Source organism: Vibrio sp. RE88 (assembly GCF_013113835.1).
Classification (GTDB): domain Bacteria; phylum Pseudomonadota; class Gammaproteobacteria; order Enterobacterales; family Vibrionaceae; genus Vibrio.
The window spans coordinates 346,029-403,699 of record NZ_VTYQ01000004.1 but is presented as its reverse complement, the minus strand read 5'-3'; the positions used below and the strand labels follow the sequence as shown (position 1 = coordinate 403,699).

The window sequence follows — 57,671 nt, the reverse complement described above, 5'->3', positions numbered from 1 at the left end:
CCCAAGTAAACGGCCCGCACCTGTTGGGTCGATGGCGTACTCTGCTGGCAGCACCACTGTAATGAGTACGGCAACAGCAGCCACAAGGGCGATAAGTGTGGAGCAAACGAGCTGTTTATTCGATGGCAAATCAGCGCGCGATGGTATTTCTGAGTTATACATGAATCTTTCCTTTTCTTGTTACTGAGCGACAACATAGCCCGTGAGCTGATAGCCAATGAGCATAAAACCTAAGCTCATCATAATGACGTTGGCTGAATAAGCCTGACGATAAAAGAACGATTGTCGACGCCAAAAGCCCATAACAATTAAAATGATGCCAAGCGCGATAAGTTGCCCGATTTCAACACCAATATTGAAAGCCAAAAGGTTAGGCAACAGCCCATCTGGTGAGATGTCATAGTCGATAATTTTTGAAGACAACCCAAAACCGTGGCAAAAGCCAAACAATAGTGTCGCGAGTTTTGTGTTTGGCTGAACGCCAAACCAGCGCTGGAAAGCCCCTAGATTATCCATCGCTTTATAAACAACAGACAGTCCGATGATGGCATCAATGATGTAGCTATTGATACCGATATTGAAGTACACCCCAAGTAGCATGGTTGACGAATGCCCTAAGGCAAACAAACTGACGTAAAGGGCGATATCTTTCATTTTGTATAGAAAGAAAATCACACCAAATAGAAACAAAACATGGTCGTAGCCTGTCACCATGTGTTTTGCTCCTAGGTAGATGAAGGCAATAATATTAGTGCCTGTAATTTCCTGAATGTAGCCTTTGTCTCCTTGCGCTACGGCATGAGCCAACGCTTCGCTGCTCATAAGCATCAAGAAAGCAAGGATGACAACGGCAATTCCACGACGAAGGTGTTTTCCTGATGGTGCAAGGAAAACACTTTCTTCGCGTGAAGAAAGTAAGTTCATAAATAACTCCATTGTTTAAATCTGTAATAAGCCGCGAACACTGCGGCTCCTATCAAACAAACAATTGAGTTCTTGGGGGGCGTTCTATCTTAAAAGGGCTTCGGATAGGTAAACCATGAGCTTGCCTATTAATATCGGCTTCTCTCAGATGCGAAAAAACAATCAGACTTGCATCTTTGATGTCCGCTTTATCATGGGAATGGCTGCTTGCATCGTGCTGGGATGTAAGGTCGGTTTCTATAGCACTTACAGGGTGATGGGCAGAGTGCGTGTGATGATGTTTCGTTACAACGACAGAAGTAAGCCCGTGAGAGCGAAACTCACCAATCGTAGAGGCCGTCATACCCATAGCAACAACGAGTAGCATTAGCAGGCTAATAATTTGTGTTAACGCTTTTGAGTGCATAGATCGTCGCTACAGTATGGATACGCTTAGTAAAAGTTTAAATCGAGAAATTCGAGAGTTCGTCATTGTTATAATATAACAAGGTGGGAATATCAACCGTTGTTCAGGTACCTAACCTACCCATAGTGTTCAGAACAGCAATCAAATACAGATTCTAAATCAAGATGACGTCATTCTACATTCAGTAACAGTATCAAGTTAATTAGATCTTGATTCAAAATTTAATGCTTGATGCATCACTTCAACATTAGACGAAAATATAAGCACTCAGGTTGAATCGCTCTTCCATTTAGATATTCCAATCAAAATATCTAAATTTTAATTAAAAACCCTTCACCGAATATATCTTTTTTTAAAAGATAGTAGCTGCCACTTTCATCAGATAAGTAACCATATTGTAACAATAACAAATTCTCCACCCACAATATCAACCATTTGTAATTTATAAAATAAAATTTTTTCTATTGCAATTCGGAAAATAATAACGTCAATAACGTTAAATTTAAAAATAACGTTCCATAACGTAGAAACACGCGCCTCATTGTAGACAAGCGAAAGCCCATAAAATAAGGAATCATAGGTCATAAGGCAATGATGACGGGCTCCCTCCCTTAATTAAGCACTAACACTCTTAAACTGCTTTAGAAACCAGAGAAATTAATATAATTAACATTATAGAAAATAGGATAAAAACAATAAATAAATTTATCATATATCTTGGAAAAGAAAGAACCAATTTAAATCATGAATCATTGCAAAACGATATAATTTATCGACACAATAAAATGAATTGAATGTACATTTTATTAAGTTAATAACCAATCTAATGTTTAATTACTTTAAATAAATATTTAAATTTTTTAGGTTAGATAGATAAGTAGTTAGAAATCAGATTATTAGCTCAGTTCTAGGTCATTAAAATAATGAGGATGCATCTAATGCAAATTAATAAGAAAAAAGCAGTATTGCAGCTGAGTCTACTCACTGCAGCACTGAGCAGTGTTTATGTTACACCAGTTGCGGCACACGGATATATGGTCTCACCCCAAGACTATGCCTTTAGCTGTTTTGAAGGAACGACGACTGACCCGACGCTTTGTAATGACACGGTCAAAAATCAAAAGAACGAGATTAACAACGGTAACGCCGCAGGCGACCATCAGGCCGTCATCCGAGACCAAGAACTCTGTTCGGCATCTAAACAAGGCAACTACGCTGTGCTTGATATTCCAAGCCCTAACAGACACACAACAGAAATTGAGCTAAACGCTAACGGCGAATTTGAAGTCACCTATAGGCACACGGCAAAGCACAGAACCTGGTATTGGGATCTGTTTGTTACTCGCAATGGATTTGACCCAGATACAGACAAACTCACTTGGGCTGATTTAGAACGCCTAACGGTCGTAGATGGTCAAGGCAAAGAGCCTGATGACTACATCACTTATAAAGTGAAGTGGCCAGAAGGCAAATCCGGCAAACACATTATCTACCAAGTTTGGCAACGCCCTGACCCTAACCACAAACCGCATGATGAATTAGGCCCGTCACCAGAAGGTGTTTGGGATAGCGCAGAAGCATTTTATAGCTGTGCCAACGTTATCGTCGGTGATCACGAACCTGATCCAGATGAATCACCGTGGGTGAAAAGTGAAGATTTTGCGACTGAAACCATTGAAGTCTCTTCGGGTGACCAAGTCAAAGCTCGCTTGATGTATGAGGGCTACGAGGACTTTGAAGTCTTGCAGGATATCACTCCGCAGAACGAAAATAACGAGCAGTGGAAGATTGATTTAGCCGAATCCATCAACAGTAACGCTACAATCTCACAATACGTTCAAGTCGGTGTGTTAAACGACGATGATGAAATCATTCTTAGTGATGATCCGTCAGAGAATAACATCTACTACACCAGTGACAATTGGTCGCACTTGGTTGAAAAAGTCGACCAAGATGCCAATGACACATCCATCGAATGGTCGAACAAAGAAGATCAATATGAACTGACACCAGGAGAAACACTGTCTATTCCTGTTGAAGTCACGGTCATCAATGGCGAAGCGACCACGTACACCTACACAGCGATATTGAGAACCGTTGGCGCATCCGAGCCTGAACAGGTGATTGAAGGGACCACTGAAAGCCCTGCTTCATTCGAAATCAGTACGTTAGGAGATTACAGCGTTCGTATTCACAGCCAAGTTGATGGCTCACCAGAACAAGCAGCCTACGAATTCTCTGTTGTTGAAGAACAAGGCGAGATCGAATACGACTACCATTACCCTGAGGGCTTTGGCAGCTATGTGGCAGGCGATGTCGTCAAGTTTGATGGAGAAGGCATCTACGAATGTTTCGGAGACTGGGCAGCACACTGTAATGACGAAGAGTTCTTACCGGGTGTTGCGATTGACCCTAACTGGGTTGATCAGCAGTGGAGAAAATTAGACTAAGCAATGAAAGCCACCTGCTTGCAGGTGGCTTACTCCTTCTAAGCCCCTTCCATGAATTTATTTATCAAAGCTCTATTGCCATTATTACTGTGGCTGCCGACAACATCAGCCCTTGCGGAGAGCATTAGCGCTATCCAGGAACTTGGCCGTCACCTGTTCTTCGATACCCAGTTATCACTTAAAGGCAATCGAAGTTGTGCGCTTTGTCATTCCCCAACCCATGGCTGGAGCAACACGTTTACAAAAACGATAAACATTAACGGTGAACCCGACACGTTAAACACGCCCTCTTTGTTGAACATTTCTCAGCAAAAAGCGTTTTCGCAAACCGATCCCAACCGGACCGAAATTGAAGTGGCCATCACAACCCCTATGTTTTCAATTGATCCATTGGAAATGGGGCTGACTCCTGATTTGCTTCTCACTCGATTAAAGAAAAGCGCTTCCTACACTGAATTGTTTGAGCAAGCCTATGCGGATCGTGACATCACCTTGGAGCGCGTCGTTAAAGCGCTTGAACATTACCTCACACTGATTAAAAGTCGGAACACGAGATTTCATCAGTATCTTGCCGGAAACGAGCAGGCTCTGACGAACACGGAACAGGAAGGCTTTCGACTGTTTAGCAGCTCACGATTACAATGTTCACGCTGTCATGGCGGGTCTTTACTCAATCAACCAGAGGCCGCAATAAGCCAATACCAGAATACTGGCCTTTACGGAATCAGTCGGCATGGGGCCCCCCCACACTACCCTGCCACGCAGCCGGGGTTGCGCCGTCACACCAGCCATCATCAAGATGACGGCAGGTTTCGGATTCCCTCGTTAATTAATGTCGCGAATACAGGCCCATGGGCGCATGATGGCAGCGTGCAATCTTTAACGTCTGTGATTGATAACTATGCAAGAGGCGGCAGAAAAACAAGCTATGGTCCAAATCAGGGAGACGGCTTCCACCACCCTAACAAAAGCTTCTTAATCAACGGATTTAGCCTGACTCGTAGCGAGAAGACAGCGCTCATCGCATTCCTGCATTCACTTTCCGTTGAAGACGATTGGACGCGATACCCATTCAATTCTCCATTTTGCGTCTCGAATGATAAGCAAACCAACACGCGTCCAGACAGCACTTGTTCACTCACTAAACCTACCCCAGAGCAACCGAAATGAACGTTACACAACTTACCAAGGTCGGCTTGTTAGCCGCACTAATACTACCTAGCACGCAAGCCTATGCGGATATGAATTCTGCTCGAAACCAACATTTTGCGCGAGAATATCGCACCTTATGTGAAACCACAGCAGAACCTTTCGAAACGGCCAATTCCCCCGATGAAGCGGCTCAGCAAAACCTCCGAGTTTCAGAACCGTTTGCAAAATCACTGACGCTAAATGAACAAGGGCATGCCTACCTGAATTTGTCGATAGAAAACTGGGACGAAAAGCTGGTGCTGTTCCATAGCACACAAGCCAACATTGAAATTAAGGACGCCGATGTAACGGGCAAAAATATTACCAACCAACATTGCGATAAACCGGATATGACCATCAGCCACATCAATACCCATGAATGGGGCAGCTACCCGGTTAAGGTTTCTGGCAAACCCAATCAACGTGTTACGATTAAACTCTACCGCGAGCAAAGTCGTTAGACTGAAAAGCGAGGCCTTGTGCTAACAAGGCATTTGGATAGTTCTGAGGACAAGTTTTTATTAGTCAACACACATTACCTAAAGGATGGCAACCTCACGGTATCTAGCTTCCAGTAGTCAATAGCATCGAACTAATGATCGAAACGCAGCTTTGAGTGTTACTCACTTATAAACACATACAGATCACCACGACAGTGGTTGATACTGTATTCAATCGGACAGCCTGAACTATCAAACGCCGTTTGCTCGATAAGAAGTACTGGCGTGGTTGAGTCGATATTCAGTTTCTCGAGTGACTCTTCCGTTGGCATTTTCGCAGATACGCGACTTTGCGTTTTTGAAGGGGTGATATTTTGACTGTGGAAGTAGTCATACAGTGACAATTGGATTTCGTCAGGATCGTGAATCAATTGAGAGGGTACGTAAGATTCCTCAATTGATACCGCTTGTTCATCAATGTAACGAACACGTTTTAGGAGAAACACTTCCTCGCCCTCTTTCAGGTTGAGGGTTTCTGCGATTTCAGCAGAACAAGGCATGGTGTCCTTCTTAATCCACAGCGTATCTGGCTTTTTCCCTTTTAGAACAACTTGCTGTGAGAACCCTGTCGCGGCTTTACCCGAGTATTCAACCGTATCGGCAATCATGGTACCTAAACCACGAGAGCGAACAATCACCCCATCCTTATCGAGAACATCTAACGCTTTTCGAACCGTAATTCGAGAGACGCCCAATAGCTCGCTAAACTCGCGCTCTGTAGGGATAAAGTCTCCGCCTTTTAAGATTTTCTGTTCGGTCGCTGTTTTTACTGATTCAGAAATCTTCATATATAGCGGTGACTTGTCTTTTTGCTCGATACGAGCCTTTATGAGTTCGATAAGAGGTTGATAGGTTGTCATAAGGTTCTTATTTTTATCAGCAATTTTTGCATTATACCCGATATTAGAATGGGATAGATAGGGAGAAACAAAAAGCGGAAACCACCGAGCTTCATCCCTACTTTCTCCTCTAAGTCAGTACGATAGTTTGTTCTGACTTCGCGCGGGGCTTAACCAAAAACAGCAATATTGCGGCAACAAAAACGAGGACAGCACAAAGCGAATACGCAAGATCGTAGCGACCAAAAGTATCTACCGACCAACCCGCGAGAACTGGACCAATGAACCCGCCAACACCCCAAGCGGTGTATAAGATCCCGTAGTTAGTGCCAAAGTTTTTCAATCCATAAAGATCAGCCATAACAGAAGGGAAAACAGCAAGCAAAGTGCCGTACCCAATGCCTGCAAGGCCAGCACCAATAATCAAGAAAAACGAGGAATCAAAGTGGGAAAACAGCAGCATGTTGACGGTTTGCAGCAACATGGCAAGACTTAGCGTTTTAAGTGCGCCAATCTTGTCGCTCAATAGCCCTGTTGCCAATCGTCCACCAGAGTTAAAAATCGCTAAAGCTACAACCAAGTAAGCACCATCCATAATGCTAGCTTGCTCTGCTGCGATGGAGGTAATGTTGGCAATGATCATCAGCCCCGCTGAAGCTCCAAAAGCATAAGCAAACCAGAGTAAATAAAACGGACGTGTAGCAAGCATGTCTCGCCAGGCGACGTCATTACTTGAATTGACGGCTTGGGATTTTTGCTTCGTTTTCGCCGGAACTGGTTTGAAATCCGTTGGTGGATTAGTAAAAGAGCATGCCAACGGAAACGCAATCACGAGTAAACCGCCCCCCAAGATTTGTAAGCTTACTTGAAGGTCAAACTTAGTAATCAGGAAGCTTGTCAGTGGAGCAAGATAAAGCGCAGCCAAGCCAAACGCAGTAGCTAACGCACCATTAACCATCCCCTTGCGTGAAGCGTGAAACCACTTCATCGCAGTTGGGTTTAGGCACGCATAAGAAAAGCCAATACCTGTACCTGTAAGCACCCCAAAACTCAAACACAAGTTTACTGGGCTAATCGATAGGCTGGATAACACCATACCAATTCCCGCTATGAGCGTACCAACCATGAGCACTTTCTTAGGACCAAATTGGTCTTGTATACGACCTGCCACCAGCAACGCAAGAGACAGAGTAACGATGGTAATCGTGTAAGGTAGTGAAGCTTGAGTATGGCTCCACCCTAAATCAATGAGGGCGTTTTTAAATACGCTCCATGTATAAAGTACGCCGATGCACAGATTGATCCCGCAGCCAGCGGCGAGAATTCTTATCGCTTTATTATTCATGATCATTACTTAGAGACATCGCTGTCAGGTAAGCGACATTCGATTGATGTGTACGAGAAAATGATGAGGCTTAATAGAGCATTAAGCCTCATAGAGAGTAATATTCAGTATTGGCGAAGGTAGTCAGAAATTTGCTCCACACTCGGCGCGCAGTCTCCACCTTCATGGCTCACCACATACGATGCAACAGCATTGCCAAGAAGGACAGCATCCGCTAGTTCCCAGCCAGAACTCAAGCCTGCAAGCACGCCACCAGCATGCGTATCACCAGCGCCAATAGTATCGACCACTTCAGCAGAAAATGGCGCGACCATACCGTGTGATTCTCCGTTGCTAAACAGTGCGCCATCGCTATCAATGCGTAACACTAAAGGACAGGCATAGCGGGAATACCATTGTTTAACAAAGCTTTGGCTATCTTGCATACCAAGATGCTCCGCTTCTTGGCGGTTAAGTGAAATAATTGGTTTGAGTGCAAGTAAACGCTCAAGTAAGGTGGCATCAATGTCGGCAATACGAGGTCCAAAATCGATAAACAACTGGACTGTGCTTGGTAAGGGTTCCAACCAATTAACGATTTCAGCGCCACAAGCAGACGCCAATTGATAACCAGAGAGATAGATAATCGCATCGTCATTGATTAATAGCTGACTCAAGGTCTCTTGGTTCCAGTTGTTTTCAACCCCGCTGACAGACAGGAAAGTTCTTTCACCGTCCGGCTCTACCAGAGCCAAGCACCAACCGTTATCACCACTTGGGTCCGTTAAGCTGCTTTCTAGACCTTTCTCTTCCATAGAGTGGCGAATCAGATCCGCCCACTTACCATTCCCTATCGGCAGTGCATTGGTCGATTGAAGACCAAGTCGATTTACCGCAATCGCAATATTCAGTGCGCAGCCACCCACGTGAATGCCCTTTTCTTGCATTTCTAAATCGCCACCTCGCTGAGGTAAACATGGCGTTTCCGTCACGATATCAACCACAGCGGCACCAATTAAACACAGTTGACGCTTGTTGTTAAGTGTAGGAATTAACTCGATTAATGCATTATGAGGCATAGCCCTGCTCCTTAACTTCTCGCAGAGAAAGGAATTTGCGCGTGTATTCATCAAAGTCTAGTTGGTTTTCATCATCCAACTGCTGCTTCAATTCTGCGTCAATCGCCTGAATACCGTTCAACGCACCACAAATTGCTGTCGCCATCGCGCCGATGGTGTCGGTATCGCCACCTAAGTTCGCGCACAAGATCGCGCAACGATTCGGGTCAGTTTCAGCAAGCTCGACCATCGCTATCGCCGCTGGGACAGATTCAATGGTACTGACTCCCGCACCCACTAGGTTGTAGATTTTCTCCATACGCTCTTCAATACCACTATCTTCACTTGCCACCATCAGAGCGAGCTCAATACGAGAGGACATCGACGCACTAAAAGTGGTGATGTTCTTGGTTTGCGCAGCAAGGGCAATCGCAGGTAACTGGTCTTTGATAGCGCCCCAAGTGTGTCCTTCAATAGCTTTCGATACCGCCCAAGCAATCACTACGGCACCAGAGATAGCGACATCAGATTTGTGCGTCGGGCTCGAGGCTAACGCCACTAGCTCAATAAAATCGTCCAAGCTGTTGGTTGGTAGCAGACAGCCCATCGGTGACACACGCATAGCAGCACCATTAGTGACGCCGTTGTTCTCTAGTTCGCTGATTGCCACACCGTCTTTGATTGAACGCATTGCCGCTTTTGAACTTGGACCAAAAATGTTTTTGTTAAATGCATCGAAACCTTCTGCCCAAGTCAGTACGTTTCTTGCGATCACTTCTGGGACAATTTTACCATCGCATTCGATGATGGCATCAGCGAGCGCCAAAGCCATAGAGGTATCATCTGTAAACTGACAAGCTGTGAAATAGCAGGCCGCGTTGTTTTCTTTAGGGCCATCAAGGAAGCGGTCAATCCAGCCAAAGTGCGCTTTTACTCGACTACGAGGCCACAATTCAGATGGCATCCCCATTGAATCACCAAGTGCTTGACCATAAAAAGTGCCGAGGATTCTGTCTTGTTTTGAAATTGTCATCTTACTTACCAAAATAGGGGTTAAATATCCTACCCACTGACATAGAAACATTGGGTAGGGTTAAAACTTAAGCTTGTGCTTTTTGTTGTGTAGTGGAGTCTGACTGATCGTCCATTTTGATTGGTTTGATCTCACCACTAGGTTCACGGAAGAAGTACATGAAGATAGCGAGGATGACAGCAATCATGACACCGCCGAATCCCCACATGCCAGCCCAATCAAACGTTAAGCCATTCTGCGGTGTATCGTAGGCAAACATTTTTTCCATTAGTAGGCCGCCAAGACGGTAACCCAGTAAACTACCAATGCCCTGGCAACCCAGCGTAATCAAACCTTGAGCCGCAGTACGCATGTGCGCTGGAGCTTTCTTATCAACATAAATATATGCCGTGACGAAGTAGAAGTCGTAGCTCACACCGTGCAACAAAATACCCAAGAACAACAATGAGTACAGGTACCAAGTGTCTGCACTACCGTAGACAAAGAATCCATAACGGACAGCAGCCGTAGCAAGACCAAGTAGCAATACCTTTTTAATACCAAAACGTTTGGTAAAGAAAGGTAGTGCAAGCATGAAGAAGATTTCAGAGAACTGACCCAGCGTCATCCAGCCTGTTGCATTGCTCATACCCACTTCTGTTAGGAAGCCGTTTGCAAAGATGTAATAGAATGCAAGAGGCATGCTAAACATGAATGAACACACGAAAAATGCTAAGAAGTTTCTGTCTTTAAGGAGCACCATTGCATCCAGACCGAGCATCACTTTAAGGTCTAGCTTGCCTGTACTTTTCGGTGGTGTGTTTGGCAGCGTTAGAGCAAAGACACCCAACAGCGCTGAGCTCAGAGCAGTAATAATAAGGGGAATATTGCTTGAAGAAATATCGCCATAACCTAGCCAAGATGGCAAGAAGCCAATCGCAACGCCTGACGCAATCCAACCAATTGTGCCCATGACACGGATACGCGGAAAGTCGCGTTCAACATCGTCTACGTTGGAAAAAGCGATACTGTTAGTCAGCGCGATTGTTGGCATATAAGTTAATGAATAACCAAGCAAAAGTGGGAAAAACGTGGCGAACTCGGTTTGTTGTGACGCTAAATACATAAGTACTGCACCAGCAAGCAACATAACAGAGAGTACTTTCTGTGCAGGGAAGAATCGGTCAGTGATCGAACCGACTAAAATTGGCGACAAAATCGCCGCAATTGCAGTACAAGCGTAAGACCAAGCAATCTCAGTTGGCGTGAAGCCATTGGTATTGAGAATTTGCCATAACGGAACGAACCAAGCGCCCCATATAAACCATTCAATGAACATCATTGAAGAGAGTTTGATGTTAGTCGTTTTCATTTTTTATCCTTAGGTACTGTAGGGTACGGTTCGAATGGTACGATCTAAAATAATACCAATACAATACCAAGGTGATACTTTTGTGATCAATGCGCCATTTAGGTTAGCGTCTCTGGCTCTTGTAATGATAGTTAAAGTGAAACAACAAGAAGTCATAATAGCGATGGTTGTTGATTATTCTATAAGAGAGATAGCCAGATAAGATCTGAATTCCTATAACTAAATACGTAGTCAGGCTCTGGATGTGCTGTAAGTATGCATCTTGTTAGCAGCCTGACGTGCTAAACATTCTGAAACGTCTTGATACATAGGCTTTTCTGTACAGTATTCTTGAGAATGTGGTGTGTAAAAGTAGGTAAATAAAGCGACTGGAGCACATGAGACGTTTGACTCTACAACGGCTTCAATTTACTTTCTGAGTCAACTGAACCTATTAATGATATAAAAATACGAACAATATGGACTCTGTTACTCAAGCTGCGCTAGGCGCAACGGTCGCTGGTGCTATTGCTGGAAAACAGTGTAATGCAAAGGTTTTACTCGCTGGAGCGCTTTTGGGCACATTGCCTGATTTAGATGTCATTCTGGACTATGGAGACGCGGTTCAAAACACCATTAAGCACAGAGGTTTTAGTCATTCTTTGTTCACGCTCCCACCTTTCGCACTGTTGATTTCATGGCTGTATTGCCGTCGTTACTCGGATTCTTTCTGGACACTTTCAAGAGTGTTCTTCCTAACGGTCAGCGTGTTTGTGACCCATACCTTGTTGGATGCAATGACCACCTATGGCACGCAGCTTATTTGGCCGTTTGAAGGTTATTTTGAGCTTCGCAACGTCTTTATCATCGACCCTTTGTATACGTTACCGTTATTGTTTGCGATTGGTGTTGCTTTGGTTTCTAAGCAGAAAGGAGGGGAATGGTGCCAAGGTGTTGTGTTGCTCTCGACTCTCTATTTAGGCTGGGGTTACCTGTCACAGCAATCGATTGCTGATCGTGTTGAGCAGAACTTAGCAGCCCAAAACCTACCTAACCAACAAGTGCTGATTACGCCAACAGCATTCAATACGCTTTTATGGCGCGTTGTTGTGATGGATGATGGAAAGTACTGGGAAGGGTTGGCGTCGGTGCTTGATAAAGACAAACACATCGATTTCATCTCTCGCCCATTAGGCCATTGGCCCATGGAAGAAAAGCCAAGTACATTGAAGGGACTGGAAGCATTTTCTCACGACTACCTAAACTACAGAGTTGAAGATGACACGTTGATTGTTTCTGACTTGCGTTTAGGGATGGCGAATAACCTTTCGTTTGAATTCGTATTTGCGGAGAAAGATAGCAATGGAAAATGGGAGCTACTTGATGCTACTCAACGTTACCCTAGTGAACGTGGATTTGATTTACTAGCCCCACTTTGGCAACGCCTGAAAGGCGATCAAACCATTAATGCTAACTTACAGACGATGGAAGTCAGCTATCAACAATGAAAATGACAAGTAGCTCGTAGATTGCGCTCGCTTCAATGAAAGTTTAAGTATTTTGCTCACGAAACTTGTCGCCAACTTCCTTGAATGTGGAGATATGCTCTTCAGCATGATATGCAGCAGCCTGAGGGTCATTATTACAAATCGCATCGACCAAAGGTTTATGTGCATCAACGATAGTTGCAGCCTCATAGCTTGCTAAGTCGATATTAAAAAACAGCAGCATCTGGTTGGAGACATGACGATAGATATTCACGAATCGGCTGTTGTGGCTCATAGCAACAATCAAAGAATGCAGCTCAAGTTCGTATTTACTGAGTGTCTGCGTGGTCACGTTGTCCATTTTTGCAGCTTTCTCAAAATCGGCCATTAGCTCTTTAATCTGCTGCTTGTTCTCATCATCAGCTTTTATCGCCGCAAGCCAAGCAGAGCGTGATTCTATCGCTACTCTCAGGTGGTAAATTTCCCATAAGTCCTGCTCGTTTATTTCAATAACTTGCCAGCCTGCATAAGGTTTTTGCACCACTAACCCTTCATGAGACAAAGTATTCAAAGCCATGCGGATAGTACTTCGAGAAAGTTCTAGCTCTTTTGCTAGGGAGCTCTCTACGATTCGCTCACCCATTTTATAGCTGCCATCCAGGATCAAGTCTCGTAAGTAACTGACTGCCTGATCTTCCAAACTGCTTTTATTGAACTTCACCATCACTAAATCCGTTAAAAACCAACGCTTAAACATTTTAAATCAACCAATTACATACTGCCAAGCAGCATTTATTAGTGATTACTTGTATTGTTTAATTTAGTGACGATTGTCTAACAATCCGACAAAAAACACCAGTTCTTATATTTCCATGATCCGTTTCTCATTTCATTCAATCATAATTTGTATAATTGTCACCAAGTCGATTGTCCGACAATCAACAATAGGTAACATTATGAGCAACATAAAAAAGGCGATAAGGTTATCGCCCTCCGATAATGTGGCTACCTTGCTTTCAGATGTAAGCAAAGGTAATCCAGTAGAGATCATTGACGATCAAGGTGAAATGGTCGGCACATATATAGGCCTTCAAGCCATCACGAAGGGAAACAAGATTGCTCTTGAGGATTTTGAATCCCAAGTCGTCGTGAAAAAAGGCGGCTATCCAATTGGAATAACTTGCACTGAGATCCGCCTCGGCGACCTCGTTCACGTACAAAACGTACGCAGTACCCGAGTTGATATTCCAGCCCCCATCATTGAGCAAATCATGCAGCAAATGCAGATCGAGTGTGAATCATGAAAACTTTTCAAGGCTATAGGCGCGCCGACGGACAAGTTGGCATCCGTAATCATATTTTGATTTTAGCAATCGACGAATGTGCTGAAGGCATTGCTCAGGCAATAAAGCAGAAGCTCTCCAACTGTGTCGTTGTAACCAACCACTACACCTGTATGTATGGGGGTAACGAAGAAATGGTCAACGTCATGATCGGTGCTGCACTTAACCCCAATATAGCGGGCGTACTAGTACTAAACATGGGGTGTGGCAGTATCGACCCAACGATTATCACCGATCCGATCAAACAAGCTAAGAAACCCGTTTTCAGTCTTTCCATCATCAAATCAAAAGGCACTCGACAAACTATCAATGAGGGAGTCCAAATTGTTGATGAACTAATCAATATATCCAACCAAGTGAAGCCTGAGCCTACCCCAATTTCCGAATTGATTGTCGGAGTCAAGTGTGGCGGATCAGATACCAGCTCTGGTATTGCTTCGAACCCCGCTGTAGGGCAAGCCGCCGATCGACTGATAGAAATGGGGGCAACTTGTATCGCAGGAGAATTAATCGAGTTGATTACCTGCGAACAGATTCTCCGCGAACGAGCGGTGAACCAAAATGTTGCTGACAAAATTGAGCGCTTGATTGCCGAAGAAGAACGCCGCTGGCACATCGAAGGAACAGATGTAGAAACCATGAGCATCGGTAATAGCGTTGGGGGCCTCACGACACTTGAAGAAAAAGCCCTCGGTGCGCTACATAAAACGGGCACCAAACCAATTCAGGATGTACTTGAGATAAACCCCATCGGCATCCAAAAACCAACCCAACCAGGCTTTTATCTCGCCGAAGTCACTCATTTGTGCGGAGGCTCAGGGATGCATTTTGCGGCCCTAGGCGCGCAGGTCATTCTTTGGACAACGGGCGGAGCTGGATTTAGTAACCCGATCGTACCCGTTATTCGAATCAGTGGGAATGACGAGCAAATTACTGACGACATTGACGTGGATGTCAGCGGCATTATGTCAGCAACTCTAAGTGTCGTCGAAGCAAGTGAGCAAGTTTTAGAACAACTAGACAACGTTGTTCAAGGCAAAAAAACCGCAATCGAAGATGTTGGCTATGCCTTCTGCTCTCTTTATCAAAAAGATCAAAGGCTTGAGAAACTCATCAACAAGCAATCCGTTTAAGTACAACAACAAAAGTCAGCACTCTGAAGGATCACCTTTAAGAGGAAAATCAATGAAAATTACCAATATTGAAGTGATATGTCTTCGCGTTCCACAAAACGACGAAACCTGTGAATGGGGCGAAGACGCTGTAATAGTAAGAGTTCACACTAGCAATGGACTTGTTGGAATAGGTGAAGCGGACAGCTCCCCTGCTGTCGTTAAAGCTTGTATTGAGACTCCCCATTCCAACCTCTATTGCTATGGACTAAAAGAACTTTTGCTCGGTGAAAACCCACTAGAAATCGAGCGTTTGTGGAACAAAATGTACTGGGCCTCCAACTATGTAGGCCGCCGAGGCGCTGGGATACACGCCATTAGTGCGATCGATATCGCTCTATGGGATATCGCTGGTCAATTCTACAACGTGCCTGTTCATACCTTGCTAGGCGGTAAATATCGTGACCACATTCGGGCTTACGGAACTTTTATTCCAGCCCGAAAGCCTGAAGAAAACCGAGACATCGCATTGCATCTGGTCGAACAAGGATTTACCAGCATCAAATTTGGTGGTGGTGTGTTCGGTGACGACCCAGAACTCGACTATCAAATCGTTAAGCATGTCCGAGAGGCTGTCGGGGATGATATCGAAGTACAAATCGACCTTGCGTCGAAGTGGCGCACGTCAGGGCACTCAGCATACATGAGTAAGAAGCTAGAACCTTTTAATCTCAATTGGATTGAGGAACCCGTTCTTGCGGACGATCTTAAAGGTTATGCAAAACTGGCTAGCAAAACGGAAGCTAAATTAGCGGGCGGCGAGTCACTGACCACCCGTTACGAGTTCCTCGACTTTCTCGAACGTTCTCATGTTGACATCGTACAGCCCGATATTACTCGATGTGGCGGGATCACCGAGATGAAAAAGATCTATGACTTGTCCCAGCTACACGGGGTACAGCTTGTCCCCCACGGCTTTAGCACAGGTATTTTACTCGCAGCATCTGTTCACTTTCTAGCCTCCTGTGAACACGGTACCTTAATGGAATATTCACAAAGTTCCAGCCCTTTGTTTACTGATCTGGTCACCAATCGACTTCCGTTTCAAAACGGTTTCGTCCCCGTACCAGACACTCCAGGACTCGGTATTCAGCTCAATGAAGACATCATAGAGCAGTTTCGTACTGAGACTTATTAAATAGTTAATATTACAGGGATTATCCAATATGAGACATAAAGATAGACAGACAGATAAGCCTTTGATGATGATAAGCTTGACGACGATATTTGCTATCGTCGCGGGGCTTTCACTCTATCCTGAGCAAGGTAATGCAATCGCAAAAAGCCTATTTACCATTCTCACTGAGCAATTTGGCGAAGTGTTTCTTCTATTTGGCTTTTTCAGCGTCATTACTCTTGCTTGGCTCGGTTTTGGCAAACACGGCAGTATTAGACTTGGTGAAGCAACGCCTCAGTACTCATTCTTTACCTACCTAGCCATGATGATATGCGCAGGCCTAGGTTCAGCAACGGTTTACTGGGCATTCGTTGAATGGGCCTACTATTATATGGGACCACCTATGGGTATTGAGCCATTTTCAACCAGTGCTGCAGAGTGGGCCACCAGCTATAACATGTTTCACTGGGGCATTTCAGCTTGGTCTCTTTACTGTATTGCTTCATTGCCTGTTGCTTACTCCTTCCATGTACGAAAGAACCCTCAGCTGAAACTGAGCGCTGTGTGCGAGAGTATCTTGGGGAAATTCTACAACCCAGTTGCTGGCAGAATTATTGACACTATTTTTATTTTCAGCTGCGTTGGAGCAATGGGGATCACTCTAGGCTTAAGCGTGCCAATGGTCACAGAAGGTATAGCTGATTTGCTTGGTGTTCAGAGTAGCTTTGGAATGAACGTGTCATTAATGCTGGCTATCACTGCTCTGTTTACGGTGAGCTCGTATGTTGGTATTGAGAAAGGAATGGCAAAGCTGAGCGACATGAATACCAAGCTAGCTGCCATCTTTGTCCTTCTTGTACTTATTGTTGGACCTACGTCTTTCATCATTGATCAGATGACAAATGGCTACGGTTTGATGCTGCAAAACTTTATCCGCATGAGCTTGTGGACGGACCCAATTGAAGGTGGCTCATTCCCAACCTCATGGACCGTGTTCTACTGGGCTTATTGGATGACTTACGTACCATTTATGGCTCTTTTTGTGACTAAGGTTTCACGTGGTCGAACTCTCAAAGAAGTCATCATTAGTATGGTTCTTGGAGGTAGTGCTGGTTGTTTCATTTTCTTTGGTGTATTAGGCAGCTACAGCATGAGCACACATATGAATGAGCTCGTTAACGTGACGGATATACTATCCAATGTAGGTGGTTCAGAAACCGTTATTGCGGTGCTCAAAACGCTACCGCTTAGCTCGATATTCATCCTAATTTTCGTTGTAATGTCGACACTGTTCTTAGCAACAACCCTCGATTCAGCCTCTTTCACTCTTGCAGCAACAGTGGCTAACCAACTCGATGAAGATGCTAATCCTCCAACTAGCCTAAGGTTATTCTGGTGTATGATCCTCGCTGCTGTACCACTAGCAATGATGTTCATCGACGCCCCGTTAAGCACAGTACAGACTCTAGCCATCGTGACATCTCTACCTTTAATGGTGGTCATATTTATCATGCTGTATGGTTTCTTCAGATGGATAGGAAATCCAGAGCAAGATTGCGTATCTAATGAAGCTGATAAACAAACTGATTCTATTCAAAATCTGAAAGCAGACTGTAATACCTAATAAGGGTGGGTACATTTTTTTGTACACACTACAAAGCCCTTCTAACGTTACTATTAGAAGGGCTTTGTTTTATATACTGCTTTTCTTAGTATTATTTAGCACGGTCTCAGTTTTGAACGTGAGCTACGAACGCTCAAATACAACGGTTTTGTCGTTATACATGAACACGCGTTTCTCAACGTGATATTGAATGGCTCGACCTAGTGTGAGTGATTCAACATCCAGCCCTTTTCTTGCCAAATCTTCTGGGTAATAGGTATGGTCAACCGTCTCTAACCCTTGAGTGATAATCGGCCCTTCATCAAGATCATCACTTACATAGTGCGCAGTTGCACCGACCAGCTTAACGCCTTTGTTGTATGCCTGATGATAAGGTTTAGCCCCTTTGAAGCCAGGCAATAGCGAGTGATGAATATTGATCGCCCTGCCAGACCAACGGCTGCACATGTCATGCGAAAGCACCTGCATGTATCGTGCGAGTACCAGCAATTCACAATCGGTTTCGTCCAGCACTGATTGTACTAACGCTTCCTGTTGAGGCTTGGTTTCCGCCGAAATAGGAAAATGGTGATAAGGAATATCATGCCACTCGACCAGAGATTGTAAGTCCGGATGATTGGAAATCACCGCTTTGATGTCAACCTTGAGATTCCCCGTGCGGTAGCGGTAAAGCAGATCATTAAGGCAGTGATCATACTTAGAAACCATGATCACCACTTTTGGCCGATAATCGGAGGGCGTTAATTCCCAGTCCATATCAAATTCTGAAGCGCGCTCTGAAAATGCCGCCTCAAACGATGCGCGGTTTAGCTCTTGGCCGTTTTGTACGCTGAACACAGCGCGAATAAAGAAACGTTCGTTTAGCGTGTCGTCAAATGAGTTTAACTCTTTGATGTAGCATTCAAATTCTAGTAATAATCGGGTGACTACATCGACTGTCCCTGCGCGACTCGGGCAACTAGCCGTTAAAATATAAGTTTTCATCTGTTTTCCTAACGCCGTATTAACCAGCTTTTGTTTCCCATCTTTCATGCTGCGTCCTAGCGTACGCAGCATAACTCTCCTCTCCTATTTTACGGTGATTTATCACTAAAGCGTCAATACAACTCCATATTCTTGACCAGCATCCACTAACCAATTCCATAAATGGTCAGCGATGCGTGATGCTGTCACGTTCGTACACTTACATGTACGAAGATCTTTCGCTAGAACGCTTTGGGGTAAATGAGTTACAAAAAATTCTGCTACGACTAAATCTCTACGTTCTCCCATGATAGTGATACAATCTCCGCATCAAAATTATCGAGAAACTCTATGTTTATCCACCATGTGAACGGCATCGACTGGCTGGTGATTACCGCCTTTGAAGAACTGAAACCTATATTTATCGAAGATGCCGGTACGATCCCTTCTTGCTTCTCTATCTCCAGTGAATTGAGCCTGATTGATCAAGCTAAGCGCGCATATGGGTATTTGCCTAAACTCAGCGGCGTAGTCACTGATACCGGCACGTTTCAAAGACAGAATAACGAAGAAGATTTAAACCCACAGCTTGCTTGTCTGGTTGAGGGACGTGGTCGGGTGTTTATCTATCACGGCGGCTTTGTCGCTTTTGTGGAAGACGAGCAAACCTTTATTACCCGAATGGACTGACAATTATTCAGTCAGTTGGAATCGGCGAATTGAATGGATCCCTATCCTAGCTTCAACAAGAAAAGCTATGCTGCGGTTAGCTAACGAGCGGTATCCCTAGCAAGGAATGAAGCATACTGGTCTCTATGACTGAGGGAGACGACGCGAGTGAATCGTCGGGCTCAATGTAGTTATTAATGGTTATTTCGCCGTGCGCGTACTTAACGGCAGCCTATCCAACATATAAATCAAAAAAGCGAGCACTAAGCTCGCTTTTTATTACGAATTGTAAAGCCTATTACAGTAACTCAACCGACTGCTGGGCGATGACAAATTCTTCGTTGGTCGGAATTACCATAGCCACGGCGCCTAGTATGTCAGACTTAGCGATGATGCCAGCGCTACCGAAACGTGCATCTTCATTCCCTTTTTCGTCTTCAATGAAACCAAGTAGCTTTAGGTTATTCAGGATTTCTCGACGGATCGGCAATGAATTTTCTCCAATGCCACCAGTAAAGATGATCGCATCCAACGCACCAAGAGGAATAAGATAAGAGCCGATATACTTAGCAACGCGATAAGTGAAGACTTCGAACGCCAGTTTGGCGCCTTCGTGGCCGTTTTCCATTGCTTCCAAAATGCCGCGAGCGTCAGATGTCAAACCAGACACACCAAGGAAACCAGACTTCTTGTTCAACGTTTCGAAAACTTTTTCCTGACTCCAGCCTTTCTTCATCAAAAACTCGATAATGCCTGGGTCTAGGTCACCAGAGCGTGTGCCCATCATCAGGCCCGCCAGTGGCGTAAAACCCATCGACGTATCGACAGATTGGCCATTACTGATTGCACAAACAGATGCACCATTACCTAAATGCACAGAGATAAAGCTGGATTGCTCAACAGGCTTACCCAACATTTTGGCCGCTTCACGACTGACGAAGTAATGACTGGTGCCGTGGAAACCGTATCGGCGGATGCCGTAATCCTTGTACAGCTCGTTTGAAATCGCACCAGTAAACGCCTTTTGAGGCATCGTCTGGTGAAACGCCGTGTCAAAGACAGCAAATTGAGGGAGACTTGGGAATGCTTGCATTGAAGCTCTGATTCCCTTTGCGCCTGCTGGGTTGTGGAGCGGTGCCAGATCAGACAAGGTTTCAATTTCAGCCAAGACTTCGTCGTCAATGCGAACTGTTGAAGTGAACTTTTCGCCACCGTGCACGATACGATGTCCCACAGCAACCAGATCATGAGTAAAACCTAATGACTCCATCAGGCCTACAATTCGATTAATCGCGTGTTGATGATGATTGTCTGGAGCAGTGATGGCCTCTTCTGTTTTCTCACCCTTGTATTTCCAGCCGATGACCGCTTCGGAGAGACCAAAGCATTCCCCTAATCCAGTTATGACTGCCTCACCGGTGACGGAGTCGATAACTGCGAATTTAAGAGAAGAACTACCAGAGTTGATAACCAGCACAAACGAGTTAGACATGGAGTGTATATCCTGTTTCAGACCGAATTTTGAAAGCAAAATGCTTTTTGTTGTGTGCCTTACATTATTCAATATTTTTTGAATGATTCAACTTTATTTTAATCACAACCTCAACAGAAACGATTTTTTGTTGATCTAACGCAATCTGCGATTTAATTCGAACTCTGAATTTATTGTCAATTTTATAAATATGCGATCCAGACCTACACTAAACTCTAGCAAAGTAACGTTCTGAAATAAGCGAACGCTGTTCCTATGGTTTAAATCGTGTCGACGTTATCAATTTTTCTGGTCATATCAGGCATCATCATTCTATTGGCGGGATACATTCCAGCTAACAAAATTTGTCGGAAAATAAAACACGTAGGCTGGCAGGTTCTGAGTTATCTCATCATCGGATTTGTTGTCGGCTATACCTTTGTTTTAGGGTCAATTTTCGCCGATCCTGTGGTCACTCCCGTCTTGTTTGGCTTATGCATTATTCTGTTTAGCGGCAGCATATTTGTGTACATGGTCACTACCTATAGCTTGCAAAGTATTGAGCAACTTCACTTGCTTGCCGATGAAGAGAAACACAATGCTCTGCATGATTCGTTAACCACCCTACCCAACCGAAAACACTGTATTGAAACCATCGAACTACTTATCGAATCAGATAAACCTTTTGACTTGATGCTGCTTGATATCGTCAACTTCAAACAAGTTAACGACGGAATGGGCCACTTTTGCGGAGATCAACTTCTCATTCAGATTGGCCAGCGAATTTCCTCTTTGCTCCAAAAAGAAGACTTCATAGCCCGTATTGGTGGTGACGAATTTGTCATCATTTGCCTTGAAAGCAATGAAGCCAGCGCGAAAGCACTGGCGAAGGATATTGACGTCGAACTGCGCAAACCATTTGCTATCGATGGATTCGAACTCAGTACCAGTGCTGTCATAGGGCTGAGCGAATTTCCACGGCACGGAGACGATGCGGAGCAAGTCATCAATGCCGCAGATGTTGCCATGTACTGGGCCAAAAAATCAGGCCGTCTAGTGGCATGCTACGACGACAAAATGAGCCAAGGGGCGAAACGTAAGCTTCGTATTGCAAGAGAAATAGACGCCGCACTGCTGCATGATGAGTTTTGCGTTTATTACCAGCCGATCCTATGTGGAACGAATGCGATTGTCTGCGGCTATGAAGCCCTGATACGCTGGCTAAGGCCAGATGGCACGCTAGTCAGCCCGGTAGAATTCATTCCCGTTGCCGAACAAAGCAACAAAATCACATCCATTACCAGTTGGGTGCTTGATCAAGTTTCGACGGACATTGAAAAACTCAAAAAGAATGGAATTGACTGCCCTGTGCACGTCAATCTATCAGCCAAAGATTTAATGGGGAATAACCTCAAACGTAAGTTGGAAAAGCTTATTCAGATTTATCCTGATATTACCGAAACACTCATCTTAGAGATTACAGAAAGCACGGCAATTAACCGATTGAGAAGCCCGGAAAAGTTGCTAGAAAGCCTGAAAAATCTTGGATTTAAAATCAGCTTAGATGATTTTGGTACTGGCTACTCTTCTCTGTCACTATTGCGTGATTTGCCTGTTGATCAAATCAAGATTGACCGCTCATTCCTCTATCAATTGGAAACGAACCAACGCAATGGCTCTATAGTGTCTAATGCCATCGCGCTGGCTCATGGTTTAGGCTATACGGTCGTCGCTGAAGGTGTCGAAGATGAACGCGTATTAAACATGCTCAAACACTATGGCTGCGACTATATCCAAGGTTTCTTATACAGCCCCGCCCTCAAGATTGATGAAGCCATCCGTTGGACGCAGGAACATAACCCGCCCCATATTGTTGAGTTGGCTAAACAGCCATAACAACCCAATCGAGCTGAAGCGGTTCACGTCGGGAAAACAAATGCACGTGACCATCGATGATCGCCAACACATGTTTGAGCTTTACTTCATCATCAGCCTCGCACTCAATTCTTAACGTCTGACGCGACTGGTCAGCATAAAATTGCGCCTCGCCCATAGGGAAAATGACATGCCCCCGGTACTCATCCCATACAGACTCTACTTTACGAGAAAAGTGACGACACAATACGGTCAGATACTTACTTGCGTGCTCAGAATGGATAGTTGCTTCTTTTTTCATTGCTATTCTTCATGTAAAAAAGCTGCCCCATAAAGGGCAGCAAATTGTTCAAAACAAATGGATATGGAAAGTTAAGGATTAAAATTGGTATGCCGCAGACAATTTGAAGTTACGTCCTGGTTCATAGTCATCAATTTGGTTTCCTCGCGCATTGCCAGTACGAGATGCGTGAGAGATGTACTCTTCATCAAACACATTATCGATACCAAACGTCAGGGTCAGCTCTTCGGCTTGCGAAGGTATCCACTGGGCATAAAAATTGTGCACGTTGTACCCTTCTTTCTTCTCAGCACCCGAGACAACGTTGTCCTCGTCGAGAACAACAATGCTTGTCCAACCGAAGATGGTGTCAATGGAGTCGGCTTGGTAATCAAGTGTTAGAGCGATATTGTCACCAATGTCTGTACTGCGTCCGTTAGAATCAACAACAGGCCCACCATTGGTCACATCTTCATTATCAGAACGAGAATAAGAAAGCTTAGAATTAAACATCTGGTAACCATATGAGGCGCTGACTTCAAAACCGTTTAATTCAACGTCACCTAAGTTATCGATCAGGTAGCCAGTTCCTTGCCAAGTTTCATGGATATCGTCATCAATTTGAGTTTTGAATATGGTGAGGTTTGCGCCGAAGAAATGCTCATCAATGCGCTTGTCGAACTTTACACCACCTTGGGTGTTCTGCCCTGTTTCGGCTTTAATGTCTTCAGCCAAGTGGCTGGTTTGTTGGTACTTGATAAATGTTTCAAGTAATTCTGGCCCCTTGAACAAACTGCGCGTGCTCGCAAATAGTGTCCAATCACTCGTCACGTTCCATTCACCTGTCAGTGACCACGTCACGTCATCGAAACTTTTTGTTCCTGTTGCCGCTTCGCGTTTGTAATCGTCAAAACGCATCCCTGCTGTTAGGTTGAAAGCGTTTGTCACAAACAACTGGTTCTCAATAAAAATGGCAGCGTTCTTTGCGCTTTCATCGGCAAATACAACCCCACCATAAGTGCTCTTACTGGTTTTATCGATGTAATCTACGCCGTAAGTGGCGACATTTTCCAATGACGCAATAGAGAAGTCTGATTGAAACTTCACATTCAAGCCGTCATTCCGGTTTTCAGCAGTGTTAACAGACAAACGATCACTTGGCCATCGTCCCGTCACCACAGATTCATCCCGAGTGATTTCCGTTTTGCTCGAATACAGAGACGCTTTGCCCTTGTGCCTCTCACCTTGCAGCTCATATGACAAAGTTATCGTATCTCGATCATAATCTGTCGGAATTAGAACACTCCCGGAATTGCCTTGGTTTGCTTCACCAGACCAATCTGGACGCGGACTATAATCTCCACTGTCACGATAGATATCGTAGCCCAACTCAAAACGATGTAGATCTGAAGGCTCAAAACCAAGCTTGCCCAGAACATTGTACGTATCACCTTCTACGCCAAATGTTTCAACACCTCGCCCATCTTCAAAGTTGTCGCGTTTGACCAAGTTGCCGTAGAGCATTGCATCAAAGCCATTACCAAGCAGCCCATAGACCGTTAGTGAGCCTTGTTGGCTCGCATTGCTGGCATACCCACCATGCACGCGTGCACCAAAGCTTTCATTGTGGCGAAGAAGATCTTTCGCGTCTTTGGTTTCAAAGTAAACCGAACCGCCTAAACCACCTTGCGTAACCGAATTGTTTCCGACCTGAATATCTGCTGTTTTAAGAATGTCTGGGTTAAGAGTGAGATTGCCAATATGGTGGAACATATTGGCGTGCTGTGACGCACCGTCAAGGCGAATATCTAGATCCGTTTCTCCCAAACCACGAATATTAATACGTTGGTTGACTGAGTGAGTTCCGCCGACATCCACACCCGGAATATCACGTAGCAAATCAGACATATGATCCGCTTGCTTGAGAGACATGTCTTGTGCGCCGAGAGATTCAGTATTACTCGAAACTTTCGTCCCCCACACAACCACTTCATCAAAATAGCTGCTTTCTTCTGCTATTGCAGGTACTGACAATGCGCAACCTACTGCCACACAAACCATTGTTTGCTTTAAAGGAGTGCTTTTTACCCTTCCCATGAGATTTACTTCCTAATTGGTAATGATAACAATTCGCATGTATGATAAATGTCAGTTTTATTAACTAGAAGAAAAGAGAGTTATGCGTAATCGCATAACGCTTATGAGGAAACGCAAAGATGGTGAATTCTGCTAGTGATCCTATATGCAGACACAAAGTCGCACTCACGAAGACGCTTATTGAAGACAATAAACGAATCATCATCAGCCAAAATCGGAATCAGAACGCCCCAATTGTTGAAGGCAAACTCATCAATTATGGCGTACCAAGTAGCTTCACCTTGTACGGTGGAAGAAGTACTGAACTGCTGAATTCACACGTTATCGCTCCGACAGTGGCGTCTGTAATCATTACTGTTGTTCTGGAAGGAAAACTCAGTTTTGGCTACGACAATTTGGATTTTAATCTGAATGGTGAGCAACAAGCTGAAGCAGTGATGGTCAACCTCTCTCACGCGGCGCACTTTCGAAGAAGTATTGCCAAAGACAATCAACTCGCCAAAGTGAATCTGATTCTGCACCCACAATGGATAACATCGCGAATCGGCAAAGCAGATCAAGCTAACGAGTTTTTCTCAGGACACTTGAATCACATCCGAATCCCTGTCTCAGCGGCTCTCAAACATCTCGTTGAGCAAGTTCTGGATAGCGAAGATGAACAAAACCTCGCCTCGCACATCAAGCTGGAGTCCTTGTCGTTACAGATTCTATCGGAAATGTTTGCTCACCTAGATCAACAGCGAAGTGTTGAACGTCAGCCCTCCAAAGTGCTCAAAAAACACAGCCGCATAGATGAGATAATTAATTACATCGAAGCACACCTTGAAGAATCACTGACGTTACAGCATATCGCGGCTCAATTTTCGATGAGCAGCTCTAACCTACAAAAGAGATTTCGCGATCACTTGGGCCTCACCGTCAACAGCTACATTCGCAGCCGTCGACTCAGAATAGCAAAGCAGCACCTAGAACAAGGCCTTGTGACCATCACAGAAGCTGCATATGAAGCGGGCTACAAGCACCCTGCCAACTTCACCAATGCATTCAAGAAGACGTTTGGCTTTCCTCCAACAGCAGCGGTTAAGCCTTAGATGTGTATAAATGCGTAAACCCCATCTTGTTGCGCTTTGTGATGACTTATTTATTAAGTAAACAACTTATGGCTATTAGGTATCATTTTCATGATTGAATCGTCGAATTTATCACTGAGCAATTCCCACTCGATATCACCAAATTACGACCAATAAACCCAATCTATAAGTAACAAAATGTATCTATAAAAAATACAAATATAAAAAAATATAACGGCATCAATCCATTGTTATTTAAGGGTTTTCTTTCCCTCTAACTTTTTATTTTATTTTTTGAAGAACCAAGGAACTTTCGCAGTAAAGTCTTTCGCATCGTGTATTCACGAGCAAACATCAAGCCAATTAACTGGCTAAATAATATGGACTTTATTATGAAAAAAACGATTTTAGCTGTTGCAATCGCTTCCCTATCTGCCACTTCTTACGCTGTTGAGCTATACAACAACGATGGCACCACTTTCGCTATTGGCGGTCACGTTTCTGTAAACGTTAACGGCTCAGAGCAAGGTCACACTGACGTAGGCACAAACTCTCCACGTATCAACTTTAACGCTACTCAGGACATCGGCCACGGCTTCACAGCAGACGCAAAAGGTGAATGGGCGCTTAACTACCTAGATGGTGGCGATCAGACGTTTACTACCCGTCTTGGCTATGTGGGTATCACTCATGAAGAACTAGGTCGCGGTGTTGTAGGTACTCAGTGGGCGCCGTACTACGACGTCGCTGGTGTGGCTGATATGCCAATCGCGTTCGCTAACGAATTTATCTACGACGATCACGGAATCCTTGGTACTGGACGTGCTGACAAGATGGTGAGCTACCGCAACGGTTTTGATTTCGGTGAAATGGGTAGCCTGTCGTTCGGTCTAGGCTGGCAGGGTTCTAAAGACGAAGTGAATACAGAAGTGACTCCTAACGTTACGACTGTATACGATGACCGTGGTCAGATTGCTTTGACCTACACTATCGCTGATTTCGGCTTAGGTTACACGTTTAACACTGGTGACTTCACAACAGGTACTTCAACAAAAGAAACAGCAGAATCTCACCTAGTGTCTCTTAAGTACGGTACTTACGGCAACGGCCTATACCTAGCGGGTGTCTACGGTTCAAATGAATACATGAACTACAACGGCTCAACTCTGCTTGTAGAAAGTGATGCATACGAAGCACTGGCATCTTACGCATTCGAAAACAGCCTTAACCTAATCGTGAACTACGAACAAGTTGAAGGTAAAGAAACTAAAGGTGGTACAACGGTGACTGCACGTGAAGAAATGGCGCTACAAGCTGAATACAACTTCACACCTAAGTTCATTGGTTACACGGCGTACCAATTCGACCTGAAAGACGAAACAGGCTACAACTCTGATGACAAATGGGTTATCGGTGCTCGTTACTACCTGTAACTCTTAGAAAAACTGTCCTATTCCTGGCGTAGAATACGCATGCCAGTTTTTGCTCACTCCCGTCGGAGTGAGCTTTTTCCGTTTCTGACGCTAAAAAGTTTGGCGTAAGGATCATAAAGTAGTACAACTGAATAGAGATGTTTCAGCGCTCGCAACGCTATCTGTGGCAGAGGTACACCATGAATATAGGCTCCGTGGCAAAGCTCACCGGATTATCCAGTAAATCCATTCGTTTGTATGAAGAAAAAGGCGTCATTACTCCCCCAACTCGCAGTGATGCGGGTTATCGCGAATATGGCGAGCAGCATGTTCAAGAGCTTAATCTGGTTTCCAGAGCAAAAAATGCTGGGTTTTCATTAGCAGAATGCAAAGAGTTTGTGGAGTTAGCTCATAACCCAAAACGCAAAAGCAGCGAGGTGAAGGCCAAAGCTCAGGAGAAGCTCAAAGAAGTTGAATTAAAGATTCGAGAGCTACGTGAAATAGAGAAACAACTAAAAGGTTGGGTTAATGCCTGCCCCGGTGATGAAAATAGCGATTGCCCGATCATAGAAGACCTGACTAAGTAACAGCTCACAAACGGCTGTTGTTTTTCTTAACCTTTTCAACAACCCACCATGAAGTACATCCTCAGATCATGTAACATTGAAAGACTACACAGTTACTTCGGATGTCTTCATGGAAGCAGAATTACTGGAAATAAAGAATTTCCTCTCTCAGCACCCACCTTTTGATGAGCTCGAAGATGAAGTGCTCAACTTCGTTACCAAGCATGTTGAAATTTCTTATTTCCGTGAGGATACGCCAGTCATCCACTTTGGCGACGAAATCCACGATTTGTACATGGTGCGCAGTGGTGTTGTTGAAGTTTATCGACGCAAAGGTGAACTCTACAACCGACTGGATGAAGGGGCGCTGTTCGGGCAAATGGGCCTACTCACCAATAACAAAGTACGCTTTCCAGCCAAAGCGACCAAAGATACATTGGTGTACTGCATTCCTGAAGCGGTTTTCCAAGAGCTCTACGACAATCACGAGACCTTTGCAGATTTTGTTGAAGTTGAAGATACCGCCCGACTTCGCCAAGCCGTTTCAAGTACCAATGAACAAAACGACCTAACGACATCAAAAGTTCGCACGCTTCTCACAGGCGACGCTCCATTTTTGGAAAAAACAGAAACAATCCAGAATGCAGCGATCAAAATGGCTGAAGAGAATGTTTCTTCACTATTGATCATCGATCCCGACATTCTTGAAGACAACGAAGAAGACAATTCACCGCTGGTTGGCATCATCACCGACCGAGATCTGTGCACCCGAGTATTGGCTGAAGGTTTGGATGCAAATGACGAAGTGTCCAGCGTGATGACAACGGAAGTCATTTCCCTTGACCACAATGCGTACGTTTATGAAGCGATGCTCACCATGCTACGCTACAACGTGCACCACCTGCCGGTTTTAAAAGATAAAAAGCCTATTGGCATCATCGAAGCGACAGACATCGTCCGCTACGAATCTCAAAACTCTCTACTCCTAGTCAGCAGCATCTTCCAGCAGCAATCGATTGAAGAGCTCGCGTCATTATCTGAACAGGTAAAAGACAGCTTCGTACGATTGGTCAACGAAGATGCGAACTCTCACATGGTCGGCAGTGCCATGTCGGTGATTGGTAAGAGCTTTAAACAACGAATTATTGAACTGGCAGAAGAAGAGCTGGGCGAACCTCCTATTCCATACTGCTTTCTCGCTTTGGGTTCCATGGGCCGAGATGAGCAAATTCTGGTCACCGATCAGGATAACGCCATCATTCTTGATAATTCCTATGTTAAGGAAGAGCACGACGAGTATTTCTCAGCGCTGGCAAAGAAGATCTGTGATGGACTAAACGAATGCGGTTACACCTATTGTACAGGTGACATTATGGCCACCAATCCAGAATGGCGCATGACCCGAAGCGAATGGGAAGAGTGCTTTGCCGACTGGATAGACGACCCGAACCCGAAAGCCCTATTGAATGCCTCCATTTTCTTCGACTTAGTGGGTGTATATGGACGCCTGAAATGGGCAGAACAACTCAATGGGTTCATTGTCAGACGTTCACGCAAAAACAATCGTTTCTTGGCCTGTCTGGCTCGCAACGCCATGAATCGAACCCCACCACTCGGTTTCTTCAAAGACTTTGTGATGGAGAAAGATGGTCAGCACAAAAACTCCATCAACCTCAAGCGTCGCGGCACTGCCCCACTCGCCGACTTAATTCGCGTTCACGCATTAGCGGTAGGATCTCGCTCTACCAACTCCTTTGAGCGCTTAGATGATATTCATGAAGCGGGTATTTTGCCCAAAGGCAAAGCGCGCGATTTACGCGATGCGCTTGAATTCATCTCCATGGTACGAATTCGTCACCAAGCACTCGATGTAGAGAATCAAATCGAACCGGATAACAATATCGAACCGGAGAACTTATCTGATTTCGAACGACGCAACTTGAAAGATGCTTTCCAAATCCTGAGTAACGCACAGAATTTCCTTAAATTCCGTTACCAAGCCAGCAACAACTTTAAGTAGGTGAACGATGTTCAAAAGTATGATGCGTGCACCAGCGATTGATTGGGAAAAGAAGTTTGAGGCGAAGCAACAGACTAGCCGAAATGACTCACTCAAGCGTTACTACAGTGCTGGAGTTCCAAGCGCCGAGACCAATCTGGAAGATGTGACCTTTCTAGCCATGGATTTTGAAACCACTGGTTTAGATTCAGAGCAGGATGACATCATCACCATTGGAACAGTGCCGTTTAACCTCAACAGAATCTTTATTAATCAAGCTCATCACTGGACGGTACGCCCTCGTCAGCAACTGGCTGAAGAATCCGTCATCATTCATGGTATCACCCACAGTGATATTCTCGACGCACCGGACTTATCGGAAGTATATGATCAAGTTTTGCAGCAGATGGCAGGCAAAGTCATGGTGGTGCATTATCAGCGAATTGAGCGAGAGTTTTTTGATCGAGCACTCAAGGATCGAATTAATGAAGGGATTGAGTTTCCTGTCGTCGATACCATGCATATTGAAACACTTTATCAACAACGCCTGCGCGGTGGTATTCTCAATAAGGTATTAGGTAAGAAGCCTGATTCAGTCAGACTTGGCGCCAGTCGTTCGCGTTACGGGTTGCCTCCCTATACTCCCCACCATGCCTTAACAGACGCCGTGGCAACCGCAGAGCTACTTCAGGCGCAAATTGCGCATCATTACGAGCGCACAATGAAACTCAATCAGATTTGGTTGTGAGTCAGCATACGATACAAAAAAGGGACGATAAATCGTCCCTTTTTCAGTTTCATCATTTCAATTAGCGATCGTATTTTTCCGTGCGCATGCCCATCAGCAGGCTGACACACATCATCAACAATACAAAGGTGAACGGTAAGGCCGTTGAAATAGCACCTGCTTGTAGCGCCTGAACCGCTTCAGTACCGCCAACCCATAGTAGAGCGACTGCAATTGCACCTTCCATAAAGGCCCAGAATACACGCTGAAGTACAGGCGCATCGACTTTACCACCAGCAGTAATGCTGTCGATAACCAGTGAGCCCGAGTCAGATGACGTAATAAAGAACACCAAAACCAGAATCACCGCGATGATTGATAGAACAGTACCGAAAGGTAGTACATCAAACATCTGGAACATTGCTAGCGAAACATCCGTCAGACCATTTGCACCTAGTTCACCGATGTTGTTAACCACTTGGTCAATCGCAATGCCGCCGAATACTGACATCCAAAGTAGCGTTACCGCTGTTGGAACTAACAGAACCGCCGTCATAAATTCACGTACTGTACGACCTTTAGATACACGTGCGATGAACATACCAACGAATGGTGACCATGAAATCCACCACGCCCAGTAGAATACTGTCCAGCCTTGGAACCAAGCTTCGTCTTGACGACCATGAGGGTTACTTAGCGGAATGATATTCTCAACGTAAGCCATCAGCGTCGTACCAATGTTGCCAAACGCTACAGCATAACCAATCAGAGCAACCAAAATCAGTAGCAAGAAGGCTACGATCATGTTGATGTTACTGATAACCTTCACACCGCCATCAATCCCACGAACAACGGATACCACAGCCAATAAAGTCACAACCGCAATCACGACGATCTGTAGACCCATACCTGCATCAATACCGAATACATGGTGGATACCACTCGCCGCTTGCTGCGCACCTAAGCCAAGAGAAGTAGCAAGACCAAACAGCGTCGCCAATACCGCTAAGATATCAACAATGTGTCCAGCCCAACCCCAAGCACGGTCACCAAGAATAGGATAGAAAATAGAGCGGATTGATAGTGGCAAACCTTTGTTATAAGCAAAGAACGCCAAAGACAGAGCAACAACACCGTAAATAGCCCAAGGGTGAAGACCCCAGTGGTACATCGTTGCACCCATTGCCAGTTTTGCTGCTTCAGGCGTATTGGCTTCAACACCTAACGGCGTTTCAAACCAGCCAGTGTAGTAAGCAACAGGCTCAGCAACACTCCAGAACATCAGACCGATACCCATACCCGCAGCAAAAAGCATCGATAGCCACGAGATGAATGAGTAATCTGCTGTCGCGTCTTGACCACCAAGACGGATTTTGCCCAATGGGCTAACAATTAGCGCAAGACAGAAAACAACAAAAATGTTTCCTGACCAGATAAATAGCCAATCAAAGCTTCCGATGATTTGAAACTTCAGACCATCCAGCAATGATTTTGCTGACTGCGCATCCATCACCAACACAGCAAACAGGAATAATCCGATGAATCCGGCACTCACGCCAAATACGGGGTTGTGAACATCAAACCCCCACTTTTGTACATTATCTTGCCCGATGGTGTAATCGGTACTATCGATACTGTACTTGTCTATACCTTTAGTCATCTTTCCTCTCTCGATGAATATTCTTCCCTAATCAAGCCTTCAGATAGAAAAATCGTTAGTGATAAAAACAATTTAATCTATATCAAGACTTGATCGACTAAACACCATTGTACGCCTAGATACAGATCATTCCAGTAAATCACTATTATTTGTCCAGTTTTTGGACGAATACGAATTCAAGAGCCTACTATTTACACAACAATCAACTATCCCTCTCCCTGCATTCATTTTGACTTCTAAACATTTGAGAACATCACATTTACGCAAAAAAATTTCTTTCCGATTCTCATAACTATTCATTCCCTCACTAATATGAGAAATAAGTATGATATTTATGAGTTTTCAGGCTTCATTTCGCGGGAATTTTCATGTATTTTCTCGCCTCCAAACGCTTCGCTCATTAAGGATTAACATTGGAAAAGCACGAAGAAGTTCTTATCTCTATTCGACAGATTATCCGCGCCATCGATCTGCACTCGAAAAGGCTAAGTAAAGAGTCTGGGTTAACAGGCCCACAACTGATTCTAATGCGCTCAATAAGAGAGCTTGGAGAAGTGACGATTCGAGAGCTTTCTAACCATACGAATATGAGTCAAGCGACAGCAACGACAATATTGGATCGCTTAGAGCGCCAAGAGTTGGTTAAGCGTGTACGCAGCGTTCAAGATAAGCGAAAGGTTCACGCACACCTTACTGAGAAAGGTCTGGCGGTACTCGACCAAGCGCCAATGCCTTTGCAGCAAAACTTCATCAATAAGTTTCAACGACTGGAAGAATGGGAACAATCACTGCTTCTTTCTTCGGTGCAACGTATCTCATCGATGATGAACGCTGAGGACATTGATGTAGCACCTGTACTTGAGCTAGGAAGCATCACCAAGCCAGAATAACTACCTGCGCCAGAATTGATTTAGCAACACTTTAGGCTTACTTTTTATAAAGGCGTAAAGGACAGCCAAAGGTGTTGCATGGTGAAAAACGAGACGCTTCAGACCCGACAGAGTGATGCTATCCTCGACATCAGACAACAGAAACAAGTTCTGAAGTTTATCGCCGCGATCACGCTTCTCTTCTTCGTTCCACTCGGAATCAAAAACCTTCTCATTGGCGAAACCATGCTCGGCGCTGTTCTACTGGCGTTTGAGATTACCTTGCTCCTAGAAATTGCCGCCATTATCTATAATAAAGTCAGCCTCTTCGGACACTTTATCCCTCTTTCTCTGCTCGTCACCTCAATCATTATGGCAGTGAACATCTTTGGCACATTGGCCACCTACTGGGTATTCCCTATCATTGTGAGCATTGTGTTTCTCCTACCAGCCCGCACCGCCACCATCGCGAATATCGTGATGTGTCTAGGTTGCACCATCGCTGTATTACCTCATCAGGAGTTATCAGAAACATCCCGCTACGCCTTTTCCTTACTCGCTACTGCGGTCATTGTCCATGTGGTTGTTAAAGCGGTCAGACAGCTACAAACCGACCTTCGCTATTTGTCCGTGAGAGACCCGATGACTGGCGCGTACAACCGACACCAACTACAAAGCTCACTTGAGAACATTCGTCAGCTCTATACAACCTCGTCAATCGCGCTCATTGATATCGACAAATTCAAAACGATTAATGACCTCTATGGGCATGATGTCGGTGACCAAGTCATCACACAGGTGGTTGAAGTTATTGATGGCGAAACCGAGCACTCAACTATGTTATTTCGCTTGGGGGGCGATGAATTTCTTTTGCTGTTTCCTCAAGCCGATCAATACGCGGTTGAGTCTTCAATGGAAGCAATCAATCGCGCCGTCAAAGAGAGCGATTATCCTCAAGAGGCGAAAGTGACCCTAAGTTCAGGTGTGGCAGAGTCTCAGCCCTTTGAATCCATTGAAGACTGGGTCAAACGTGCTGACATAGCCCTTTACCAATCAAAACGTCTGGGTCGAGATCGGGTTTCACTGTTTTCTCAACCCGACCGCATGAACAGTTACGATCGAAGCGCTTACCAGCGCGCCTCACGCTAATTAGTTGAAGATGGGCAGTTGTCGGGCTTCTTTGACCTGCCGAATTGCCAAGTGTGTATGGATATCCTTAACATTTTCTAAACGCTGAATTTTACGCGTAAAAGCTTCGTACCCGGCCAGATCATGACTGACGACTTCCAAAAGGTAATCATAAGCACCCGAAACAACATGGCAACTCACTACTTCCTCCATATCCTGAACAGCTTGCTCGAAGTCATCGATAGAAGAGGCTTGGTGGTTACTTAGGCTAACCTCGACAAATACCGTCATCCCAACCCCAACCTTATCTTTACTTAAGCTTGCTCGGTAGCTGGCGATCACTCCCTCTTCTTCAAGCCGTTTAATCCTTCGAGCACAAGGGGAAGGTGACAAACCGACTTTGTCGGCAATATCTGCTGTCGACTGACGGGCATCCTTTTGTAACAACATCAAGATGTGTTGATCGATCCTATCCATGGTTCACGCCTCTAAATAGCAAATCTTATTAATAAATTAGCTGATTCAGCCAATACTCATATTATTATTAGTTAACTTTGCCATATTTGGTCTTAAGAAACGACTCATAATTACTAACACCAAATTAATATACTAACAACGTTATGATCTCAGGTTACTTGGCAATGGCTGCCACACTGCTGCTCTGGTCTGGCTTTTTTCTTTCACTTCGTGGTGGCGCACATTCGGAACTCACAACAGCAGATATCGCATTGGCTCGATTTCTCATCCCTTGTATCGTGCTGCTCCCTTTGGTACTTAAATCAATAAAACTCATTCAAAAAGTACCGAAACGCTACATGCTAGGGATGTTTGTTGGCTGTGGTTTGCCTTACTTGTTGGTTGCCGGGACAGGCATGCAGCTGGCGCCAGTTTCCGACGGTAGCGCGTTAATACCGGGCACACTACCACTTTTTGTGTCAGGCATCGCGGTAGTACTATTTCGACAACCGTTAAGCTCTCACCGTATTTTGGGACTTATGCTAGTGCTCGGTGGCATCGCTGCTTTCCTCTTTCAGGGCTTTGGACACTCTGGCAATGGCTTATTGACCGGATACTTCCTGTTCCTGTTGGGGAGCATGATGTGGGCAACGTTTACGATTTGCGCGCGAGTTTCTAATCTGAACCCTTTAGTTGCCGCGGGAGTTATTTCGTTACTCTCCACACTCGGATTAATCACCCTTATCGCCAGTGGTATGCTAAAGAGTCATTTAATCGCAACCAGTGTGGCCGATTGGCCATGGAAAGAACTCGCGGGTCATATCACCCTACAAGGCATTGGTGCTGGTCTGGTTGCTGCATTTACCTATTTACATGCGATTTCAGTATTGGGCGCTGAGCGTACTGCTGCGTTTGGTGCTGCAACGCCCGCGATAGCAACATTACTTGCTATCCCTGTGTTCAATGAACAGCCCACTTTATTGGGATGGTTTGCGCTTGGAATGGTGTGTGTTGGCAGCTTGATCGCCAGCAATATATTTATGAAGCAAGACGCTTCTCTGCTGTATCAGCCACCAAAGTTTAAATGATTCTAGGGATCAGCGTTAAGCTGGGAACGAGAACACACAGAACGTAAATCTGGCGCGCAAGAGCTTTGTTCTCCATTTTGATAAGGAAGGGAGAAGCGATAAACATAGAAACCAGAACGTGCAGTGCCATATTAGTGACAAACTGTTCCAGTACGAGCGTAAACAGCAACCAGATCCCGATCTGTAGGCGGGAGATACGAATTTTAATTCCTAGCCCTACAATAAAGACTGAAGCTGCAAGCGAAGAAATCATCAACAAAACTACTTTTTGATATTAATTATCATTTGCAACAAATACTAATGGGAATCATTATCAAAAACAACTGATTTTTTGTTGTTACACGCAGAGTCCGGTATAGTCTGCAGCGAAATTTCTTTGCGTGGATGACCATTTTGAAAACGCCCTGTATCGCTGCATGCAAAAATAATGGTGGAATATGTAGCGGTTGCCATCGAACCATTGATGAAATCGTCAACTGGCGCCACCTTTCAGATGATGAAAGAGACACCGTTATGGATGCGCTTCAAGGAAGCACCACAAGCCATACCTGCCCGTCCTGTGGTGAGTCAGCCCAGTGTGACATCAGCGCAGGTAAAGACACCTGCTGGTGTTTTTCGCTTGAAAAACGAGATACATCTTCTCTCCCGTCAAATGAATCTTGCTTGTGTAGAAAGTGCCTCAACCAACTGCCTCTAGAATAATTATTCGTTCAGTAACCTCTCAAAATTTGGATTAGTTTATCTAATCCAAATCATAGAAATTAATCTTGCGTAAGATCACATTTTTCAATTGCACGCAAACCAATCTCCTTCTAATATTCTGCGCCTAAATCATCCATTTTTCTTTATTTAGTTAGGGTTGCATTACGCAGCACCTGTGGTTTCGTGCGCTTTAAATTTAGGTATGTCTGAAAATGTCCGCATCATCTCAAGTTATAAAACTGACATTTTTAATTGCAATACTGACCGCGGTAGGTCAGATGACTCAAACCATGTATGTGCCGTCTATCGGTCATATGGCAGATGAATTTCTTGTGTCACCCGCTGCACTTCAGGCAGTCATGGCGTGTTATCTAATACCCTATGGTCTTTCACAATTTTTCTATGGTCCGCTATCCGATCGTTTAGGCCGGAAACCGATTATTATTGCTGGTTTGCTTATCTATATTGTCGGTGCAATCGTTGCTCTGTTTGCACAACAATTCGAGTGGTTCCTTGCTGGCAGCTTTATTCAGGGACTGGGAATCGGCAGCGGTGGCGCTATGTCGAGAACCCTCACACGAGATGTCTTTTCGGGAAGAGAGCTTCATCAAGTGAACAGCTTGATCAGCATGTGCGTGATTTTTTCTCCACTATTGGCCCCTGTTCTTGGGGGATACCTGACGGAAACTTTAGGCTGGCGCTCTGGCTACATGTTCCTAGCATTGTTTAGCATCGCTGTGGTGATCATCATGATGACCCGATTCGAAGAAACCTTGCCTAAAGCGAGTCGGCGCAATGAATCTGCACTAAGTAGCTATGGCTTTGTGCTCTCTAACAAACGGTTCCAGGGTTATTTAGTGTGCATCGTGGCGACATTCTCTGGTGTGGCCATCTTTGAGGCCGCCGCAGGCGTTCTACTTGGTGGCGTGTTAAAGCTGCCTGCAACGACGGTCAGTATGTTATTTGTCTTACCTATTCCCGGTTACCTCGTCGGCGCAGGGCTATCTAGCGTCATTGCATCCAAAAGAGGCGAGAAAGTTTCGATGATGTTTGGTTTACTAGCCATCGTACTTGGCTCACTCATTGTACTGGTGCCTGGACTCATGGGACAAACCTCCGCGATGACGTTGGTTGGCGGGGCGACTATCTATTTTTTGGGGGCTGGCGTTCTATTCCCTGCTGCAACCACGGGTGCCTTGTCACCTTTTCCATACCATGCGGGAACCGGAGGAGCCATTCTGGGCGGTATGCAGAATTTAGGTGCAGGCTTAGCCACCCTAGCCGCCTCAATCATCCCTTCGCATGACCAGATGCCAGTAGGTGCATTAATGTTGCTCATGTCATTGCTGGCGTTGCTCGGGCTGATTCGTGTATATCACAAGCACGATCCTTCCAATGAAATACCTTTGGCAGTCTAACCAACGTAAAAAAGGAGCATGAACTGCTCCTTTTTTATTTAGTCTGATTCGGTTAAGCCCAACTAGCCGTTACCATTTTTTCATTATCCGACCGACCAGATTAGGATGATATGCCCAGCTGTGGTCAAACATAGACATCAGTTCGGGATTGCCATATTTGGATAAGCTAATAGCGTGAAAACGGTTCTTACGCTTTTTAAGCTTAGCGACTTTCGCCAGCATTTCATCCGATTGCTTGGGCGCGATAAAGTCAGAAATCACTACCATATCGGCATTTTTGTATCTATCGCCACCCATTAAGTCGATAGACTTCATTAGCACAGGCTCTAAGTCTGTTCCACCATGAAAACTGTATGTGAGAAAGTCACTCGCTTCTCGTAAACCATCTTGTCTCGTCAGCTCATAGGTGATTTGCTCCGTAGAGAACAAAATAACAAAGCAGTCGCGATCTTCCGCCAGTGCAATCTGCATTAGCGCATACGCCATAGCTTTCGCGCATTGTTCAGGGAAGCCGCTCATCGAGCCTGAAGCATCCACACAAACAATAAAAGGCCCCTTTTCAACATCGACCTGTTTGTTGTCTGGCCTGTGTGCCTTAACCTTGCGCAGCGTACGAGACTTACCCTGCATACGATAATTCATTAAACGTTTATCGACTAAATGCTTATAGAACACGACTTCTAATTCAGGGTAAGCCAAAAACATGGTTTCGTTAGGCAGCAGTTTGTTGAGGTCATCGCTTTCATGAATACCAACAATGTCGTCCGTCGCTTCGTCTGACTTTTCCTCGACCATTTGTAGCTCTTCAGCTGGCGCCCGATTTAAATCGGGGTCATCAACCTGACCTGCCATGCGGCCCAGCTTTTCCGCGATTTCCTGCAGCCCTTGATTCTTTTTCAGAAACTCAGCATGGCGCTTCATCACAAATAAATCTGTTTTACTCAGCTTAGCCGCTGCCATATCCCATAAGCGGCCAACGCTGTTTTCATCCCCTTCTTCAGTGACTTTATCCATGTTTTTCATGGTTTCCATTCGCTGATAGAGATCTTTCAAAGCCTTTTCTTTATTCGCTTCAAGCTCTGTTACCTGAGCCTGACGAATCGCCTCAGACAGACTTTGGTACCACTGATCACAGAAGTAATGTGGGAACATCGGGTTGTTCACCCCTTTGTTCTTTTCCATCAGGCGACGAGCTTGCAGATAGAATGCTGAATGCCATTCAAGCTTCTTGATGATATCGGGGATTTTTTCAAAGAATGTCGCTTCGTCCCAATGAATGACTTCTTGATAAAGTGCAAGTTCTTGCTGGAATCGCTCTGTTTCACAAACCTTGGTTATGCGCTTCTTCACGCTACCTCGCCACTTAAGCAGATGGTTTTTAACTTTCGTTTTCATCCCTCTGTTTTCTGTGATCGCCATGACTTGAGAACGAGCCATTAGATCGTTGACCGCAGAGTCTATGATCCCTGAGTCTGCAATCATTAACGCTAGGTTTAAACCGTCAGCTCCTAACATTCATAGCTCCTTTAAGAGAAGAATTGATTTAGGTTTCTAAAACGGAAAACCGTGCGTTCGCATTCGGTTTTGGTCGATTCCAGTACTTGCTGAATGTGCTGGAGACTGGCTTCCATCGCGCGAGGTAAGTCCTGGTCAATAAAACTATGCGGTAGAGCGCCATGAAAGTTAGAGCGTACTTTAAGAAGATGATGCTCAGCGTGTTCAAGCTGAGCCAAGGCTTGCTCTGACTTGGTCAACCAACTTTGATACAGACCGTCGTCGAGACCTTTCTGCGTAACAACAGAAACCAATACCGCGCGATTAGCGATGTCTTTAATGACGAGATTGTTACCAGCATCAATATCAAAACGTAAACGACACATGTTGGTGTTCTGATTAACATACCCGTACACATCTCCATGGCCTTCTTTAATCACGCGCTCCAGTTCATTCTTCGGAACGTAAACCCAGCGGCTGTCCCCTTTCTCAGATTCAGACACTGACATGTTACTTTGCAATAGCACCAGTTTGACTAGATCAAAGGCGCTACCCACTTTGTAGCTTTTCGCATCTGAGATGTCATAGCTATGGACTTGTTTCTTTAACAAGCCCGTGGTCGATTCCATAGACAACATAATGCCAAATTCAGACTCTAATTCTTCCTGAACTTCCGCTAACTCCTCACGGCATAAGCTGATCTGTTGCTCCACTTCTTGCTGGTCAAAAGCCTGTTTAAGAGCAAACTCTTTCACGACTCGCTGCACCACTTCTCTTGACTCTGGGCTATTCCATAAGCAGTCTTGCAACAGCAAGAGATCGAGTGGATTGACGCTATCGCGACCATTAAAATAGGCACTTGCTTTAAGTAACTTAACGGCTTTTTTCCAACGGCGGTCTGAGACATACATATCGGTATCAGAGACATCAACGCCCATTCCTTCAGTTGCCGATTGCTCTAGCATTTCTTTGAGCTCATAGAGTTTTTCAAAGACTTCGTCGCTCAGTTCGAGCTTTTCAAGCTCAGATTGCCACAAATGATACTCTTTATCTGTAATCGCCAAACCTTCAGGGATTTGTGCTTCCTGTGGCGTACCCACTGTCAGCATTGATTTGAAGTTTTGTTTGTTCTGAATGCGATTAACAAAGATGCGGACTAACATACGGTCATATAGCGCTTCCAGACCACTGTCTTCATCCGGAAGTTCATTGGATGCGGATACCAGCAGACGCATAGGAACGCGTTCTACATCGCTACCATTTTTGAAGGTCTTTTCATTCACCACCGTCAATAGGGTGTTGAGAATCGCAGGGCCAGCCTTCCAAATCTCATCCAAAAAGACAACTTGAGCCGTCGGCAAGTACCCTTCTGTCAGGCGTAAATAGCGTCCATTATCCTTAAGCTCTTGAATGCTCAGAGGTCCGAACACCTCTTCAGGTGTTGAAAAGCGAGTCATCAAGTATTCAAAATAGGAGGAATTGTCGAATGCTTGGATCAACCGCTTCGCAATGAGACTTTTTGCGATACCCGGTGGGCCTAATAGGAAAACACTTTCACCCGCCAATGCGGCGAGCAAACACATTTTGATGGTATCTTCACGCTCGTAGACACCATCAGATAAGGCGTGAGCCAGTTTGTTGATTCGTTCAGAGAGCAACGCTTTTTGCGAGTGGGAGACTCTGGTAGGGCTAATCATTCTGCGCTCCTCTGACTTCGACCAGAATTGAATATATGTATATTTTTATACATTTGTTATCACTTTGTTACAAGTGCATTTTTTTAGTTTTGACCCATCTTTATAACAGAAGCAAATTTGACGTAACTTGTTGAAATCAAAGTTTGCAATTTTGGGAGACAAGTCACTGGGAGAGTGTCTCATATTTGAGTCACGCTCACTATTAACCTTTTATTCACTATTTGTAGGCTGTAATGTAAGGCCGCATCTCAATTAATGAGTCACGATAAGAATACTATGGACACACCTTTGAATATTCTACACACTTGGAAGGGCATCTCCCTTCAGGAAGAGCAAACCACACTACCTAACGGTAAAACCATCACTCACACCACGATTTCTCACCCTGGCGCTGCCGTTATCTTACCGATAGAAAATAATGGCAATATTATTGTTATCAACCAGTACCGCCCTTCTCTCAAAAAATGGCTACTTGAATTACCTGCTGGCACGATTGAACCTAACGAACCTGTTGAGCTCTGTGCAGTAAGAGAATTAGCAGAAGAGACTGGTTACAGCGCAGAAACCATGATATCTCTAGGGCAAGTCACACCTTTGGCTGGGTTTTGCGACGAGATTCAATATCTGTTTGTCGCAAAAGGCCTGTCCGAGGTAACAAGATTTAATTGCGACGATGATGAAGTCATTGAGGTGTTGTCTCTGCCTGTTAGCGAAATCGAACAAAAGATTATCGAAGGCGAGATCACCGATGCCAAAACGATCGCATGTTTAAGTAAAGCAAAACTGTGTGGATACATATAGGAGAAAGCGCATGGATTTCCGTTCGGATACCGTCACCAAACCCACCCAAGCAATGAGACGAGCCATGGCTGACGCGTTAGTCGGTGATGACGTATACGGTGACGACCCGACCGTTAATGAACTAGAAGCGTGGGCTGCGGAGCGCCACGGGTTTGAAGCAGCACTTTTCACCACATCAGGCACACAGGCAAATTTGCTTGGTTTGATGGCACACTGTGACCGTGGTGACGAATACCTGTGTGGCCAACAGGCGCACAACTACAAATACGAAGCTGGCGGTGCTGCCGTGTTAGGGTCTATTCAACCACAACCCATCGAAAATATCCCAGACGGTACCCTTGATTTCGACAAACTAAGAGCGGCAATCAAACCAGATGATAGCCATTTTGCCCGAACTAAATTGCTAAGCCTAGAAAACACCATCAATGGCAAAGTGCTACCACTGTCTTATCTCGCACAAGCCCGAGAGTTTGTTGATCAACACGGCCTATCACTCCATCTAGACGGAGCTCGTGCATACAATGCAGCTGTTGCACTCGATGTTGATATTCAAGAAATCGCCAAGCACTTTGACTCGATGACAATCTGCCTGTCAAAAGGCCTTTCTGCACCTATCGGCTCATTACTTCTTGGCAGCAAGGCTTATATCGCTAAGGCTCGTCGATTACGCAAAATGGTTGGCGGTGGTATGCGTCAGGCTGGTATTCTTGCTGCGGCAGGTAAACTGGCGTTGACCGAGCAAGTCGAACAGCTGAAAGTTGACCACGCCAATGCAAAACTGTTGGCTACGGAGTTAAGTCAACTTCAAGGTTTCCACGTCAATCCTGAGTTCGTTCAGACTAACATTGTATTTGCTAAGCTGGACGACAACGTTGATATCCACGCTATTGCAAATAAATTGAGCGAAGACGGCATTACCGTTTCGCCAGGAAACCCAATACGCTTTGTAACTCATAAAGACGTTTCTGAATCTGACATTAAGTTGCTTGTTGAAAAGCTGAAAGCGTATTTGTAGTTTTTGACTTTTCTCAGTTTAGAAGCCAGTCACTAAAGTGGCTGGCTTTTTCTATAGGTGAGAACGCACAAATAAGATTGCTTCCCGGGAATATCGAAGGAATTATTATTGAGTCAGATTTTCAGCTAACAATAAAAAGAACGCTGTTTACCCAAATCACCTGAAAACAAACCTGCTAGTACGAAGAACACTGAATATGAAAAATTATCTTATCACTTGTGCGACAGGTGGAATCGCATCCAGCTTAGCAATCGAACTCGCCCGAGAGCATTCACTTTTTTTGGCCGCAAGAAATATTTCTAAATTAAATGATATTGTGTCTAGCCATGAGTTTCAGCACCCCGTACAAACAAGTGCACTTGATTTCTTCAGCACCGGTTCCATTGATGAATGTGCTTTAGCAATCAAAGACTCTGATAAATTCGATGGTGTGGTGTTCTTTATCCCAAGAATCCCACCTTCCAAAGAAGTGTTTCCTGACGATGAAAAATGGCAAGAGTATTTCAATAATTACTTTATTTTGCCCCTACGTTTGCTTCGCCAGATTGTCGAGCAAGATAAGTTGAAGGAAAACGCTTCCATCGTTTTCGTTTCAGGAATCAGCTCCAAAGCCGCACTTCCACACTACTCGATAAACAATTGCTTACGCAGCGCTTGGGTCGGACAAGCGAAAACCATGGCGTTGTCACTGGCAGAGCAAGGTATATCCGTTAATACCCTCTCCCTCGGTGGCGTAATGACTCAAAGCTATACACAGAAGATGGAGCAAAAAGCCCTCGACAGGAATCTATCGTTTAAAGAACTGATGGAGAACGAAACGTCTAATATCCCACTTAAAAAGTACGCATCGGTAAAAGATGTCATCGATAGTATTGTGGCGCTGCTCGGGCCAATCTCTAACCATATGACAGGTCAAAACATAGTGCTAGACGGCGGTTTTAATCGGGCCTACTGATCCATTCCTTTCAATTCCTAGTTCATAGGATTCGGGCTACGACGCTATTCAAATCAGCGAGAAATACACAACCTTCTCGCTGAGTCGTACATCAATCTTTCTTCATTCTATGAGAATCCTTAGCACTGCGCTATATACAATACATCTTCTCAAATTAAGTAAAACTGCCACTATGTCATATCATTTTATGATGATTTACCGTTAATGATTGGCCAAGAACTGTTGAAAAAGTCACACTACAAACAGTTCAATACAGCTATTTAGCGACGTCAGCGACTATTAACACATTACAAGTTTAAATAAACTTATTTCTTTGATGTTTATTAAACTAAATACTCACTCCGACAAAGCCGTAAAAATTCCACTCTCTCGTTTTTAACAATATTGCCGAGAATTATAGAGCTTTAATTCTAATTCGGACTGCCAGCTAATTCTGGATAAGTCCAATAATCATTTATGAAATAATATTAATTACCACCTCTAGTTCCATATTATCAAATTGGAGTTTTCCCCTTCAAAAAAGCCCTTCTAAATTAAATTTGTCTGCGAATTCGAATTCTACTGGGATTAGTTTTCAGATTGACCATAGGGTTGAATAAAAAAGAAGGAAAAAATAACAATGGATATAAAAGACAACCGTCAGTGTAGTAAGAAACGTCTACTTAAACCTCTGTCTGTAGTGATCGCACTCAGCCTAGGTACAGCCAGCATGAATGTACATGCAGCTCCCGCTTCAGCAGCGTTGGACTGGAATATGACCAGTGTAAAAAGCCAATCATTTGTTGAGATTAACGGAGAGGCTGGCCAACAGTCATACAAAAAAACTGTGGTTAGGCATGAGCAGGTCACCTTCCCCGTTGAATGGGATGTATGGTACAACGGTGGGACGCCTGCAACGGAGTGGCAAGTCAGGCTAAACAATGAAGTGATCTTTTCAGCTCCCATTAATGGCCCTACAGGTTCGGCTTTTTCTGGCGATACGCAAGTCCAGATAGAAGAAGCGGGCCAATATGATATGACCGTCAATATATGTGATGAGGACGGAGAGTGTTCAACTTCACCAGTACACAAGATTTCGGTGACGGATACTAATGGCAAAGGCATGGCTCCACTGGTTATGAACGTCGACAGCAATAACCAATCTTTTCCTCCGCAACCAGATGGCACGGTTGTGGGCACCTATTTTGTCGAATGGAGCCAGTATGATCGCAAATTCACGGTTGATAACATCCCAGCAGACAATCTGACACACATCATCTATGGGTTTATTCCAATTTGTGGCCCAAACGAGTCATTAACCGATCAGAATTCGCAAAGAGCACTTCAACTCGCTTGTGGCGATTCTCAAGATTATGAAGTAGTTGTTCATGATCAATGGGGCGCTTTTGGCTCTAGCCTTCCTGGCACTGCAAATTCTTCGATCAAAGGAACATACGGTCAGATGATGGCGTTAAAGCAGCGCTACCCCGATCTAAAAATTCTCCCGTCGATCGGTGGCTGGACATTGTCTGACCCCTTCTACGGATTCACTGACAAAAAGAATCGCGATACCTTCGTTGCCTCTGTCAAAGAATTCCTTCTAACATGGAAATTCTACGATGGCGTTGACATAGACTGGGAATACCCTGGCGGTACAGGTGCAAACCCAGATTTAGGTGATCCAGATAAAGACGGCCAAGCGTACGTTGATTTGATGAGAGAGCTACGCCAGATGCTGGATGGGCTGTCCGCTGAAACTGGCCAGACGTATGAACTAACCTCTGCTATTGGCGCCGGCTGGGATAAAGTCGAAGACGTACACTATCCAGACGCAGCTCAGTACATGGATTACCTCTTCGTCATGACTTATGACTTCTACGGAGCATGGGATAATAATCTCGGTCATCAAGCCGCTCTTTACTGTGGTTCACACATCACAGCAGCTCAATGTGAAGGTACGTTAACACCCGATGACGGCCCAGAATACACCACGCACAACGGAGTAAAAGAGCTGCTTAAGCAAGGCGTATCTCCGAGCAAACTGGTATTGGGCGCTGCGATGTACGGCCGCGGCTGGAGCGGAGTCACTCGCGAAAGTATGACGGATACATCCAACCCTATTACTGGCGTGGGTAATGGCCCAATTGTTGGCAGTTGGGAAGCAGGTGTAATCGACTACAAGGATATCGTCAGCGATTATCTTGGTAAATCTGGTGTTGAAGAGTTTTACGATGAACCAGCAAAGGCCCCTTACCTATACAAAGAGTCTACTGGTGAAGTGATCACCTATGACGATGCACGCTCTGTTGAAGCGAAAGCTGCTTATGTACGCTCTCAAGGATTTGCGGGCTTATTCTCATGGGAGATCGATGGAGACAACGGCGATATCCTCAATGCCATGCAACGTGGACTACTTGAAGGTGGAGAGCCGGGCAACCAACCTCCGGTCGCTGATGCGGGTGATGATATCGTCGTCGACACAGCTAAAACTGTTCAGCTTGATGGTTCAGACTCGCGCGACAATGATGGCAGCATCGTTTCCTACAAATGGGAACAGATTGCGGGCAATGATCTTAGCATCACTGATGCAGACAAAGCTGTTGCGTCCGTTGCCATTCCGGATACAGGCACGAATGAAACCTATAGCTTTAAGCTAACTGTGACGGATGATGAAAATGCAACTTCTTACGACACGGTTAACATTAAGGCCGAACTTGGCAGCGAACCAGAAAATACGCCACCTGTCGCCGATATCAGCGGCCCTACTCAAGCGGAAGCTGGCGACAATGTCGTTTTAGATGCATCAGGCAGCTCTGATGCGGACGGTGACGACCTAACCTATAGCTGGTCTTCCTCTGACGTTACACTTAATGAGAATGGCGACAGTGCGAGCTTTATTGCCCCTGAGTTTACGCAAGATACCAATGTTTCCATCTCAGTGACTGTTTCTGACGGCATAGCCTCAGACACCGCAAGTCTCTCAGTTCTTGTCAAAGCCAAGGACGATGGTGGCAATCCGGGCGAATACCCTCAATATGTTGAAGGTACTTCATATGAAGCTGGTGACCGCGTAACTAACGCAGGAAACAGTTATGAGTGTAAGCCTCATCCATACACAGGATGGTGTGCAGACGCTGCATGGGCTTACGCGCCAGGTACGGGGCTTTACTGGGACCAAGCGTGGACAGAACTATAATTCACTAAACCCAAAACATCCCGCTAGCGCGGGGTGTTTTTTTAAGTGCGGTACAAAACCTTCACTACGTGCCAGCCAAATTTGGTTTTCACCAAGTGTGGCACTAGCGTTTCCCCACTAAAGCAGACTTTATCGAATTGAGGAACCATCTGGCCTTTGCGAAACTCACCTAAATCGCCACCCTTTTTACCAGATGGACACGTGGAGTATTTTTTTGCCAGAGTCTGAAACTTCGCACCTTTTTTCAGCTGTTTGATGATGTCTTCAGCCTGTTCTTTATGCTTTACCAAAATGTGTAAAGCTGCTGCTGTATTTGCCATGTCAAAATCTCAATGTATTGGGCCTATCTGAGGGCGCATATTGTAACGAAATAGCGCAAGATCACCATCCTAATGGCTAAATATCCACACAAATTATCAAAGAATCCGACTTAATTGACCTATCTTAATTGATTCGAACTGTAGATGCGTTACCATCTCGTTTTATAAGTATCAAATTTGAGAAACGTCCGTCATGGCAAAAACAATCAGTAAAGCAAATCAGTCTCAAGGCATGTTGATGTTCACACTGACTCGCAGTGAACAGCTATTTGCGATTGGTACACTAAAGGTTCGTGAGATTGTCCCTTATCAGTCGACAACTCAAATTCCTTACTCACATCACCATGTGATTGGTACGGTCACCATCCGTGATAAAACCATCCCTGTGATTAATATGCCTGCCGCTATTGGTTTTAGACCAATCCAACCTGAAGAATACGATTCTTGCTATTTAATCGTCACTGATTGTCTGAGGACCGTTGTAGCCTTCATGGTGCGTTCGATTGAAAAAATTATCGAGTGTGACTGGCGCTCTATTGAACCCTCCCCTCAATCAGCAGGTAGCAATGTTTTCGTTACGGGTATCACCCGATTCGAAGATCAGATTGTGCAGATGCTCGATGTGGAGCTCCTTCTATCAAAGATCTACCCTCAATATGAATCGACTAAGATTCCGATGTTGACCGATATCGAACGTGAGCGACTCAAAGCACTCAGTATTTTACTCGTTGATGACTCCTCTATTGCAAGAAAACAACTCGCCGATGCGCTCGATAGTATTAATATTTCTTATCAGATTCGAAACAATGGTATTGAAGCACTGGAATTGATGCGAGAAGAAGCGGAACGAGGCCAGCCAATTCAACTCTTGGTAAGCGATATTGAAATGCCAGGTTTGGATGGTTACGAACTGGCTTTTGAGACTCAGAGTGAACAGCAGCTTAGTAATGCCTACATCATTCTTCACACTTCACTATCGAGTGAAATCTGTGTTGATCGGGCTCGTCAAGTTGGTGCACACGAAGCATTGGAGAAATTCAATGCCGGTGATCTTATCAAGGCAATGCTTCGCGGTGCGGCTATGTTGGAATCAGGCAGTACAACTGAGCGAATAGAAGTAGCCGTTTAAGCGTAAAAGTGGGCGAAACTGAACTTTAGAATGGTGGACTTTGTTAAGATAAGTTCATCATATTTATTAAATATTCTAATTTTATTGACATTAACTCAAGCATCTCAGGAGTAAATCCGCTAATCTTAAGTTAATCGGTAGTTAACGTAGAATTCTTATAATCAGATGACAGAAGACGATTTTAAAAAATCGACCGCTAACTTAAAAAAAGCTGTCCCCCTCATGATGCAAAACCACGTAGCGGCAACGCCAGCCAATTATGCGTTGTGGTATACCTACGTGGAGAATGCCATTCCTCAAATGAACCGTGAGCTCGAGACCATTCTGGAGAATTACGGCATATGCCCACCAGCAGCAGGTGAGCAACTCTATAACAATTATGTCGCTGCCAGAGCAGAGACTGACATCAAAGATCTGCGGGCTAACATTGAAGTGTTAGTTGGGCAAGTAGCCTCTTCAATGACAGATACATTGGCCGATACATCGCACTTTTCTAAGGTAATAGACAAAAGTTTTGAAAACCTTGAAAAAGTTGACGATGAAGCCATGTCTATCGACGAAGTGATGAAAGTCATTCGTCAGTTAGTGGCCGAATCTAAAGAGATCCGACACTCAACCAATTTTTTGAATAACCAGCTCGAAACAGCAACCGAAGAAATTCAGCGACTCAAAACGCAACTTGCTGAAGTCCAACAAGACGCCTTGTTTGATGGACTAACTAGCTTGTATAACCGTCGTTCATTCGATAATGATTTGGACACGCTGTGCCGCTCAGAACAGAAAATTTGTCTGATTCTAGCCGATATCGATCACTTTAAGAGCTACAACGACACTTATGGCCATCTATTTGGGGATGCAGTGATTAAAGGCATCGCCAAACGGCTTCAGATTAGCAGCCGTGATGGTATCCATGCCTACCGCTTCGGCGGTGAAGAGTTCGCCTTAATTATGCCCAACAAGCAATTGAGGATCGCCCGTCAATTTGCTGAGAGTCTACGTCGTTCAGTGGAAAAACTGTCGATTAAAGACAGACGCTCCGGCAAGCAAGTGGGTAACATTACTGCTTCATTTGGTGTAGCCGAATTGCAAGCGGGCGAAATGCCTCACTCAATCATTGAACGAGCGGATAAACTTCTCTATGAAGCGAAACAGCTCGGGCGAAACCGAGTAATGCCACTTTAATCAAAAACACTTTAATCAAAAAAGAGCCCCTAACAATTAGGGGCTCTTTTTTATCCTTTGTTGCGTGTCAGCCATCCGAAGTAATGGCCTCAATGAGTTCTCGTTCCACGCTTTCCGCGTTTTCGTTCTCAATCTGACAAGTACCCGCGGCTTTATGACCGCCCCCACCGTATTTCAGCATCAATTCACCCACATTAGTCTTGGAGCTTCGATCGAATATCGATTTACCTGTCGCAAACACAGTGTTCTGCTTCTGAAATCCCCACATCTTATGAATCGAAATATTGCATTGAGGGTATAAGGCGTAAATCATAAATCGGTTACCGGCAAAGATGACATCCTCACCAGTAAGATCAAGAAACACCAGATTGTCGTAGACAGTCGCACAGCGTTGAATCTGCTCTTTGAACAAATTCTCATGCTCTTTGTAAAGGTCAATACGTTCCCGGACATCAGGGTGATCCAATATCTCTTCAATGGAGTGCGATGTGCAGTACTCAATCAGGTCCATCATCAGGTTGTAGTTGGAGATCCTAAAGTTTTTGAAGCGCCCCAACCCTGTTCTGGCGTCCATAAGAAAGTTAAGCAGGTTCCAGCCTGTGGAATCCAACACTTCATCTCGCGAAAACTGAGCTGAATCTCCTTTATCAACCGCTTCCATCATACCGAGCCAATCCGTCGGGAAGGTTTGTTCTCCCCCATAATGCTCCCAAACCACACGCGCGGCTGAAGGCGCATTCGGGTCAATAATATGATTAGGTCTCTCACCCGGGTTTCGAATCATTTCAGATAAATGGTGGTCAAACACAAGATGAGCTTGTGCGACGTATGGGAGGTTGGTGACAATATCTTGCGGCGTTATCTCTATGATGCCATCTTGCATGTCTTTTGGATGAACAAACTTTATGTCATCGATAAGTTCAAGTTGCTTCAAAAGAACGGCACATACTAGTCCGTCAAAATCACTCCGTGTCACTAAACGATGCTTCTGTTCCGACATCTTTATATCCTTATCTTTAACAGCTCAATGCACACATTTCGAATAACTGGTACTTTTGCTTCAACACTTATTTCATAGATAAGTACTATGAGTACATTTTTAATTTTAGACACCTTCGATCTTTTAACAAACTTAAGGCAATGTTTTTTATCTACTCTTCTATACTCGATATGCGACTGATTGATTCGATTGGAGAACAGAATGAAAAAAGCGACTTGGGTTTTGACCTCGGCAGCAGCAATAGCACTCGCTGGCTGCGCTAGTGAACCTGATGAATATGAAGTGAAAGGCTACACCTCTATTGCCAATCCGGCTTCCGTCTACTGTGCGCAGCAAGGCGGGAAACTAGAAACCGTGAGCGAAAATGAAAAACGTGTTACCTACTGTGTCCTTTCTTCGGACAACCGAATCGAACAGTGGGAATACTATCGCCAACACCAAAAATCTTCAGATAGCTAATACATATACCTACCTCGATTAATCACCCCAGCCACTTGAAGCTTCTAATTCGAGTGGTCTCGGGACAATTCAGCCAATAATTCCTTTACCAATCGATTCAATCTGTAACAATATGCAACTAATGAACAGTGTTTTATTTATGACATTTTCCTGACAAAACAGTGAAAGTGAGGAATAGAATGTGTCGCACATCACATTTATACCGTTCTACACTGGATGTCATTATGAAGCACAAAACTCCCTCACTGCACGAGGAACAAGCAACTACCTCCGAATCAATTTCGCTTCAATCCAAAAAAATTATTTATAAATCAGCACTCAATGCGCTCATTATCGTAGCAATCAGCATTTTGGTTAACTTATCGATTCGCGCTGATTTCAGCTACCTAAACGCCGGATTTGGTGAAGCGTCCATTACAGAGTCATTACAGCTGATGATGTTGGTGATTTCAGTCTGGGCCTTTTACAGCTTGATGCGAGAGCGAAAAGACATCACCCATGCTGCGGCCTTAATTAGTGGCTTTTTCACTGTATTAACGATACGTGAAATGGATGTCTGGTTTGATATGATTTTCCACGGTGCTTGGGTGCTTCCAGCATTAGCCGTCACTGCCGTTGCGTGTATTTATGCTTATCGAGGCGGTAAGAACACTGTCAACGAAATGGCTACGATTTTAAACGCTCGTCACATGAATATATTGATTGGCGGCGTCGTTTTACTGATCGTCTTTTCTCGTCTGTACGGCATGGGACATTTCTGGCACTCAGTCATGGGCGAACATTACATTCGAGAAGTTAAGAACGTATCCGAGGAAAGCATGGAGCTGCTATGCTACTGCCTCATTGCGCTCGCCGCTGTGAAAACTCGCATTAGCTTGAGAGTTCGTTAACGCTAAAGTTTGGCTGGTTTTCTGGATCAAGCTGCCTGTTTAGCCATGTCAACGTTTGGTGGAAATACGTCAACTGCGATTCTATTGCATGACAGTCGACTTTTGAGGTTGTTGTAAGAACAACCTCTTTCATGGACTGTAACTTATCCTGTATTTCCACCGGCAGATTTAACACTTCCAATAATGACAAAGCACGCAGAGCCAGCGTTTCGGGCAAACACCTGACATCATCTAACGGCCTGTCAAACGCTCTGTTCACCACCCCTTCTAAATAAACTCGATACGTCGTCAACTCATCTACCAATAAAAACGCTTGAGCATACAAACCTTGATGCGGATACATAACACTGCAATGCTGATCTATGTCTTGGTCAATATGCAGATTTAATCCAGAATTTGCACAGTGCTGTTTAAGGGTACGCAACAAGCCCTGTTCATCCATCAATGACTGGATTTCAAAAATACGCTTGAGATGGTAATCATTGGACACGAGTGTCACATCAACACGTTGATCTTCTAAGCCGAGTTGCTTTAACTTCAAAGCAGCATTGTGGATGTTTTGTACCGTATTCTGAGAATCGCTTTCTAGAATAATGTTCAAGTCATGGCACATCTGCGCCGACGGTAATTGCTTGAAGTAATCCCTCATTGCCATCGCTTCTGATATGGTTTGACCTGGCGTCACACCACCACAAAACAACAACGCTGTTTCATTCAGATCACAAGAACTGAGTAATTTTGGCAAAGCTTCAACACGCGACTTCCCTTCTGCGGTCAGAGCATTGCCAACAAGTCGCTTGCCAAGAACAATAACCACATTACGAATGTTCATTATTTACTCACTTCTCAATTATTAATACTAACTTGCTGAAGTACTGTACAAACATCTTCTTTGAAGATAGCGTTAGCAAGGTTAATATTTTGTTAACTATATTTAAATAGAGTCTGATCAACAGGCCATATCAACAGGAAGTTAGTTTATGCTGTCGATTTTCGATATTTTTAAAGTCGGAGTTGGACCATCCAGTTCCCACACCAACGGGCCTATGCTGGCCGGTTACCACTTTACGCGCCTGCTCAACGAATCTCTGTCGAAAGTGCATAGAGTACAGGTTGATCTGTATGGTTCTCTGTCTTTGACAGGGATAGGTCACCATACGGATCGAGCGGTGATTCTCGGGCTTATGGGTAATAGGCCAGACACCATCAAGATCACCAGTGCTAAGCAGTCACTCCAACAGACGCTGGACGAAGGTACGCTGCTATTAGCTGACGCACATACCATTGCATTCGGCTATGAGAGCGACATTGTATTCCATAGCGACAACCTGCCGTTACATGAAAACGGCATGACGATAACGGCTTATGATTCGTTTGGGACGCAGCTCGCATTTGAAACCTACTACTCTATCGGCGGCGGCTTCATTGCCACAGCGGCAGAGCTGGAGAATGGTGGCAGTGAGCAATCGGTCGACGTGCCCTATCCATTTACCTCTGCAGACGAAATGCTCAACATGGCAGAGGAAAATGGATTCAGCCTTGGCGGTATGATTCTGCAAAACGAAGTGTGCTTTTTCGACGCCGATGAAATCGACCGCAAAGCAGAACAGATATGGAAAGTCATGTCCCTCTGCATGCAACGCGGCTTTGAAACGGAAGGGATTCTAGAAGGTGGCCTAAATGTTACCCGACGTGCGCCTAACTTGCTCAAAAAACTGGAAGCCAACGAAGCAATCGAAAACGATCCAATGGAAATCATGGATTGGATTAACTTGTTTGCCTTTGCTGTCAGTGAAGAAAACGCTGCAGGTGGTCAGGTCGTCACCTCGCCTACCAACGGTGCCGCAGGCGTTATTCCAGCAGTATTGATGTATTACCATCGGTTTATCAAAGAGCTCGACCTTAAGCAGATTAAAGATTTCCTCGCGGTCGCTGGAGCGATTGGTATTCTTTATAAAACCAATGCGTCCATTTCTGGTGCTGAAGTTGGCTGCCAGGGTGAAGTTGGTGTTTCATCTTCTATGGCGGCGGCAGGTTTGACAGCACTTAGAGGCGGTAGCAATGAACAGATCTGTATTGCAGCAGAGATTGCTATGGAGCATTCATTGGGTATGACGTGTGACCCAATTGGTGGCCTAGTGCAAGTTCCGTGTATCGAGCGTAATGCGATGGGGGCAATGAAAGCGATTAATGCGTCGCGCATGGCGCTCAAGCGAACCAGCAAGTGCTTAATCTCTCTGGATAAAGTCATCGCTACTATGTATCAGACGGGTAAGGATATGAACAAGAAATATCGCGAAACGTCACTTGGCGGATTAGCGGTTATTCATATGGCCCCACCGTGTGAGTAATCAAGGCTCTTGGTGATCCACTCGGAGAATTGAGTAGCCAGTGGATTGTGGACATCACGCTGCAATAAATAGTGCCCATCTCGACTGGGCACTTTTTTATCACCTACTTTCATTAGACTGCCCTGAATAAGCTGCTCTTCGACCAACAACTCTTTCACTAACAACACACCCAACCCCGCAACAGCTGCTTCAATAGAAAGAAGGGAGTGATCAAACTGCAGTGACGGCTCTTTCACAGCTCCCATATACTGGTGGTAATCGAACCAGAATTGCCAGTCTTCTTTGTAACCCGTTGTGGCAATTTTTTCACACCCGGCAAGTTCTTCCAGCGTGTTCAACGGCCTTGGTTTTACGAGTCGTGGAGCCGCAACCAACACCCAGCTTTCTTCCGTAAGAACCTTGGCCTTCACTTCATCTTGAGGTAAAGGTCCATTAATGATTTCAATGTCCGCTACTTTGCTCCCATTCGGATAAGCATTAGATGTGGTGAATACCTTGAGCTCCACATTGGGATATTCGCGCCGAAAGTCTTCGAGACGTGGAATTAACCATTGAAAACAGAAGCTTTGCGCAATACTTATCTTCAGCATTTGACGTTGTTTGCGTTGAAACAGTTGCTCTGTCCCGACCGACAGCGATTCAAACATTTGCGTCAGTAGCGGTAAGTAGTATTGAGCATCTTGCGTTAGCAGTAGCTTGGCGCCTTTACGTTCAAACAAGGTCGCATCAAGATAAGTTTCCAGTTGTTTAACTTGCTGACTTACGGCAGCCCGAGTCACATTAAGTTCTTCCGCAGCTCTGGTTAGGCTCTGTAACCGAGCTGCAGATTCGAAAGCTTTTAAAGCATTAAGAGGAGGGATAAAACGCATAGTTAGGCAGATGTTCTAACAAACACTCAGCATGCCAAGGCTTTATGACAGATGTATTACTCAACCTTATCTGCTTTGCCTGCAGCACCTGCAAGTTTCGCCAACCACTTATCCCAAATCATTGGCGTTTGTTCATTATCTTCTGCTTCTTCTTTTCTTCGTACCGCATTTCTCACCGTCATGGCGCCTAGCCACCTTATCGGCTCTGGGGGAAAACACCCTAGCGGCCCTTGTGCTAACCCACTTCGAGTCCAATCATTATTTTCCCCAAGCACAAGAGAAGACAATATCTTTCCGCCCATGCGGGTCTGCACTACGCCACTACCTGAATAACCGAAACCATAAAAGATGTTTTTCTGCCCCTGAAGACGACCAAAGAAAGGCAATCCCGTTACCGAGCGGTCAGATCCACCTGTCCAGTTGTAGGCAAATTTGGCCTCCTTAAAGTGGGGAAATAACTTCTTGAACGACTTATCCAAAATGGAGAAATATCGGGTGGGTTGGTTGAACATGTTCTCAACCCGATTACCAAACGAAAATCGATTACCACCCTTACCTAGCATAAGCCGTCCGTCTTTAGTATCTCGGTAATAGTGAACAAAGATACGAGAGTCTACTATCGCTGCACCTCGGTCAAACTCACTTTTTTCAAGAGTATTTTCAAGCGGTTCAGTAATGACCATATCGGAAGATACCACCACAATGCTGCGCTTAAACTGTTTAAAGTGTTCAACCATCCAAGCGTTTAAACCGAGTACCACTTTAGCCGCTGTGATTTTGCCATTTGGGGTTATAACGGTTGCAGGATCGCCAAAGTTAAGCTGCGTCATTGGCGTATTCTCAAACACTTTGATGCCTTTCTTGATTGCGACTCGGCGAAGGCCACGCACCAATAATGCTGGCTGAACACTCCCTGCTGCAGGCGAATAGTACCCTTCAATATGCTGCGCAGAACCCGCTAACCGAGCGATATCGCCATCATTGCATTTTTGCCAACTGCTGATATTTAGTCGCCTAAGTTCATCGACCACTGGCTGCATCGCGCCCCGCTGAGCGGTGTTGGTTGCCGTGTAGTAAGTGCCCTGTCGACGCAGCTCTGCGTCGATCCCATGTTGTTGGCAAAATTGCTCGATTTCGTATACCGCAGCTTCAGATTCTTTAACGAGTCTTTTCGCTTCATCCTCACCAAATAAACGTTTCATCGTTGGGTACTTGGTAGACCAAGTCAGCATACAGCCACCATTCGCACCAGATGCCCCGCTGCCACACAGCCCTTTATCAATCACTGTGATCTCAAGTTCAGGTTGTTGTTCTTTGAGCATGATGGCAGTCCATAAACCGGTATAACCGCCGCCAACAATAGCCACATCAACCGTAATATCCTGTGACAAGGATTGCGTATCAAGGGGATGCTCTCGCTCTAGAGCCTGTTTGAACCAAAATGAGGGATGCTGTGACATAGCTGAATACCTTATGTTATCGATACTCAAAAGGTACGCATATCGGTGTCAATCGCCCAGCGAGGATATCTTTCGCTCAGCGATAGTATTACTAACGCGAACAAAAAAGCGCAGACTGGCTGCGCTTTTTACATCAAATGATTTCTAACTAGATTTTGTCAGAAACCGCTAACGTTGCAGACAAGGTATCTGCACCAAACTGAAGACTTCGCTCTGGAGACCAACCATAAAGAGGATCAGGGTAATCGTTGTTGTCTTTAAACGGCATTTCAATGGTGTAAGACAAGCACTTGAATTCTTCCGCTACCCAATTTGAGCCTACCGTTAGGTTAGCTTTACCCGGCTCATCTTTGTCGTAGCCAAACTCATCTTGGAATTCAGGTGTCACGGTGTGTAGTGCCTGTTTAAATGCAGTCTCAAGTGAAGCCAGTCGCTCATCATAAGAAGGAATGCCTTCAGAACCCGCAACAAAGTTGTAAGGAATCGCTTCATCGCCGTGAATATCAAGGAACATGTCCACACCAGTTTCAAGCATCTTCTCTCTTACCAAAAAGACTTCTGGGCTTTTCTCCATACTTGGAGATTGCCATTCACGGTTAAGGTTTACACCAATCGCGTTGCAACGT

At 44.8% G+C, this 57,671-nt stretch carries 53 protein-coding genes (2 of these 53 cut by a window edge); 29 read left to right on the top strand and 24 right to left on the bottom strand.

Features of this window, described 5'->3' with window-relative positions:
• The 3 genes in view from F0265_RS11950 to F0265_RS11940 are tightly spaced (at most 52 nt apart) and all read right to left on the bottom strand, a layout consistent with a single transcriptional unit that may run on beyond the window.
• A protein-coding gene (locus F0265_RS11950; RefSeq protein ID WP_171749052.1) for a transmembrane anchor protein crosses the window boundary here: on the bottom strand, positions 1 to 162 show its 5' portion. The gene continues 462 nt to the left of window position 1, outside the view; 162 of the gene's 624 nt are visible here — the first part of the coding sequence; the start codon lies at positions 160 to 162; the stop codon falls past the left edge of the window.
• A gap of 18 nt (positions 163 to 180) precedes the next feature.
• Positions 181 to 924 carry a HupE/UreJ family protein gene (locus F0265_RS11945; protein ID WP_171749051.1) on the bottom strand — a complete coding sequence of 248 codons (744 nt, stop codon included), beginning with the start codon at positions 922 to 924 and terminating at the stop codon, positions 181 to 183.
• Between the two features lie 52 nt (positions 925 to 976).
• Positions 977 to 1,330: a hypothetical protein gene (locus F0265_RS11940; RefSeq protein ID WP_171749050.1), complete on the bottom strand. Its 354-nt coding sequence runs from the start codon at positions 1,328 to 1,330 to the stop codon at positions 977 to 979.
• A gap of 938 nt (positions 1,331 to 2,268) precedes the next feature.
• Here F0265_RS11940 and F0265_RS11935 point away from each other — a divergent pair.
• The 3 genes from F0265_RS11935 to F0265_RS11925 are packed head-to-tail and all read left to right on the top strand — an operon-like array spanning position 2,269 to position 5,432.
• A complete protein-coding gene (locus F0265_RS11935; protein WP_171749049.1) occupies positions 2,269 to 3,780 on the top strand; it encodes a lytic polysaccharide monooxygenase in 1,512 nt (503 codons plus the stop codon).
• A 51-nt stretch (positions 3,781 to 3,831) separates the two neighbouring features.
• Positions 3,832 to 4,950 carry a cytochrome c peroxidase gene (locus tag F0265_RS11930; protein WP_171749048.1) on the top strand — a complete coding sequence of 373 codons (1,119 nt, stop codon included), beginning with the start codon at positions 3,832 to 3,834 and terminating at the stop codon, positions 4,948 to 4,950.
• Positions 4,947 to 5,432 carry a hypothetical protein gene (locus F0265_RS11925; protein WP_171749047.1) on the top strand — a complete coding sequence of 162 codons (486 nt, stop codon included), beginning with the start codon at positions 4,947 to 4,949 and terminating at the stop codon, positions 5,430 to 5,432. The genes F0265_RS11930 and F0265_RS11925 overlap by 4 nt, the downstream gene beginning before the upstream one ends.
• A gap of 158 nt (positions 5,433 to 5,590) precedes the next feature.
• Here the strand turns inward: F0265_RS11925 and F0265_RS11920 are convergent, their stop codons facing one another.
• The 5 genes from F0265_RS11920 to F0265_RS11900 form a co-directional block, all read right to left on the bottom strand.
• Positions 5,591 to 6,331, bottom strand: a complete 741-nt coding sequence (locus F0265_RS11920) for a GntR family transcriptional regulator (RefSeq protein WP_171749046.1) — start codon at positions 6,329 to 6,331, stop codon at positions 5,591 to 5,593.
• Positions 6,332 to 6,440: 109 nt separating this feature from the next.
• Positions 6,441 to 7,655, bottom strand: coding sequence for an OFA family MFS transporter (locus F0265_RS11915; RefSeq protein WP_171749045.1), 1,215 nt, complete (start codon positions 7,653 to 7,655; stop codon positions 6,441 to 6,443).
• A 104-nt stretch (positions 7,656 to 7,759) separates the two neighbouring features.
• Positions 7,760 to 8,713 carry a PfkB family carbohydrate kinase gene (locus F0265_RS11910; protein ID WP_171749044.1) on the bottom strand — a complete coding sequence of 318 codons (954 nt, stop codon included), beginning with the start codon at positions 8,711 to 8,713 and terminating at the stop codon, positions 7,760 to 7,762.
• On the bottom strand, positions 8,703 to 9,725 hold the full coding sequence (locus F0265_RS11905) for an ADP-ribosylglycohydrolase family protein (RefSeq protein WP_171749043.1): 1,023 nt from the start codon (positions 9,723 to 9,725) through the stop codon (positions 8,703 to 8,705). Before F0265_RS11905 ends, F0265_RS11910 begins: the two co-directional genes overlap by 11 nt.
• Positions 9,726 to 9,792: 67 nt before the next feature.
• On the bottom strand, positions 9,793 to 11,076 hold the full coding sequence (locus tag F0265_RS11900) for a nucleoside permease (protein WP_171749042.1): 1,284 nt from the start codon (positions 11,074 to 11,076) through the stop codon (positions 9,793 to 9,795).
• A 458-nt stretch (positions 11,077 to 11,534) separates the two neighbouring features.
• Here F0265_RS11900 and F0265_RS11895 point away from each other — a divergent pair, with 458 nt between their 5' ends.
• Positions 11,535 to 12,563 (top strand): metal-dependent hydrolase, encoded by a 1,029-nt coding sequence (locus tag F0265_RS11895; protein ID WP_171749041.1) that lies wholly within the window; start codon positions 11,535 to 11,537, stop codon positions 12,561 to 12,563.
• A gap of 43 nt (positions 12,564 to 12,606) precedes the next feature.
• On the opposite strand, the gene F0265_RS11890 is transcribed toward F0265_RS11895, so the two are convergent.
• On the bottom strand, positions 12,607 to 13,266 hold the full coding sequence (locus F0265_RS11890; RefSeq protein ID WP_171749040.1) for a GntR family transcriptional regulator: 660 nt from the start codon (positions 13,264 to 13,266) through the stop codon (positions 12,607 to 12,609).
• A 232-nt stretch (positions 13,267 to 13,498) separates the two neighbouring features.
• Between F0265_RS11890 and F0265_RS11885 the strand changes: the two genes are divergently transcribed.
• The 4 genes from F0265_RS11885 to F0265_RS11870 are packed head-to-tail and all read left to right on the top strand — an operon-like array spanning position 13,499 to position 17,798.
• Positions 13,499 to 13,846 (top strand): carbohydrate kinase, encoded by a 348-nt coding sequence (locus F0265_RS11885; protein WP_171749039.1) that lies wholly within the window; start codon positions 13,499 to 13,501, stop codon positions 13,844 to 13,846.
• Positions 13,843 to 15,018: a UxaA family hydrolase gene (locus F0265_RS11880; RefSeq protein WP_216607862.1), complete on the top strand. Its 1,176-nt coding sequence runs from the start codon at positions 13,843 to 13,845 to the stop codon at positions 15,016 to 15,018. The genes F0265_RS11885 and F0265_RS11880 overlap by 4 nt, the downstream gene beginning before the upstream one ends.
• A gap of 52 nt (positions 15,019 to 15,070) precedes the next feature.
• Positions 15,071 to 16,195: a mandelate racemase/muconate lactonizing enzyme family protein gene (locus tag F0265_RS11875; RefSeq protein ID WP_171749038.1), complete on the top strand. Its 1,125-nt coding sequence runs from the start codon at positions 15,071 to 15,073 to the stop codon at positions 16,193 to 16,195.
• 28 nt (positions 16,196 to 16,223) lie between these two features.
• On the top strand, positions 16,224 to 17,798 hold the full coding sequence (locus F0265_RS11870; protein ID WP_171749037.1) for a BCCT family transporter: 1,575 nt from the start codon (positions 16,224 to 16,226) through the stop codon (positions 17,796 to 17,798).
• Between the two features lie 123 nt (positions 17,799 to 17,921).
• Here F0265_RS11870 and purU read toward each other — a convergent pair whose 3' ends face one another.
• Positions 17,922 to 18,782 carry a formyltetrahydrofolate deformylase gene (gene purU, locus F0265_RS11865; RefSeq protein ID WP_301338228.1) on the bottom strand — a complete coding sequence of 287 codons (861 nt, stop codon included), beginning with the start codon at positions 18,780 to 18,782 and terminating at the stop codon, positions 17,922 to 17,924.
• 330 nt (positions 18,783 to 19,112) lie between these two features.
• Here purU and F0265_RS11860 point away from each other — a divergent pair, with 330 nt between their 5' ends.
• Positions 19,113 to 19,451, top strand: coding sequence for a cytosolic protein (locus F0265_RS11860; RefSeq protein WP_171749036.1), 339 nt, complete (start codon positions 19,113 to 19,115; stop codon positions 19,449 to 19,451).
• Positions 19,452 to 19,728: 277 nt separating this feature from the next.
• On the opposite strand, the gene F0265_RS11855 is transcribed toward F0265_RS11860, so the two are convergent.
• Entirely contained in the window at positions 19,729 to 20,922 is a 1,194-nt protein-coding gene (locus F0265_RS11855; RefSeq protein ID WP_171749035.1) for an acetate/propionate family kinase, read from the bottom strand.
• A gap of 267 nt (positions 20,923 to 21,189) precedes the next feature.
• Between F0265_RS11855 and F0265_RS11850 the strand changes: the two genes are divergently transcribed.
• The gene (locus F0265_RS11850) at positions 21,190 to 22,797 is read left to right on the top strand and encodes an EAL domain-containing protein (RefSeq protein WP_171749034.1); all 1,608 of its coding nucleotides are present in this window, start codon (positions 21,190 to 21,192) and stop codon (positions 22,795 to 22,797) included.
• Here the strand turns inward: F0265_RS11850 and F0265_RS11845 are convergent.
• Positions 22,784 to 23,077, bottom strand: a complete 294-nt coding sequence (locus F0265_RS11845; RefSeq protein ID WP_171749033.1) for a DUF2218 domain-containing protein — start codon at positions 23,075 to 23,077, stop codon at positions 22,784 to 22,786. The two genes, F0265_RS11850 and F0265_RS11845, sit on opposite strands and share 14 nt — an antisense overlap.
• A 78-nt stretch (positions 23,078 to 23,155) precedes the next feature.
• Positions 23,156 to 25,153 carry a TonB-dependent siderophore receptor gene (locus F0265_RS11840; RefSeq protein WP_171749032.1) on the bottom strand — a complete coding sequence of 666 codons (1,998 nt, stop codon included), beginning with the start codon at positions 25,151 to 25,153 and terminating at the stop codon, positions 23,156 to 23,158.
• Between the two features lie 119 nt (positions 25,154 to 25,272).
• On the opposite strand from F0265_RS11840, the gene F0265_RS11835 reads away from it, so the two are divergent.
• From F0265_RS11835 to F0265_RS11815, 5 genes are all read left to right on the top strand, one after another.
• The gene (locus F0265_RS11835; protein WP_171749031.1) at positions 25,273 to 26,244 is read left to right on the top strand and encodes an AraC family transcriptional regulator; all 972 of its coding nucleotides are present in this window, start codon (positions 25,273 to 25,275) and stop codon (positions 26,242 to 26,244) included.
• Positions 26,245 to 26,615: 371 nt separating this feature from the next.
• The gene (locus tag F0265_RS11830) at positions 26,616 to 27,656 is read left to right on the top strand and encodes a porin (protein ID WP_171749030.1); all 1,041 of its coding nucleotides are present in this window, start codon (positions 26,616 to 26,618) and stop codon (positions 27,654 to 27,656) included.
• Positions 27,657 to 27,835: 179 nt separating this feature from the next.
• Positions 27,836 to 28,222: a Cu(I)-responsive transcriptional regulator gene (gene cueR / locus F0265_RS11825; protein WP_006960797.1), complete on the top strand. Its 387-nt coding sequence runs from the start codon at positions 27,836 to 27,838 to the stop codon at positions 28,220 to 28,222.
• A gap of 109 nt (positions 28,223 to 28,331) precedes the next feature.
• Complete coding sequence (locus F0265_RS11820; protein ID WP_040121504.1) at positions 28,332 to 30,221, top strand: DUF294 nucleotidyltransferase-like domain-containing protein; 1,890 nt, start codon at positions 28,332 to 28,334, stop codon at positions 30,219 to 30,221.
• A 7-nt stretch (positions 30,222 to 30,228) separates the two neighbouring features.
• Positions 30,229 to 30,948 carry a 3'-5' exonuclease gene (locus F0265_RS11815; RefSeq protein WP_171749029.1) on the top strand — a complete coding sequence of 240 codons (720 nt, stop codon included), beginning with the start codon at positions 30,229 to 30,231 and terminating at the stop codon, positions 30,946 to 30,948.
• A 61-nt stretch (positions 30,949 to 31,009) separates the two neighbouring features.
• Here the strand turns inward: F0265_RS11815 and F0265_RS11810 are convergent, their stop codons facing one another.
• Positions 31,010 to 32,587, bottom strand: a complete 1,578-nt coding sequence (locus tag F0265_RS11810) for a BCCT family transporter (RefSeq protein ID WP_171749028.1) — start codon at positions 32,585 to 32,587, stop codon at positions 31,010 to 31,012.
• Between the two features lie 413 nt (positions 32,588 to 33,000).
• Here F0265_RS11810 and F0265_RS11805 point away from each other — a divergent pair, with 413 nt between their 5' ends.
• The gene (locus tag F0265_RS11805; RefSeq protein ID WP_006960793.1) at positions 33,001 to 33,477 is read left to right on the top strand and encodes a MarR family transcriptional regulator; all 477 of its coding nucleotides are present in this window, start codon (positions 33,001 to 33,003) and stop codon (positions 33,475 to 33,477) included.
• Positions 33,478 to 33,555: 78 nt separating this feature from the next.
• On the top strand, positions 33,556 to 34,605 hold the full coding sequence (locus F0265_RS11800) for a GGDEF domain-containing protein (protein WP_171749027.1): 1,050 nt from the start codon (positions 33,556 to 33,558) through the stop codon (positions 34,603 to 34,605).
• Here F0265_RS11800 and F0265_RS11795 read toward each other — a convergent pair whose 3' ends face one another.
• Entirely contained in the window at positions 34,606 to 35,061 is a 456-nt protein-coding gene (locus F0265_RS11795; protein ID WP_171339663.1) for an Lrp/AsnC family transcriptional regulator, read from the bottom strand. It lies immediately after the preceding gene.
• Positions 35,062 to 35,225: 164 nt separating this feature from the next.
• Between F0265_RS11795 and F0265_RS11790 the strand changes: the two genes are divergently transcribed.
• The gene (locus F0265_RS11790) at positions 35,226 to 36,128 is read left to right on the top strand and encodes a DMT family transporter (RefSeq protein WP_171749026.1); all 903 of its coding nucleotides are present in this window, start codon (positions 35,226 to 35,228) and stop codon (positions 36,126 to 36,128) included.
• Here F0265_RS11790 and F0265_RS11785 read toward each other — a convergent pair.
• A complete protein-coding gene (locus tag F0265_RS11785) occupies positions 36,121 to 36,381 on the bottom strand; it encodes a hypothetical protein (RefSeq protein WP_038157899.1) in 261 nt (86 codons plus the stop codon). The two genes, F0265_RS11790 and F0265_RS11785, sit on opposite strands and share 8 nt — an antisense overlap.
• Positions 36,382 to 36,521: 140 nt before the next feature.
• On the opposite strand from F0265_RS11785, the gene F0265_RS11780 reads away from it, so the two are divergent.
• Both F0265_RS11780 and emrD read left to right on the top strand, forming a co-directional pair.
• Positions 36,522 to 36,830 (top strand): cysteine-rich CWC family protein, encoded by a 309-nt coding sequence (locus F0265_RS11780; protein WP_080749144.1) that lies wholly within the window; start codon positions 36,522 to 36,524, stop codon positions 36,828 to 36,830.
• Between the two features lie 212 nt (positions 36,831 to 37,042).
• Positions 37,043 to 38,248, top strand: a complete 1,206-nt coding sequence (gene emrD / locus F0265_RS11775) for a multidrug efflux MFS transporter EmrD (RefSeq protein WP_171749025.1) — start codon at positions 37,043 to 37,045, stop codon at positions 38,246 to 38,248.
• A 69-nt stretch (positions 38,249 to 38,317) separates the two neighbouring features.
• Here the strand turns inward: emrD and viaA are convergent, their stop codons facing one another.
• Positions 38,318 to 39,763: an ATPase RavA stimulator ViaA gene (viaA, locus tag F0265_RS11770; RefSeq protein ID WP_171749024.1), complete on the bottom strand. Its 1,446-nt coding sequence runs from the start codon at positions 39,761 to 39,763 to the stop codon at positions 38,318 to 38,320.
• Between the two features lie 11 nt (positions 39,764 to 39,774).
• Positions 39,775 to 41,439, bottom strand: coding sequence for an ATPase RavA domain-containing protein (locus F0265_RS11765; RefSeq protein ID WP_171749023.1), 1,665 nt, complete (start codon positions 41,437 to 41,439; stop codon positions 39,775 to 39,777).
• Between the two features lie 276 nt (positions 41,440 to 41,715).
• Between F0265_RS11765 and F0265_RS11760 the strand changes: the two genes are divergently transcribed.
• The 4 genes from F0265_RS11760 to F0265_RS11745 all read left to right on the top strand — a co-directional run bounded on the left by F0265_RS11760 (position 41,716) and on the right by F0265_RS11745 (position 47,385).
• Complete coding sequence (locus tag F0265_RS11760; protein ID WP_006960784.1) at positions 41,716 to 42,240, top strand: NUDIX hydrolase; 525 nt, start codon at positions 41,716 to 41,718, stop codon at positions 42,238 to 42,240.
• 10 nt (positions 42,241 to 42,250) lie between these two features.
• Positions 42,251 to 43,255, top strand: a complete 1,005-nt coding sequence (ltaE, locus tag F0265_RS11755; RefSeq protein ID WP_171749022.1) for a low-specificity L-threonine aldolase — start codon at positions 42,251 to 42,253, stop codon at positions 43,253 to 43,255.
• A gap of 196 nt (positions 43,256 to 43,451) precedes the next feature.
• Positions 43,452 to 44,210, top strand: coding sequence for an SDR family oxidoreductase (locus tag F0265_RS11750; RefSeq protein WP_171749021.1), 759 nt, complete (start codon positions 43,452 to 43,454; stop codon positions 44,208 to 44,210).
• A 619-nt stretch (positions 44,211 to 44,829) separates the two neighbouring features.
• Entirely contained in the window at positions 44,830 to 47,385 is a 2,556-nt protein-coding gene (locus F0265_RS11745; RefSeq protein WP_171749020.1) for a glycosyl hydrolase family 18 protein, read from the top strand.
• A 41-nt stretch (positions 47,386 to 47,426) separates the two neighbouring features.
• Here the strand turns inward: F0265_RS11745 and ppiC are convergent, their stop codons facing one another.
• Positions 47,427 to 47,705, bottom strand: coding sequence for a peptidylprolyl isomerase PpiC (gene ppiC, locus F0265_RS11740; protein ID WP_004745652.1), 279 nt, complete (start codon positions 47,703 to 47,705; stop codon positions 47,427 to 47,429).
• 193 nt (positions 47,706 to 47,898) lie between these two features.
• On the opposite strand from ppiC, the gene F0265_RS11735 reads away from it, so the two are divergent.
• Together F0265_RS11735 and F0265_RS11730 are read left to right on the top strand one after the other, a co-directional pair.
• Positions 47,899 to 48,834: a chemotaxis protein gene (locus tag F0265_RS11735; RefSeq protein ID WP_171749019.1), complete on the top strand. Its 936-nt coding sequence runs from the start codon at positions 47,899 to 47,901 to the stop codon at positions 48,832 to 48,834.
• Between the two features lie 165 nt (positions 48,835 to 48,999).
• A complete protein-coding gene (locus F0265_RS11730) occupies positions 49,000 to 50,016 on the top strand; it encodes a GGDEF domain-containing protein (RefSeq protein WP_171749018.1) in 1,017 nt (338 codons plus the stop codon).
• Between the two features lie 67 nt (positions 50,017 to 50,083).
• On the opposite strand, the gene F0265_RS11725 is transcribed toward F0265_RS11730, so the two are convergent.
• Positions 50,084 to 51,016: an exopolyphosphatase gene (locus tag F0265_RS11725; RefSeq protein ID WP_171749017.1), complete on the bottom strand. Its 933-nt coding sequence runs from the start codon at positions 51,014 to 51,016 to the stop codon at positions 50,084 to 50,086.
• Between the two features lie 201 nt (positions 51,017 to 51,217).
• Between F0265_RS11725 and F0265_RS11720 the strand changes: the two genes are divergently transcribed.
• Positions 51,218 to 51,475: a DUF333 domain-containing protein gene (locus tag F0265_RS11720; protein ID WP_045985876.1), complete on the top strand. Its 258-nt coding sequence runs from the start codon at positions 51,218 to 51,220 to the stop codon at positions 51,473 to 51,475.
• 224 nt (positions 51,476 to 51,699) lie between these two features.
• Positions 51,700 to 52,365 carry a hypothetical protein gene (locus F0265_RS11715; protein WP_171749016.1) on the top strand — a complete coding sequence of 222 codons (666 nt, stop codon included), beginning with the start codon at positions 51,700 to 51,702 and terminating at the stop codon, positions 52,363 to 52,365.
• On the opposite strand, the gene F0265_RS11710 is transcribed toward F0265_RS11715, so the two are convergent.
• Positions 52,346 to 53,197, bottom strand: a complete 852-nt coding sequence (locus F0265_RS11710) for a YdcF family protein (protein ID WP_171749015.1) — start codon at positions 53,195 to 53,197, stop codon at positions 52,346 to 52,348. The two genes, F0265_RS11715 and F0265_RS11710, sit on opposite strands and share 20 nt — an antisense overlap.
• A gap of 148 nt (positions 53,198 to 53,345) precedes the next feature.
• On the opposite strand from F0265_RS11710, the gene F0265_RS11705 reads away from it, so the two are divergent.
• Positions 53,346 to 54,716, top strand: coding sequence for an L-serine ammonia-lyase (locus F0265_RS11705; RefSeq protein ID WP_171749014.1), 1,371 nt, complete (start codon positions 53,346 to 53,348; stop codon positions 54,714 to 54,716).
• On the opposite strand, the gene F0265_RS11700 is transcribed toward F0265_RS11705, so the two are convergent.
• The 3 genes from F0265_RS11700 to F0265_RS11690 all read right to left on the bottom strand — a co-directional run.
• Positions 54,692 to 55,585, bottom strand: coding sequence for a LysR substrate-binding domain-containing protein (locus tag F0265_RS11700; protein ID WP_171749013.1), 894 nt, complete (start codon positions 55,583 to 55,585; stop codon positions 54,692 to 54,694). The genes F0265_RS11705 and F0265_RS11700 overlap by 25 nt on opposite strands.
• A gap of 56 nt (positions 55,586 to 55,641) precedes the next feature.
• Positions 55,642 to 57,045, bottom strand: coding sequence for an FAD-dependent oxidoreductase (locus F0265_RS11695; protein WP_171749012.1), 1,404 nt, complete (start codon positions 57,043 to 57,045; stop codon positions 55,642 to 55,644).
• 148 nt (positions 57,046 to 57,193) lie between these two features.
• Positions 57,194 to 57,671, bottom strand: partial view of a carboxypeptidase family protein gene (locus F0265_RS11690; RefSeq protein ID WP_171749011.1) — the final stretch only. The gene runs 647 nt beyond the window's last position; 478 of the gene's 1,125 nt are visible here — the last part of the coding sequence; its start codon lies beyond the right edge, outside the window; it ends in the stop codon at positions 57,194 to 57,196.

Excerpts from the sequence above, each read along its gene's own strand:
- F0265_RS11790 (WP_171749026.1), top strand. The coding sequence starts at position 35,226 with ATGGCTGCCACACTGCTGCTCTGGTCTGGCTTTTTTCTTTCACTTCGT.
- F0265_RS11715 (WP_171749016.1), top strand. The coding sequence starts at position 51,700 with ATGAAGCACAAAACTCCCTCACTGCACGAGGAACAAGCAACTACCTCC.
- F0265_RS11765 (WP_171749023.1), bottom strand. The coding sequence starts at position 41,439 with ATGATTAGCCCTACCAGAGTCTCCCACTCGCAAAAAGCGTTGCTCTCT.
- F0265_RS11905 (WP_171749043.1), bottom strand. The coding sequence starts at position 9,725 with ATGACAATTTCAAAACAAGACAGAATCCTCGGCACTTTTTATGGTCAA.
- F0265_RS11700 (WP_171749013.1), bottom strand. The coding sequence starts at position 55,585 with ATGCGTTTTATCCCTCCTCTTAATGCTTTAAAAGCTTTCGAATCTGCA.
- F0265_RS11875 (WP_171749038.1), top strand. The coding sequence starts at position 15,071 with ATGAAAATTACCAATATTGAAGTGATATGTCTTCGCGTTCCACAAAAC.
- emrD (WP_171749025.1), top strand. The coding sequence starts at position 37,043 with ATGTCCGCATCATCTCAAGTTATAAAACTGACATTTTTAATTGCAATA.
- F0265_RS11800 (WP_171749027.1), top strand. The coding sequence starts at position 33,556 with ATGGTGAAAAACGAGACGCTTCAGACCCGACAGAGTGATGCTATCCTC.
- F0265_RS11835 (WP_171749031.1), top strand. The coding sequence starts at position 25,273 with ATGGTGAATTCTGCTAGTGATCCTATATGCAGACACAAAGTCGCACTC.
- F0265_RS11795 (WP_171339663.1), bottom strand. The coding sequence starts at position 35,061 with ATGGATAGGATCGATCAACACATCTTGATGTTGTTACAAAAGGATGCC.
- viaA (WP_171749024.1), bottom strand. The coding sequence starts at position 39,763 with ATGTTAGGAGCTGACGGTTTAAACCTAGCGTTAATGATTGCAGACTCA.
- F0265_RS11890 (WP_171749040.1), bottom strand. The coding sequence starts at position 13,266 with ATGGTGAAGTTCAATAAAAGCAGTTTGGAAGATCAGGCAGTCAGTTAC.
- ppiC (WP_004745652.1), bottom strand. The coding sequence starts at position 47,705 with ATGGCAAATACAGCAGCAGCTTTACACATTTTGGTAAAGCATAAAGAA.
- F0265_RS11870 (WP_171749037.1), top strand. The coding sequence starts at position 16,224 with ATGAGACATAAAGATAGACAGACAGATAAGCCTTTGATGATGATAAGC.
- F0265_RS11745 (WP_171749020.1), top strand. The coding sequence starts at position 44,830 with ATGGATATAAAAGACAACCGTCAGTGTAGTAAGAAACGTCTACTTAAA.
- F0265_RS11830 (WP_171749030.1), top strand. The coding sequence starts at position 26,616 with ATGAAAAAAACGATTTTAGCTGTTGCAATCGCTTCCCTATCTGCCACT.
- F0265_RS11930 (WP_171749048.1), top strand. The coding sequence starts at position 3,832 with ATGAATTTATTTATCAAAGCTCTATTGCCATTATTACTGTGGCTGCCG.
- F0265_RS11725 (WP_171749017.1), bottom strand. The coding sequence starts at position 51,016 with ATGTCGGAACAGAAGCATCGTTTAGTGACACGGAGTGATTTTGACGGA.
- F0265_RS11735 (WP_171749019.1), top strand. The coding sequence starts at position 47,899 with ATGGCAAAAACAATCAGTAAAGCAAATCAGTCTCAAGGCATGTTGATG.
- F0265_RS11940 (WP_171749050.1), bottom strand. The coding sequence starts at position 1,330 with ATGCACTCAAAAGCGTTAACACAAATTATTAGCCTGCTAATGCTACTC.
- F0265_RS11920 (WP_171749046.1), bottom strand. The coding sequence starts at position 6,331 with ATGACAACCTATCAACCTCTTATCGAACTCATAAAGGCTCGTATCGAG.
- F0265_RS11895 (WP_171749041.1), top strand. The coding sequence starts at position 11,535 with ATGGACTCTGTTACTCAAGCTGCGCTAGGCGCAACGGTCGCTGGTGCT.
- F0265_RS11860 (WP_171749036.1), top strand. The coding sequence starts at position 19,113 with ATGTTTATCCACCATGTGAACGGCATCGACTGGCTGGTGATTACCGCC.
- F0265_RS11760 (WP_006960784.1), top strand. The coding sequence starts at position 41,716 with ATGGACACACCTTTGAATATTCTACACACTTGGAAGGGCATCTCCCTT.
- F0265_RS11925 (WP_171749047.1), top strand. The coding sequence starts at position 4,947 with ATGAACGTTACACAACTTACCAAGGTCGGCTTGTTAGCCGCACTAATA.
- F0265_RS11730 (WP_171749018.1), top strand. The coding sequence starts at position 49,000 with ATGACAGAAGACGATTTTAAAAAATCGACCGCTAACTTAAAAAAAGCT.
- F0265_RS11880 (WP_216607862.1), top strand. The coding sequence starts at position 13,843 with ATGAAAACTTTTCAAGGCTATAGGCGCGCCGACGGACAAGTTGGCATC.
- F0265_RS11935 (WP_171749049.1), top strand. The coding sequence starts at position 2,269 with ATGCAAATTAATAAGAAAAAAGCAGTATTGCAGCTGAGTCTACTCACT.
- F0265_RS11810 (WP_171749028.1), bottom strand. The coding sequence starts at position 32,587 with ATGACTAAAGGTATAGACAAGTACAGTATCGATAGTACCGATTACACC.
- F0265_RS11750 (WP_171749021.1), top strand. The coding sequence starts at position 43,452 with ATGAAAAATTATCTTATCACTTGTGCGACAGGTGGAATCGCATCCAGC.
- F0265_RS11885 (WP_171749039.1), top strand. The coding sequence starts at position 13,499 with ATGAGCAACATAAAAAAGGCGATAAGGTTATCGCCCTCCGATAATGTG.
- cueR (WP_006960797.1), top strand. The coding sequence starts at position 27,836 with ATGAATATAGGCTCCGTGGCAAAGCTCACCGGATTATCCAGTAAATCC.
- F0265_RS11915 (WP_171749045.1), bottom strand. The coding sequence starts at position 7,655 with ATGAATAATAAAGCGATAAGAATTCTCGCCGCTGGCTGCGGGATCAAT.
- F0265_RS11695 (WP_171749012.1), bottom strand. The coding sequence starts at position 57,045 with ATGTCACAGCATCCCTCATTTTGGTTCAAACAGGCTCTAGAGCGAGAG.
- F0265_RS11840 (WP_171749032.1), bottom strand. The coding sequence starts at position 25,153 with ATGGGAAGGGTAAAAAGCACTCCTTTAAAGCAAACAATGGTTTGTGTG.
- purU (WP_301338228.1), bottom strand. The coding sequence starts at position 18,782 with ATGAAAACTTATATTTTAACGGCTAGTTGCCCGAGTCGCGCAGGGACA.
- F0265_RS11900 (WP_171749042.1), bottom strand. The coding sequence starts at position 11,076 with ATGAAAACGACTAACATCAAACTCTCTTCAATGATGTTCATTGAATGG.
- F0265_RS11910 (WP_171749044.1), bottom strand. The coding sequence starts at position 8,713 with ATGCCTCATAATGCATTAATCGAGTTAATTCCTACACTTAACAACAAG.
- F0265_RS11785 (WP_038157899.1), bottom strand. The coding sequence starts at position 36,381 with ATGATTTCTTCGCTTGCAGCTTCAGTCTTTATTGTAGGGCTAGGAATT.
- F0265_RS11855 (WP_171749035.1), bottom strand. The coding sequence starts at position 20,922 with ATGTCTAACTCGTTTGTGCTGGTTATCAACTCTGGTAGTTCTTCTCTT.
- F0265_RS11705 (WP_171749014.1), top strand. The coding sequence starts at position 53,346 with ATGCTGTCGATTTTCGATATTTTTAAAGTCGGAGTTGGACCATCCAGT.
- F0265_RS11720 (WP_045985876.1), top strand. The coding sequence starts at position 51,218 with ATGAAAAAAGCGACTTGGGTTTTGACCTCGGCAGCAGCAATAGCACTC.
- F0265_RS11845 (WP_171749033.1), bottom strand. The coding sequence starts at position 23,077 with ATGAAAAAAGAAGCAACTATCCATTCTGAGCACGCAAGTAAGTATCTG.
- F0265_RS11815 (WP_171749029.1), top strand. The coding sequence starts at position 30,229 with ATGTTCAAAAGTATGATGCGTGCACCAGCGATTGATTGGGAAAAGAAG.
- ltaE (WP_171749022.1), top strand. The coding sequence starts at position 42,251 with ATGGATTTCCGTTCGGATACCGTCACCAAACCCACCCAAGCAATGAGA.
- F0265_RS11710 (WP_171749015.1), bottom strand. The coding sequence starts at position 53,197 with ATGAACATTCGTAATGTGGTTATTGTTCTTGGCAAGCGACTTGTTGGC.
- F0265_RS11820 (WP_040121504.1), top strand. The coding sequence starts at position 28,332 with ATGGAAGCAGAATTACTGGAAATAAAGAATTTCCTCTCTCAGCACCCA.
- F0265_RS11945 (WP_171749051.1), bottom strand. The coding sequence starts at position 924 with ATGAACTTACTTTCTTCACGCGAAGAAAGTGTTTTCCTTGCACCATCA.